The sequence below is a fragment of the Fulvivirga sp. AWR4_260 genome (assembly GCF_056158185.1).
Map to the genome: position 1 here is coordinate 3,344,945 of NZ_JBSWSU010000015.1, position 57,671 is coordinate 3,402,615.

44 protein-coding genes (2 of these 44 running past the window's edge) are annotated in these 57,671 nt (G+C 37.0%); 23 read left to right on the plus strand and 21 right to left on the minus strand.

What is annotated here, in order from left to right; all coding sequences use genetic code 11:
• From cheB to ACXACQ_RS20425, 5 genes are all read right to left on the minus strand, one after another.
• Positions 1-941, minus strand: partial view of a chemotaxis-specific protein-glutamate methyltransferase CheB gene (cheB, locus tag ACXACQ_RS20405; RefSeq protein WP_474977844.1) — the 5' portion only. 106 nt of this gene lie to the left of the window's left edge; the window shows 941 of its 1,047 coding nt (coding positions 1-941); the start codon lies at positions 939-941; its stop codon lies beyond the left edge, outside the window.
• 4 nt (positions 942-945) lie between these two features.
• Entirely contained in the window at positions 946-1,302 is a 357-nt protein-coding gene (locus ACXACQ_RS20410) for a response regulator (RefSeq protein WP_474977845.1), read from the minus strand.
• Positions 1,303-1,335: 33 nt separating this feature from the next.
• Entirely contained in the window at positions 1,336-1,866 is a 531-nt protein-coding gene (locus ACXACQ_RS20415; protein ID WP_474977846.1) for a chemotaxis protein CheW, read from the minus strand.
• Positions 1,844-4,255 (minus strand): methyl-accepting chemotaxis protein, encoded by a 2,412-nt coding sequence (locus tag ACXACQ_RS20420; protein ID WP_474977847.1) that lies wholly within the window; start codon positions 4,253-4,255, stop codon positions 1,844-1,846. The genes ACXACQ_RS20415 and ACXACQ_RS20420 overlap by 23 nt, the downstream gene beginning before the upstream one ends.
• Before the next feature lie 666 nt (positions 4,256-4,921).
• Complete coding sequence (locus ACXACQ_RS20425) at positions 4,922-5,713, minus strand: J domain-containing protein (RefSeq protein ID WP_474977848.1); 792 nt, start codon at positions 5,711-5,713, stop codon at positions 4,922-4,924.
• 150 nt (positions 5,714-5,863) lie between these two features.
• Here ACXACQ_RS20425 and ACXACQ_RS20430 point away from each other — a divergent pair, with 150 nt between their 5' ends.
• The gene (locus tag ACXACQ_RS20430; RefSeq protein ID WP_474977849.1) at positions 5,864-6,907 is read left to right on the plus strand and encodes a carbohydrate-binding family 9-like protein; all 1,044 of its coding nucleotides are present in this window, start codon (positions 5,864-5,866) and stop codon (positions 6,905-6,907) included.
• Between the two features lie 62 nt (positions 6,908-6,969).
• A complete protein-coding gene (locus tag ACXACQ_RS20435) occupies positions 6,970-7,953 on the plus strand; it encodes an isoaspartyl peptidase/L-asparaginase family protein (protein WP_474977850.1) in 984 nt (327 codons plus the stop codon).
• A gap of 54 nt (positions 7,954-8,007) precedes the next feature.
• Here ACXACQ_RS20435 and ACXACQ_RS20440 read toward each other — a convergent pair whose 3' ends face one another.
• The 7 genes from ACXACQ_RS20440 to ACXACQ_RS20470 all read right to left on the minus strand — a co-directional run bounded on the left by ACXACQ_RS20440 (position 8,008) and on the right by ACXACQ_RS20470 (position 16,682).
• On the minus strand, positions 8,008-8,415 hold the full coding sequence (locus ACXACQ_RS20440; RefSeq protein ID WP_474977851.1) for a hypothetical protein: 408 nt from the start codon (positions 8,413-8,415) through the stop codon (positions 8,008-8,010).
• Between the two features lie 490 nt (positions 8,416-8,905).
• Positions 8,906-10,081, minus strand: coding sequence for a lactonase family protein (locus ACXACQ_RS20445; RefSeq protein ID WP_474977852.1), 1,176 nt, complete (start codon positions 10,079-10,081; stop codon positions 8,906-8,908).
• A 421-nt stretch (positions 10,082-10,502) separates the two neighbouring features.
• Positions 10,503-12,926 carry a TonB-dependent receptor gene (locus ACXACQ_RS20450; protein WP_474977853.1) on the minus strand — a complete coding sequence of 808 codons (2,424 nt, stop codon included), beginning with the start codon at positions 12,924-12,926 and terminating at the stop codon, positions 10,503-10,505.
• A 142-nt stretch (positions 12,927-13,068) separates the two neighbouring features.
• Positions 13,069-14,328 (minus strand): sensor histidine kinase, encoded by a 1,260-nt coding sequence (locus tag ACXACQ_RS20455; RefSeq protein WP_474977854.1) that lies wholly within the window; start codon positions 14,326-14,328, stop codon positions 13,069-13,071.
• Complete coding sequence (locus tag ACXACQ_RS20460; protein WP_474977855.1) at positions 14,325-15,008, minus strand: response regulator transcription factor; 684 nt, start codon at positions 15,006-15,008, stop codon at positions 14,325-14,327. Before ACXACQ_RS20460 ends, ACXACQ_RS20455 begins: the two co-directional genes overlap by 4 nt.
• 71 nt (positions 15,009-15,079) lie before the next feature.
• Entirely contained in the window at positions 15,080-16,219 is a 1,140-nt protein-coding gene (locus tag ACXACQ_RS20465; RefSeq protein ID WP_474977856.1) for a T9SS type A sorting domain-containing protein, read from the minus strand.
• Between the two features lie 61 nt (positions 16,220-16,280).
• Complete coding sequence (locus tag ACXACQ_RS20470; RefSeq protein WP_474977857.1) at positions 16,281-16,682, minus strand: septal ring lytic transglycosylase RlpA family protein; 402 nt, start codon at positions 16,680-16,682, stop codon at positions 16,281-16,283.
• A gap of 581 nt (positions 16,683-17,263) precedes the next feature.
• Between ACXACQ_RS20470 and ACXACQ_RS20475 the strand changes: the two genes are divergently transcribed.
• The 5 genes from ACXACQ_RS20475 (at position 17,264) to ACXACQ_RS20495 (ending at position 26,805) form a co-directional block, all read left to right on the plus strand.
• Positions 17,264-20,245, plus strand: a complete 2,982-nt coding sequence (locus ACXACQ_RS20475) for a SusC/RagA family TonB-linked outer membrane protein (protein ID WP_474977858.1) — start codon at positions 17,264-17,266, stop codon at positions 20,243-20,245.
• A gap of 51 nt (positions 20,246-20,296) precedes the next feature.
• The gene (locus ACXACQ_RS20480) at positions 20,297-21,883 is read left to right on the plus strand and encodes a RagB/SusD family nutrient uptake outer membrane protein (RefSeq protein WP_474977859.1); all 1,587 of its coding nucleotides are present in this window, start codon (positions 20,297-20,299) and stop codon (positions 21,881-21,883) included.
• 34 nt (positions 21,884-21,917) lie between these two features.
• Complete coding sequence (locus ACXACQ_RS20485; RefSeq protein ID WP_474977860.1) at positions 21,918-22,988, plus strand: SusE domain-containing protein; 1,071 nt, start codon at positions 21,918-21,920, stop codon at positions 22,986-22,988.
• A gap of 10 nt (positions 22,989-22,998) precedes the next feature.
• Positions 22,999-24,192, plus strand: a complete 1,194-nt coding sequence (locus tag ACXACQ_RS20490) for a glycoside hydrolase family 53 protein (protein WP_474977861.1) — start codon at positions 22,999-23,001, stop codon at positions 24,190-24,192.
• Between the two features lie 84 nt (positions 24,193-24,276).
• Entirely contained in the window at positions 24,277-26,805 is a 2,529-nt protein-coding gene (locus ACXACQ_RS20495; protein ID WP_474977862.1) for a cellulase family glycosylhydrolase, read from the plus strand.
• 81 nt (positions 26,806-26,886) lie between these two features.
• Here the strand turns inward: ACXACQ_RS20495 and ACXACQ_RS20500 are convergent, their stop codons facing one another.
• The 4 genes from ACXACQ_RS20500 to ACXACQ_RS20515 form a co-directional block, all read right to left on the minus strand.
• Positions 26,887-27,765 (minus strand): sensor histidine kinase, encoded by an 879-nt coding sequence (locus tag ACXACQ_RS20500; protein ID WP_474977863.1) that lies wholly within the window; start codon positions 27,763-27,765, stop codon positions 26,887-26,889.
• Positions 27,766-27,898: 133 nt separating this feature from the next.
• Positions 27,899-29,551, minus strand: a complete 1,653-nt coding sequence (locus tag ACXACQ_RS20505) for a dipeptidyl-peptidase 3 family protein (protein WP_474977864.1) — start codon at positions 29,549-29,551, stop codon at positions 27,899-27,901.
• Positions 29,552-29,562: 11 nt separating this feature from the next.
• Positions 29,563-30,468, minus strand: coding sequence for a DUF4249 domain-containing protein (locus ACXACQ_RS20510; protein WP_474977865.1), 906 nt, complete (start codon positions 30,466-30,468; stop codon positions 29,563-29,565).
• 6 nt (positions 30,469-30,474) lie between these two features.
• Positions 30,475-32,856: a TonB-dependent receptor gene (locus ACXACQ_RS20515; protein WP_474977866.1), complete on the minus strand. Its 2,382-nt coding sequence runs from the start codon at positions 32,854-32,856 to the stop codon at positions 30,475-30,477.
• Between the two features lie 292 nt (positions 32,857-33,148).
• Here ACXACQ_RS20515 and ACXACQ_RS20520 point away from each other — a divergent pair, with 292 nt between their 5' ends.
• The 6 genes from ACXACQ_RS20520 to ACXACQ_RS20545 all read left to right on the plus strand — a co-directional run bounded on the left by ACXACQ_RS20520 (position 33,149) and on the right by ACXACQ_RS20545 (position 38,010).
• On the plus strand, positions 33,149-34,090 hold the full coding sequence (locus ACXACQ_RS20520) for a YheT family hydrolase (RefSeq protein WP_474977867.1): 942 nt from the start codon (positions 33,149-33,151) through the stop codon (positions 34,088-34,090).
• Between the two features lie 58 nt (positions 34,091-34,148).
• Positions 34,149-34,841 (plus strand): SOS response-associated peptidase, encoded by a 693-nt coding sequence (locus ACXACQ_RS20525; RefSeq protein ID WP_474977868.1) that lies wholly within the window; start codon positions 34,149-34,151, stop codon positions 34,839-34,841.
• Positions 34,842-34,871: 30 nt separating this feature from the next.
• The gene (locus tag ACXACQ_RS20530) at positions 34,872-36,101 is read left to right on the plus strand and encodes a tetratricopeptide repeat protein (protein ID WP_474977869.1); all 1,230 of its coding nucleotides are present in this window, start codon (positions 34,872-34,874) and stop codon (positions 36,099-36,101) included.
• A gap of 109 nt (positions 36,102-36,210) precedes the next feature.
• A complete protein-coding gene (locus ACXACQ_RS20535) occupies positions 36,211-37,209 on the plus strand; it encodes a beta-ketoacyl-ACP synthase III (RefSeq protein WP_474977870.1) in 999 nt (332 codons plus the stop codon).
• Positions 37,210-37,217: 8 nt separating this feature from the next.
• Positions 37,218-37,442, plus strand: coding sequence for a hypothetical protein (locus ACXACQ_RS20540; RefSeq protein ID WP_474977871.1), 225 nt, complete (start codon positions 37,218-37,220; stop codon positions 37,440-37,442).
• Between the two features lies 1 nt (position 37,443).
• On the plus strand, positions 37,444-38,010 hold the full coding sequence (locus ACXACQ_RS20545; RefSeq protein WP_474977872.1) for a hypothetical protein: 567 nt from the start codon (positions 37,444-37,446) through the stop codon (positions 38,008-38,010).
• Here ACXACQ_RS20545 and porU2 read toward each other — a convergent pair.
• Positions 37,999-43,008, minus strand: coding sequence for a putative type IX secretion system sortase PorU2 (gene porU2 / locus ACXACQ_RS20550; RefSeq protein WP_474977873.1), 5,010 nt, complete (start codon positions 43,006-43,008; stop codon positions 37,999-38,001). The two genes, ACXACQ_RS20545 and porU2, sit on opposite strands and share 12 nt — an antisense overlap.
• The gene (locus ACXACQ_RS20555) at positions 43,005-44,081 is read right to left on the minus strand and encodes a putative type IX sorting system protein PorV2 (protein WP_474977874.1); all 1,077 of its coding nucleotides are present in this window, start codon (positions 44,079-44,081) and stop codon (positions 43,005-43,007) included. The genes porU2 and ACXACQ_RS20555 overlap by 4 nt, the downstream gene beginning before the upstream one ends.
• Before the next feature lie 299 nt (positions 44,082-44,380).
• Between ACXACQ_RS20555 and ACXACQ_RS20560 the strand changes: the two genes are divergently transcribed.
• From ACXACQ_RS20560 to ACXACQ_RS20595, 8 genes are all read left to right on the plus strand, one after another.
• Complete coding sequence (locus ACXACQ_RS20560) at positions 44,381-44,716, plus strand: PadR family transcriptional regulator (protein ID WP_474977875.1); 336 nt, start codon at positions 44,381-44,383, stop codon at positions 44,714-44,716.
• Between the two features lie 25 nt (positions 44,717-44,741).
• Positions 44,742-46,502 (plus strand): PspC domain-containing protein, encoded by a 1,761-nt coding sequence (locus tag ACXACQ_RS20565; protein ID WP_474977876.1) that lies wholly within the window; start codon positions 44,742-44,744, stop codon positions 46,500-46,502.
• Positions 46,503-46,646: 144 nt separating this feature from the next.
• Entirely contained in the window at positions 46,647-48,023 is a 1,377-nt protein-coding gene (locus ACXACQ_RS20570) for a S41 family peptidase (protein WP_474977877.1), read from the plus strand.
• A gap of 133 nt (positions 48,024-48,156) precedes the next feature.
• Positions 48,157-49,059 (plus strand): DMT family transporter, encoded by a 903-nt coding sequence (locus ACXACQ_RS20575; protein WP_474977878.1) that lies wholly within the window; start codon positions 48,157-48,159, stop codon positions 49,057-49,059.
• Between the two features lie 63 nt (positions 49,060-49,122).
• Positions 49,123-49,692, plus strand: a complete 570-nt coding sequence (locus tag ACXACQ_RS20580) for an RNA polymerase sigma factor (RefSeq protein ID WP_474977879.1) — start codon at positions 49,123-49,125, stop codon at positions 49,690-49,692.
• A 2-nt stretch (positions 49,693-49,694) separates the two neighbouring features.
• Entirely contained in the window at positions 49,695-50,507 is an 813-nt protein-coding gene (locus ACXACQ_RS20585) for a hypothetical protein (protein ID WP_474977880.1), read from the plus strand.
• On the plus strand, positions 50,491-51,504 hold the full coding sequence (locus tag ACXACQ_RS20590; protein ID WP_474977881.1) for a porin family protein: 1,014 nt from the start codon (positions 50,491-50,493) through the stop codon (positions 51,502-51,504). The genes ACXACQ_RS20585 and ACXACQ_RS20590 overlap by 17 nt, the downstream gene beginning before the upstream one ends.
• A gap of 80 nt (positions 51,505-51,584) precedes the next feature.
• Positions 51,585-52,325, plus strand: coding sequence for a hypothetical protein (locus ACXACQ_RS20595; protein ID WP_474977882.1), 741 nt, complete (start codon positions 51,585-51,587; stop codon positions 52,323-52,325).
• 41 nt (positions 52,326-52,366) lie between these two features.
• On the opposite strand, the gene ACXACQ_RS20600 is transcribed toward ACXACQ_RS20595, so the two are convergent.
• Both ACXACQ_RS20600 and pyrR read right to left on the minus strand, forming a co-directional pair.
• Positions 52,367-53,293: an aspartate carbamoyltransferase catalytic subunit gene (locus ACXACQ_RS20600; RefSeq protein ID WP_474977883.1), complete on the minus strand. Its 927-nt coding sequence runs from the start codon at positions 53,291-53,293 to the stop codon at positions 52,367-52,369.
• 2 nt (positions 53,294-53,295) lie between these two features.
• Positions 53,296-53,838, minus strand: coding sequence for a bifunctional pyr operon transcriptional regulator/uracil phosphoribosyltransferase PyrR (gene pyrR / locus ACXACQ_RS20605; RefSeq protein WP_474977884.1), 543 nt, complete (start codon positions 53,836-53,838; stop codon positions 53,296-53,298).
• A gap of 172 nt (positions 53,839-54,010) precedes the next feature.
• On the opposite strand from pyrR, the gene ACXACQ_RS20610 reads away from it, so the two are divergent.
• Together ACXACQ_RS20610 and ACXACQ_RS20615 are read left to right on the plus strand one after the other, a co-directional pair.
• Positions 54,011-55,009 (plus strand): substrate-binding domain-containing protein, encoded by a 999-nt coding sequence (locus tag ACXACQ_RS20610; RefSeq protein WP_474977885.1) that lies wholly within the window; start codon positions 54,011-54,013, stop codon positions 55,007-55,009.
• A 165-nt stretch (positions 55,010-55,174) separates the two neighbouring features.
• Positions 55,175-56,725 (plus strand): family 43 glycosylhydrolase, encoded by a 1,551-nt coding sequence (locus tag ACXACQ_RS20615; RefSeq protein ID WP_474977886.1) that lies wholly within the window; start codon positions 55,175-55,177, stop codon positions 56,723-56,725.
• A 253-nt stretch (positions 56,726-56,978) separates the two neighbouring features.
• Here ACXACQ_RS20615 and ACXACQ_RS20620 read toward each other — a convergent pair whose 3' ends face one another.
• A protein-coding gene (locus ACXACQ_RS20620) for a hypothetical protein (protein ID WP_474977887.1) crosses the window boundary here: on the minus strand, positions 56,979-57,671 show its 3' portion. Its footprint extends 264 nt past the window's final position; 693 of the gene's 957 nt are visible here — the last part of the coding sequence; its start codon lies beyond the right edge, outside the window — the gene reads right to left on this strand; it ends in the stop codon at positions 56,979-56,981.

A 57,671-nucleotide genomic window follows, 5' to 3' on the forward strand; every position in this document is an offset into this window, starting at 1 on the left:
CCATAAACCACACAAGTGGCTTCACTCTGAGCCACTATTTTGGCTCCATACTTCTTCATTTCTACAAGACCTGCGGTACCATCCTTGCCCATACCGGTCATAATAATACCTAAAGCTCTTTCTCTATAAACCGTACCTATAGAATCGAATAAACAATCAATAGATGGATCATTAAATTCCTTAAATTCTTTAGCTGTTTGTCCAAATACTACAGCATTTCTGCCTAGATCCATTCTTACCTCAGTATTTCTATCTCCAGGACAAACGTATATTACTCCCGGCATAAGCGACTCTCCAGTTTCAGCCACTTGTACCCTCAATCCTGAGATATTATTTAACCTATCAGCAAAGGACTCAATAAACCTGGGCGGCATGTGCTGCGCAATAACTACGGGTACAGGGAAGCTTTCTGGTATTCCTTTCAAAAAGCATTCGATTGCGCTAGGTCCACCAGTAGAAGCTCCTACCACTATTACATCATAAGGTAGCCGATCTAAAAAAAGAATATTTGAAGGTTGCTGGCGGAGAGGCTTAGCATTACTTATGAGCGTATTAGTATTTACCTGAGTAGCGGTTTTCACTAAATTGATCAGAGGCTTATTAAACCCCAAACCTCTAGGGCTTCTTGGTTTATCAATAAATTCAAAAGCTCCGGACTCTAGTGCTTCAAATATTTGAGTGTTTTGTCTCTCAAGAGAACTTAGCACTATGATAGGCACAGGACATTGAGCCATAGCATGTTTTACGAGGAAAAGACCATCATAATCTGGCATTACCATGTCGGTAATTACCACATCAGGACGCAGTTCTTTTATCAGCCTTAGTCCGTCCGAGCCATTTTTTGCTGAGCCAACAACCTTGATGTTCCCGTCTGACCTAAGTACATCCGAAATCCTTATGCGCATCAACCCAGAATCATCTACTACAAGAGCTTTTATCATGAATTCAGGTTTTAGCGATAGCGGCCACTAATTGTTCACTGGTAAATGGCTTTACCAAATAATCAACTGCACCTAAAGAGATCCCTTCATTTACTACAGATTCTTGCCCTACAGCACTAATCATTATGACTTTAGAAGGAAGCCCCTCTTCTTTGTATACTTTTAAAATATCAGTGCCAATCATATCAGGCAGTATGTTATCGAGGGTAATAATATCTGGCATTAATTCAAAAGCCATATCTATAGCTTCTTCTCCATTAGCCGCCTGCCCAATTACGGTATATCCGTTCGCTTCCATGGCATCTTTTATGATCTTTCGCATATAAAGCGAATCATCAACGATCAGTACATTTTTAGACATGATTCCGTTAGTTAAGTAAATAATAAATCAATATCATGATACAATCTGTGAAACGGTATTAATGTCCGCCTCTCCCAACACTTTGAATGTATCAATTAGTATAATCAGCCTGTTATCTCTCTTTACTATACCTTTTATATAGTTCTGCTCCATAGCTGAATCGTGGATAACGTTTACTGATTCTTCAATATCAGTATCTAACACAGATAAGGTATTGGGTACTTCTTTCACCAACACGCCTATTTTATATTCATCACTTTCTATTACTAAAGTGAAATTTTTAGAACTTAAATCGATTGTGGGTTTTAAGCCAAACTTTTTCTCCAGATCTAGTACCGCAATGATATTTCCGCGTATGTTAGAAACGCCTTTAACATACTCTGGTGTTTGTGGCATTTTGGTGATATTAGGCGTTATTACTACCTCTTTTATCTGATCTATATTAATGGCATACTCTTCTTCTCCTTGTTTAAATACAATGAGTTGCATGGCCTCTCCCTTAACCTCTTCCTTTTCAGCCTCGCTTAATCCCGATCTTGTTTTATCGTCCTGTAATGTTTCCATAATTTTTCAGTTTGAATTTATTAACTCGTTGTTTAAGCTCAGTAGAGATTTGAGTAAGCTGGCTACTGGCCGCTGACACTTCTTCCATACCACTATTTAGAGAAGATGATGAGGTTGCAATTTCTTCTGTTCCTGCAGCCGTTTCTTCAGCCACCACCACAATTTGTTCTATATTCTTTACTACTATATCAATACTGTTTTTCTGGATACCACTTGCATCTTTTATTGATTTGCTCAGCTCCAATGTCTCGCTAGAAGATTCAGAAATCTCCTCAAAGATTTTCTCTGCTTCTTTAGTTGCTCCACTACCATCTTGCACACTTACTGTCATGGTGTCTATTGCCTTAGATGCGGATTGCGTATCTTTTTGAACATCGGCTATGATTTTTTCTATATCAATAGCTGATTTTCTCGAGCCTTCGGCAAGTTTTCTAATTTCCTCTGCTACTACAGCGAAGCCACGCCCAGCTTCACCAGCCCTAGCCGCTTCAATAGCTGCATTAAGCGCTAATAAATTGGTCTGAGCCGCGATATCCGTTATTACATTGAGTGTTCTGGCTATTTCTTCAGCTCTTTCGGTAAGCACCTTTATAGATTGAGAAGTTAAACTGGCAGATTCATTAATACCTGACATGTTAGAAACCAGATTTCTTATAATCTTAATTCCTTCATCACAGCTATTTACTCCCCTTTCTGCTGCTTTATATATGATATCAGATTTATCTTCCATGTCTGTAGCTGAGCTTAAAACTTGCTCTGCCATTTTTGAGGATTCATCTGTTTTCTGAGCCTGATCCTGTGCTCCTTTGGCCATTTGAGAAATAGCAGAAGCCATCTCTGCAGTATTATTTTTCATTCCATCAGTTCTCTGCTTCATGTTATCTGCTGAGCCAGCCACCTGTTTAGCACTGTCTTCTATGGTTCCTAGCAAACTGCCAAGATTTTCGATAGCCACGTTGAGGGCCTCACCCATTTCACGAACATACCCCTGAGCAGAACTTTTAAACTCTTGGGTAAGATCTCCTTGAGCCATATTTCCAATGATTTTACTTACCTCCATCACAGGAATTTTAACTTCAGAAATATCTGCCGCTATTTTAATTATTTTCACCACTAGCCCATCTTCGTCTTTTACCGGAGTATAAGCGGCCTGAAGCCATATTTCGCTACCATCTTTTGCTACTCGTTTATACTCCCCTCTTTGGACTTTACCATTGGCCAAATCTTTCCAGAAGCGAGCGTATTCTGCCGAGTTACCATATTCAGGTTCACAAAACATTCTATGATGCTGGCCTACTACTTCGTCTGCCTGACTATACCCCATAGTCCTCAATAGGTTTTTATTTGCATGGAGAATCTTACCAGTAACATCAAACTCTAACGAAGCCCACCCTGAGTCTACAGCCTCCTGCATATGCTCACCTTTCAACCTACCTGCTACCATGTCCGTAATGTTCGAAGCAATCTTAATTACCTTTACTATTTCGCCATTTACGTCTTCAACAGGTGTGTAAGAAGCATTTATATATATTTCATTTCCTTCAGCGGTTATCCTTTTAAATTCCCCTGTCTGAACCTTGCCATTAGCGAGGTCTCTCCAAAATCTTTTGTATTCTTGTGTAGCTATATATTCAGGATCACAAAACGTCTTATGATGCTGCCCTACTACATCCTTTAAAGAACTGTATTCAAATGCTTCAAGAAAATTAACATTAGCATTAATTACCGTACCATCAGGCTCAAATTCTATACATACCCAAGCAGTGTCTACTGATGATTTAAGCTGTTCCATTTCAACCTGCCTCCTTTGCATTTCTTCTTGGGTAGCAGCAAGTTCTTCCATATTCTGCCTAAGTTCCTCTTCCTGAGCCATAGATTCTTCAAGCTGTTCCTCCACCTGTGCTTCAAGTGCTTTTTTGGCCGAAATATCTTGTACGAATGAAGTGTATATCTTTTCCCCGTTGCTAATGCTCTCACTTAGTGTAAACCACACGTCAATTAGTGATCCATCTTTATGTGTTATTTTTGATTCTTGTGAAGATCCCACCAATTGATCTAAGTCTGTAGTAGTAGCTTCGGGCACTTCTTCACCCTCTTCATCACTGGCCAATTGATCTTCCTCTGCAGCTGGAGCCAATATACTGCTATCCGCCCCTATTATTTCATCTCTGGAATACCCCCATAACTCTTCAGCAGCTTTATTGAAATAAACAATTTTACTGTGCTCATCAGTCATAACGATGCTCAACACCGCACCTTCCATAACTTGTAAAACATCAACTTTTTCTAAACCCGTAGTACCTTCGGATTGCTTTGCAGATTTTGCTTCACCATTTTGAGTTGCTTCGGTGGTTACTTTTTCTTTCACCGTACTTTTTGAGACTGCCATAATATGTGTGTTAGTGTAGGATAGTTTTAATTAAATAATATTAAAAGCTGTGACTTTAAAGCAATTGTTATATTTGAGAACCAATCAAGATAAGTCAATAGCCTCTTATATAAATTACATTTATTTTCAACCTTACCAAAGGTATTTCCATTAAATTTGGTATTCAATCGGAAGTCTTTTGTATTTTACTAAGTAGTAATTACTCTTAAAATTCAGGGGTAGTACTGAAGGAGTAGTAAGGGATAACCCTTACTTTTAAAAGGGTATTTATGTATTTAAGGAATTATTTTTCTAAGGAAATTATCACGATATGCACATTAAGATGGCACTTATTCAACCTATAAAGGAATATTTTTAGTTCACATGGATTTGGGGCTCTCCTAATATGACAATATTCTGATTATTACTGACTCAAAATTTATAGTAGTTATAGGCCATGAAAAGTCGTACAGTAAAACCCTTAAAAGTTGAAGTTTGTATGAGTCACGAGCCACTAATAAGTAAAAAGTACTGTGTATTACATATTACTGAAAATCAAATCTGTATAATTTGAACCTTCATGTAAAGCAAGAAGATTTTGGCAACTCCAAAAGTTGGTTAAAAACCTTTTTTAACAAGCAGCCCCTCAGCGTTATAACATGATTTTGCTTATTATCAAACGATACTTTAGCCAGGCATTATAAGCATAAAATACTCGCAGCAGATAATAAAGAACATGAAGATACCCAACGTGAGCTTGGAATCAAGCGTACTTGTAGTAAAGGTATAAAGCAATAATACTATGAAAAATAATGGTATGGCAAATTGAAGAATGATGTAAACATTATCCATATTATGATAAAGTTTGTATTTGCCAAAGACATTTTCTACCATCAGCCCCATGGGCATTTCAAATAATTTAGTAAGCTGTATATCAATAAAACCGTCATTAGAAATGTATTGCTCTACTATTTCCTTCTCCACCTCAATAGTAAAGTTTTCAAAGTAAACCACATCAGCTTCATACTTACCTCCAATTATAGACTTATGAATTGTATAAACCTTTTCGTGGCTTATTTTCCTTGGCAAGAAATAATCGAATACCAGCAGAATATTAAAAACTAAGGCTATTACCATTCCATAATTGATTCCTTTCAGGAATTTAGCCATTAATGCCTGTTGCATTTTAGCCTCTTCTTTAGCCCTTTTTCTGGCTTTTTCTTGTGCCTGTCTTCTCCATTTCTCATACTCGGCTATTGTGGGATCATAATCATAAGACACATTTTCTAAGTGAGGCCTAGGGCCTACTTTACTTAAAAAATTATATGCCTCAGTTATTGCAATAAACTTTTCCTTAGCATCGGGACTGCTATTAATATCTGGGTGGTATATTTTGGATAACCTACGATATGCGAGTTTTACTTCCTTTTGGGTGGCCCCAGGTTTCAAACCTAAAATATCGAGATAATGGTTATTCATTTTAAAAAAATCTAAAAATTTAAATCAACTATTTCAAAAAAGTGACTTCAGAAATTACAGACAATTTTCGATTTACAATAAAAAAATTACCTGCTGAGACAATTAGATAAGGCTGAAGTCTTAAATTCATGCCTTGAAATCAACCGTTAGATGAAGCCTGTAATATTAACCCTCTATTTACTTATTGCTACCTGTTCTTTCGCATACAGTCAAAAAAAAGAACCTTTAACTCCTCCACTAACCTATACCGTACGCTTTACCGACAAGCCAATAAAAATAGACGGAAAAGAAGAAGCTCAATGGAAGAATGCCAATTGGACTTCAAAATTTATAGATATTGAAGGCGGCCACAATATGCCACTTTATAATACAAAGGTAAAAATGTTATGGGATAACCAATATTTTTATTTTTTCGCAGACCTTAAAGAGCCTAATTTATGGGCCACTATTACAAAGAGAGATAGCGTAATTTTCAGAAATAACGATTTTGAAATTTTCATAGACCCAGACGGATCTACGCAACATTACATGGAGTTTGAAATTAATGCTCTTAATACTGTTTGGGATTTACTGCTAACTAAGCCCTACAGAAATCATCCTTTTGTGATTGACAACTGGGATATTAAAGGCTTAAAGACAGCTGTAAAGCAGTATGGGACACTAAATAACCCAAATGACATTGACAAGGGATGGACTGTAGAAATAGCTATGCCTTGGAGTGCGCTAATGGAAGTAAGTCATGACCATACAATTCCTGAAGACAAATTTTGGAGATTAAATTTTAGTCGTGTTAATTGGAAGTTGGACACAGCTAATAACACCTATTACCGTAAGCGGTTTGAAAACGGCAGACTTCAACCTGAATATAACTGGGTATGGTCGCCTCAGGGAGCCATAGATATGCATATGCCTGAAAACTGGGGTTATGTGTACTTTACAAAAAGTAAAAACGACTTTTTTATTCTACCTGAAGATGAAGTTATAAAATGGTCATTATATAGAGTATACAAAACTATAAAACAGCCTGCCGATGAGGGTAAAATATTTATAATAAAGCCTTACCATATTTTAAATAAACGCATAAAGGTAAATTTTGAATATCATCAATCGGGCTGGAATATCTGGACTGTTAGCCCCTTCACTGAAAAGAAAATAATCATCACTCAATCTGGTGAATCGATGATAACCTTATAAACAAAACAACATTCTTAAAATAGAATGGCATACAACCATTTTCAATATAACCTGCATTAGCCATGATCAAAAGAAGAAAATTTTTACAAAAAACAGCCATAAGCACTGTGTCTCTCAGTCTGCTCAGCCAGATGAGTTCTACTGCAAATCCCTTAAAAACGGTTAAAGCAACTAAACCGGTGGTGATTTCAACATGGAATCATGGAATGCCGGCTAATAAAGCTGCTTGGCCCCTATTAAAAAAAGGTGATGACGCTTTAAACGCTGTAGAGGCTGGAGTAAGAATAGTAGAAGCAGACCCTAATGTGATGACAGTGGGCCTTGGAGGTTACCCTGACAGAGAAGGGGTAGTAACGCTTGATGCGTGTATCATGGATAAGTATAGTAACTGTGGCTCTGTAGCCTTTTTACAAAATATAAAGCACCCTATATCAGTGGCCAGAAAGGTGATGGAGAAAACACCTCATGTTATGTTGGTGGGAGAAGGTGCATTAGCTTTTGCTAAAGCCGAAGGGTTTCAAGAGGAGAACTTGCTCACTCCAGCATCAGAAAAGGCATACAAAAAATGGCTTGAAACTTCTAAATACGAGCCTATCATTAACATTGAAAACCATGATACGATCAGCATGCTTGCTCTTGATAAAAATGGAGACTTAGCTGGCGCCTGCACTACTAGTGGTGCAGCATGGAAAATGCATGGAAGAGTTGGTGATTCACCGATTATAGGAGCAGGCTTATTTTTGGATAATGAAGTAGGCGCGGCAGCTGCTACAGGCCTAGGAGAAGCTGTAATGAGAACAGCCGGCAGTGCTATGGTGGTAGAGCTGATGAGACAGGGTAAGTCACCAGAAGCTGCTTGTAAAGAAATAACGGAGCGTATTTATAAGCTATACCAAAAGCGTGAAGACCTAAAGAACCTTCAGGTAGGATTTATTGCCTTATCTAAAGCAGGCGAATATGGCGGCTATAGTCTAAAGGAAGGATTTAATTATGCGGTACATTCGGAACTCAAAGAAGAGTTAATAGATGCAAAATATTCAATGTAAAAAAATAGCTGAGCTTCACGGCTCAGCTATATATCTTTGGTTGTTTAAAAAACATTAATTGATACCTTTTAGCCACTCTTTTGCGTCAGTTTCACTTTTGAAATTTTCCGAAGTCCACTCCACCCCTTCTTCCTTTTCGGTATCTTTGTGAGCAGTTTTCATAGAAGCTCTGCCAAACACATCTTCTGGCACTACAAAGGCAACATGCGTAACCCCTATGCTTTTAACTGTTGGATGCCATACTTGATTTATGTACTCGGCAGCACCCTTAGCATAAACCTTAACCTTAGACAAATCAATTAGGCATTTTTTAATTTCATTAGTTCTAATGATCTTATATTCTTCTTCACACACAGTTTGTAATTCCTCAAAAGGAACAAAACCACTTAACACTGCATGTAATGATTTCAATTCACTGATATAAGATACAGTGCAATTGTCAGTAGTAAACTTTGTCAACATATTAATATAATTTGTTCTGAGAGCAAAAATGCAAACAATAGGCCAATAGCTGCTTGCATACTAAATCATGTAAGTCAACGTAAAAAAAACCATTTTTAGTATAACTAATTTTAATTCAAAGAAGAAAATTATTATTAATTGAATGAGTTGAATTATGTTAACAAAAGAAAGCATTCCCCATCTGGGAAATCAATTCTTAAATTGAAGGCACTGGAATAGAATTGTTTATAATAAACAAAAGGTTGGCAGAGCATACTCCACACAACCTTTTGTTTTGCCTTAATTAAATTTTAACTATCACCAAAATGTCATTTTACCTGGTAAATCTGAAACTCAGTGTAGTTATACCTTAATGACTATTGAGTGCTATAAAAGGTTGCATCAAAATTTAAATATTTTTTAGTTTATTTTAAATAGTAAAAAAGTCAACCTTTTTTATAGGACTCTAAACCTTCATTCACTCAAAAAAAAAGGCCTTACGGCCTTTTCTCTAATTCATAAACTTTAAGCATACCGGAGTAGGTATTTCACTTTCAACTCCTATGTCTATAAGTTCACCCGTATCTTGATTAATCTTAAAAGTAACTACGTTGCCAGTATTTTGATTGGCCACCAGCAAATACTTGCCAGCAGGGTCAATTACAAAATTTCGTGGTCCATCACCTTTGGTTGATTGATGTCCTATCAGTTTTAGTTTTCCAGAATCACCATCAATGGAAAACATGGCTATATCATTGAACTTGCCTCTATTAGAAGCATACAAGAATCTACCATTTGGGGTAATATGAATATCCGCAGAGCCTGCATCAGTAACAGTAGTATCCTCTACGGTAGAGATTGTTTGAAATTCATTAAGAACTCCCTGATCGACCAATTTAAAAGCTGTAACCGTACCGCTTAACTCATTAACAGAGTAAACCAACTCTTTTGAAGGATGAAAAACCAAATGTCTTGGCCCTGAACCTGGTTTAAGATGAGCATCATTCCCTGTAGCCTGCAGGCTATCAGAGCCCTCATCCAATATGTATTGTTTAATTTGATCAATACCCAAGTCTACAGCATATGCATATCCGTTTTTTGCAGACCAAATGCTGTGGGCATGGGGTGTCGTTTGTCTATCCGTTAATCCCTTACCCTCATGCTGAACAGCCATCTCATTTTTCAATGCTCCATTGTCTGCTATAGAAAATAAGGATACGTTGCCTCCTACATAATTAGCTACCAATACATATTTACCCGATGCATCTACGGTAACAAAACAGGGAGCACCTCCTAACGAAGGTTCTTTATTTATTTCTAATAAAGTACTATCAGTACTATTAAAAGCATAGGCATATACCATACCTCCATCTATAGAATCATTTTTCACTGTTTCACTTACAGCATAAATGTATTCACCATCTGGGTGAATAGTTAGGTATGATGGGTTTTTTATGCCATAGGTTGTATTCACGTAAGTTAATCTACCAGAAGAAGGATCAAACTTATATAAATATATGCCATCAGCCTTTCCATCTACATGAGATTCCTTTTCTGTATAAGTACCTATAAATACTAAATTGTTGATCTCTTTCTCTTCTCTGGTGGTGTCTTTGGTTTGTGCGTTTTTTCCCTTGCTTTCACTAGGCTTCTTACAGCTAAAAGCTATAGAAAAAATAGAAGCCATAATAACAAGTTTTGTTATTGAGGTTTTGAACATTGTAAGTATGGTAAGTTAGCTTGGTTAAATTATTCATTACAAATTAAGAAACATTATTGATTACAAGAATAAAAGCCTTAAGTGCAAATTGACTATATGTTTATTCTCGCAAATGTTTCAAGCTTATAAGCAAAAGTAATAATATCATAAGTTTTTATTATAAACTTATGATAATCATCTTATAAGTTTAGCCTTTTTCACCCCTTGGGTAAGTAGTCATCTTTTAAAATTACAGCGTGATAAGTTTTTAAACTAAGAAAAAGATTAATTTTCTTAGTTTAATATTATTTAAAATTAAAGATTCAGGGCAGCCAATTGTCATAGAATATTAAAACTCACATACATAGAAGACACAAAAAAAGGAGCACCTTTACAGCACTCCTTTATCTTAAAAATCTCCTTCACCTTCATGGCCATTATCTTTGTCTGGTTTTTTAAGCTGGTTTAGCCTATATGTAAAGGTGAGTAATATTTGCCTGCTCCTCCATTGAAATTCAGACTCCTCTACAAACGTATTTCCAAAAGTTTGCCCCCTGTATTTTCGGGTATTGAGTAAATCTCTCACATTGAGCGTAAGCGTGCCGTTATTATCAAGTATATCTTTGGTTAGCCCCATATCTATGGTATAGAATGATTTTCTCTTTCCTTGTGGGCTTTTTTGAGGGGCTCTATATCTACCACTTATTTGATAATCCAATACTTTGAATAAAGTCATTTTAGAAGTTACCCTGGTAGACATACTATAAGTATCACTAGATAAATCCTGATCTCCAAAACTTCCTTCTGTCATATTTCTATAGAAGTTAGCACTACCATTCAATTTCCACCAAGATCCTATTTCCTGCGATAGGGTAAATTCAAAACCATATGCGTTGGCATAACTAAGATTCTGAGGCACCATGTAGATTACCGTATCTCCATTAACAAAATCTTGGTACCTTACTCTGCCTATCACATCGGTAGAGTGGCGGTAATACACGCTTGAATAAAGTGAGCCCGCATCCCAGTTTTTCAGATACCCTAATTCGTAAGCATCGGTATATTCAGGGTCTAAATCTGGGTTACCACTTCTTATATTTCTAGGGTCTGTATAGCTGCTGAAGGGGTTTAAATTCCAAAACCCCGGCCTATCAAGACGCCTACTGTAACTTGCCTGCACTGAATTACTATTTGGCAACTCATAAGTAATATGAGCACTTGGAAAGAAACCTACATAATTTTTATCATTAACATCATTGGTAGTCACTAGCTCTGTAGTTATATCTGTCACCTCGGTTCTGAGCCCTAGCTGGTATGATAATGAAGATGCCTTATTTCCATAGATAGCATATGCTGCATAAATTTTCTCATCATAGACAAAATTATTGGTAAAACCAGGTAAGCTTTGAAACTCCCCTGTAGCATTTCTTTCCTCTACATCATAATTATTATCTATTTTCCTGATATTGGTACGTAAACCAGCCTCTAACTTGCTGTCTCTATTAAAAGGATGCACATAATCAGTTTGCACAAGCATATTTTTCTCCGTCTCTAAATTATAAGACCTCTGAAAAAGGTTAACCGCGAAGGGTTCTCCATTTTGAGGAGTAGCACCTTGCTTTTGCTGTGAGTCTTCTGTATCATCACTATCGCGATATTGAACATCAACCGTTAATTTCTGTCCCTCTTTTTCCCACAGGCGAGTATAATTTAAAGCATATTCATAGTTATGCTCTTTTTCATCTTCCTCATCTGTTCTTAGCGAATCGGCAACCAATTCATTGTATCTATTAAAGTTTTTGTACCTAAGGTCAGTATCATTATCTTCATCTGACACCCTATATAAGCCAGAGACAGTTAATGTATTGAAGTCATCCAAGTAAAAATCTGACCCCACTCTAAAGTTATTAGATAAGCTGGCTCTTTGTCTATCGTTATCTGTTCTTCTTCTGGTATTATAGCCGTCATTAAAAAATGTTTGATCCGCAAACCCTGACCCAGGGCTATCTCGATACTCAATACCATAATTGGCAAATAAATTCATCCATTTTTTACGGTAATTTAAGTTAAAAGAAAAACCATAGTTTGTAGGCTGCCCCACGTTAGCATTAAATGAACCATTAACTCCTTCGCTGCTTTCTTTTTTAAGAATGATATTAATGATACCTGCATTACCTTGAGCTTCGTATCTGGCTGATGGATTGGTCACCACTTCTATACGCTCTATCAAATTACCTGGCAGCTGCCTTAATGCGTCTGTACCACTAATCCCAACAAGTCCTGATGGCTTACCATTGATGAGTATACGCACATTTTCGCTCCCTCTCAGGCTTACATTACCATCTATATCTACACTTACGGAAGGTACATTGTCAAGAATATCAGAAGCATTGGCACCCCTATTACTTAAGTCCGCGCCTATATTGAAAACTTTTTTATCTAGCTCCATCACCATTTGGCTTTTTTCAGCCGTAACCACTACCTCTTTTAGCGTTTCAGTATCAGGACTTAACACAATATTGCCCATATTCCGAACTCCACTTGCTAATTCTATATTAAAAAACTTAGGACTGTAGGAGATAAACTCTACTTTGAGAATGTATTTACCTTTCTTTACTTTAATGTTAAAATTACCCTGCCCATCAGTAACTCCTCCGGTAACAAGCGCACTGTCTCCAGCAGCAAGAATACTAATAGATGCATATTCTAAAGGCCCTCCGGTTTCACTGTCGATAATATGCCCTTTTACACTTGTAGGCAGTTCCTCTGCATAGCTTTGGGTAGCTAAAGTAAAGATGCTTATTAGTAAAAAAAGGTAAAGTCTGATTCTCATACAATTATGGTTTTTGCCTATTTAATTATGACAAACCAAAGGTACACACAATGTTTGAGTTAAATTTGATTGAATTTTGAAGTAATTCTGAAGCTTTCAATTTAATTGATGAATGGCAATAAAGCCATGTATAAGGCTACAATTATTGTGAGAATTTCAAAGTAAATACATGTTCATTGCCGATCACCTCATATATAATATCATAATTAACAGCTTCGCATATTTTTTTAACTATTGCCAAGCCTAATCCTATGGAATCTTTACTTTGGTTAGACTTTTTAAACCTTTCAAACATAAGCATAGGGTCATAAACTGCTAACTCTCCAGTATTTTTAATCTGAAGATGGGTGCTCGTCAGTTTCACTGCTATAGTGCCCTTCTCATAATTATGCCTTATTGCGTTTTGCAATAAATTATTGATGAGTAGAGCAATTAAAGTATGATCTATATGAACTCTAACGCCTACAGCAATTTCTAAAGTAAGCTCAATGGACTTAAGCTCTATTAACTCTTTGAAGTCAAATAACATTTGACTTATTAGCTGAGAAAGGTCTATTTCTTCAATTTTTTCAAATTCCTTATTTTCTATTTTTGCTAGCAGAGAAAGAACTTTACTCAACTTAGAAAGCCTCTTCAGTGAATTTTGAGCTGAGTAAACCAACATCATTTGATCATCGGTTAAGTTATCTGACTCCAATAACAACTCTAGTTTGCCACCAGCAATAGTGAGTGGAGTCTGCATTTCATGAGACGCATTTTCGGTAAATTCCTTCAGGTTCTGATAATCTACAATCATCTTCTCAGTCATGGCAGCAATGAACCTGTTGAGATCATCAAATTCCTTTGTGCCGGACTTGTGGCGCAAAATGGGCTGCCCGTTTTTCAAACTAAAATTCTGAATATTACTCAGTGTATATTTAAAAGGTTTTAATAGGTATATAGAAGCAATAATACTTAGCACTACAACTACTGCCAGCAACAACAAATAAACCTTTATTAAAGACTCTCGCACTCCATCTGCTATATCGTCCTCCTCCACTATAAGATCGTAAATGGCAATTTTAAAATACCCGTCATCCACTTTTCTTACTACATCTAATTTTATGTGCGGTTCCATCCGCTGCAGCATAGAGTGCATCACTATAGTATCTGAAAACTGTATTTCAGTCTCTTCCGCATTAGCTCCCAATGGGATTATGGTTACTTTATCTTTCTGAAAAGAACAGTTAAGGTTTTTCCTATCAATAAAACTAAGCGCCCAGATTAACCTTTCTTTCAAGAATCTCTGTTGTTCAAGGTCTATTTCTCTTTTTATTACTTGATGCGTAATAATACCACCGGCCACAAATACCAACAATGAAATAATGAGGTATAGCAGAGTTATTTTAAAAAAAAGCTTCAACTAATTTTTGAATTAAATTTATAACCAGAACCATACATGGTTTGTATATAATCATTACCACCTGCTTGAGTTATCTTTTTCCTGAGGTTTTTAATATGTTGATACACAAAATCAAAAGAGTCCACTGCATCCATATAATCTCCCCATAAATGCTCAGCAATAGACTGCTTGGTAAGCACCCTATTTTTATTAGCCACCATATAAAGCAGCATTTCATATTCCTTTCGGGTCAGGTCAAGATATTGTTCCTCTACCCTTACCTCCATGGTATCGGTATTGATCTTAATTTCATTGAACTCAATAATGTATGACCCTGCCAAATTTCTTCTTCTATAAATGGCTTTGATTCGGGCATTAAGCTCTGACAGGTGAAATGGCTTTGGCAAGTAGTCATCAGCCCCCAAATCCAGCCCCTCCACTTTGTCATCTAAAGACCCCTTGGCGGATAAAATAAGTACTCCAATCTGCGTATTTTCCTGCTTGAGATAACGCAATATATCCAAACCATTACCATCAGGCAGCATTAAATCCAGCAAAACTACATCGTAACTAAAACCAGAAAGTTTGTCTAAGGCATTGGCATAAGAGGAAGCCCATTCGCAAATGCCTCCTTCTTTAGAAAGGTAAGTCAATATATTTTGCGCCAGTTCTTCCTGATCTTCCACTATCAACAATTTCATAACCTAAAATTATTAATTGTTTCTGAAGATAATTTGAAGTTGAGATATTAACTCACTTTTAAAGCTATATTTCATTCATAGCAAAGTATTCGTCCTTTCTGCACCACATTTTCACCTACATCAGTGATTCTATAAAAATAAGTACCTACAGCAAGCGCTGGTAACACCACATCTTCTGTTTTCATATTTAAAACATGTATCAGCTTACCTTGCATATTATATAAATGTACCTGAAATGGAGGCATTACGCCTTCATTTTCCAATGTTAAATTCCTGTTTCCATTAACAATAAGTAGATTGTACACCTCCGAAGGTGGCAGAAACTGATCTACTCCCGTCACTGTGTCATCATCCTCATCATCATTATTATTACCATTAAGTTCATGAGCCAGCAACCATTCATATAGATTAACGCCATTTGCTACTGCTAAGGTTGGGTTATAAGCTACCTGAGCCGTACTATCATGACTAATTGAATCTTCTGCGGGATATGTTATAAACTCTAAATCACCCAATGACTGAGCATTTTCGCTACAATTTTTAATATTATCAAATGAACTCAAGCCCGATTCATAGGTAACGGGGCTCTCATCTTCAACACTATGATAAGCCCTTAAATTAATACCTTCCTGCGCGATAATACACCCCTCTTCTTCATCCACTCCATTACCCGCTACTATGCTCACCGCTGCCAATTTATTTGGTTGATTATAGTTATTAGAGGCAAATTCATATGCACCAATACCCCCAAGACTATGCCCTGTGAGGTATATTCTATTGGTATCTATTCTATAATTATTTTCTCCATTTAAGATATAATCTATAAAAGTATGTACTGCCGAAGAGGTCCACTTATAAGCAAGTGACTTCAGTTGAGGTGAAACTACTATAAAGCAGAGCTCTTCACCATCCACGGTAAAGCACATATCTTCACTTTCATAATTTTCAATAAAACTAGGCGGCCCTAATAAAGCCACTTTATATAAATCACTATTATAGTCACCTTTTTGCCCCTGCCCATGCAGGGATATCAACAAAGGGTATTTTTTTTCGCCATTGCTATAGTCTGCCGGCAAAAACTCCAAATACCCTCTTATATCATCTTGGGTTAGTGTAATTATTTTTTGCCTTTTAATATCTGAATTAGATTTAGGCTGACTATACACAACTATGCAACAGCATATAAATATTATGGAGAGGAGTAATTTCATATGTAGTAATTAGAGGCATGTAACCATGCATGGTGATTATTAACAGCTGCTATTTCAAATATTATTTTTCTGATTCCACCGAATCTGCCACGGTATAACCCGGAGCGGGCTGCATCACTTTAAGGTGAATTTTGGTAGTACCATCTTCGACCATCTCTAACTGCTTAGCAGCAGCTCTTGATAAATCCAATATTCTTCCAGATGAATATGGCCCTCTATCATTAATTTCAACAGTAACCATTTTATCATTACTCATATTGGTTACTTCTATAATAGTGCCCAATGGTAAGTGATTATGTGCAGCAGTAAGCTTTGTTTTATCGTAGTGTCCACCATCGGCAGTAACATTACCATTAAGCGAATTGGCATAGTAGGAAGCTTCGCCAGTTTGCTCATAAGGCTGTGGAGCTTGCCCACATGATAATACTGAAATAGTAATTACAAAGAAGAAAAATAATTTCATAGCAGCTAAATTGATATAATAAGTTAACAGCTACCCGCTTACTTTGTTAACCAAAACCATATACAACACTAAAATGAATATTATTTAACCAAACATTACATTATCCTATAGAAGCAAATTATAGTTAAATAAAAAAACTGCTTATAAGCGAATTAAAACGAGATAAACTGAATCATAAAATTGGATTATAGCCACCAAAAGTGTATTTTTTACCTTTAAAAAGTTTAGATTTGAAATGAAAGTGATTCATTGTCATTGATTTATAGCTATATTAGGTCATTGAAAGCTTATTTTTAATTTATTGAAAATATACAGATTATAGCATATTAAATACGATTAATCATTATATCACTGTTAACCAATGAGATAAAGGCAAATGATTCAATATATTTTCATTTTCTCAGAAATCGATTTAATCACAATTAACAGAGATATAATACAACCAAATTGAATATTTTTTTTACCTTTTGATAATTGTAATTTTTTAAACTAAATAACTATTATGATCCGAGATGTGTAAAACTTTCACCTCATGAAAATCATTTATAATCCTAATTGAATAAATAATAATATACCTTAGAATGACAAATTACCGTATGATGAAAAAACGTCTTTCACATTCGTGTCTGATGTTTTCGAGTATTCTTTGTTTGCTACTACTCAGTATAAACGCAAATGCTCAAAATGAGACCCAAGCTATTACTGGAAAGGTAATAGATGAATTTAATGAACCCATGCCTGGAGTTAACATCTTAATTAAAGGCACGCAAAGGGGAACCGTTACTGACCTTGAAGGTAACTTTAGGGTTAGTGCTAACAGTAGCGATGTTCTGGTATTTTCTTTTATTGGATACCTACCAGAAGAAATCACTATTGGTAATCAAACTAATATCAGTCTTCAAATGAGTCCAGACATTACTTCCTTATCAGAGGTAGTAGTTATAGGTTACGGTACTCAGCAAAAAAGTGATGTAACAGGTTCAGTAGCCAGTATTTCAGAAAAAGACTTTAACCCTGGCCAGATGACCTCACCTGACCAACTTATTTCGGGTAAAGTTTCTGGTGTACAAATCACTTCTAATGGTGGAGCACCTGGGGCAGGAAGTACTATCAGAATTCGTGGAGGATCATCGCTTAACGCTAGTAATGATCCTCTGATTGTTATTGATGGAGTGCCATTAGATAACAACAGTGTAGCAGGAGCTTCTAACCCGCTTAGTTTCATCAACCCTAATGATATAGAATCTGTAAACGTATTGAAAGATGCATCAGCTACTGCCATTTACGGTTCAAGAGCATCAAATGGTGTATTAATCATTAACACTAAAAAAGGTAAAGCTGGGCAAGACCTTCATGTCAACTTTAGCTCGCTAACCTCTGTTTCTACTGTGCCTAAAACTGTAGAGGTATTATCTGCTGATGAGTTTAGAGACATAGTAGCAGAAAAGCAGCCTCAAAAGGTAGGCCTACTTGGTGACTATGACACTGACTGGCAAGACGAAATTTTTAAAGATGCCGTTAGCTCTGACAATAACTTGAGCGTTAGTGGTGCCTTTAAAGAGCTTCCTTACCGTGTATCTGTAGGGTACTTAAACCAAGATGGTGTGCTAAAAACTTCTAACCTAGAAAGAACTACTGCAGCCATAAGTCTTAACCCATCGCTGTTTAACGATGCATTAAAAATCAATCTTAATGTAAAAGGTATTTATTCTAAAAGTAGATTTGCCGATCAGGGAGCTATAAGCAGTGCTATAGCTTATGACCCTACTCAGCCTGTTTACACTGATAACGAATATGGAGGTTTCACTCAATGGACTGCTTCTGGTAAGCCATTAACACAAACTACATATAACCCTGTTAGTATTTTATCGCAAAACCATAACATTGGTAAGGCTAAAAGAAGCATCGGTAATATTCAGTTTGATTATGCATTACCATTTATCGATGGGTTAAAAGCAAACCTTAACTTAGGTTATGACATCTCTACCAGTGATGGAAGCAATGATATACCTGCCGAAGCTGCTTTTGTTTATAACCAAGGCGGTAGTTATACACAGTACGGACAAGATAAATCAAATCTACTTGCAGATTTTTACTTGAACTATAAAAAAGAGTTAACTGCTATTAATAGTAATATTGATTTCACTTTAGGTTATTCTTATCAAGATTTCACAATCGATAACTACACTTACCCAGAACTTAATGCTGAAGGCGATACAGTATCTACGGCTGCTATTCCGGTAAACCCTAAATACAGATTAAAGTCTTATTTTGGCCGATTGAACTATGGGTTAAAAGACAAATATTTATTGACTGCAACTCTTAGAGCTGATGGTTCTTCTCGTTTTAGCGAAGACAACAGATGGGGATTATTCCCTTCAGTAGCGTTAGCTTGGAAAATGAAAAGTGAGCAATTTCTTGAAAACAGTAATTTAATTTCTGAATTGAAATTAAGAATTGGTTATGGTATAACAGGTCAGCAAGATTTCGGAGACTACTTCCCTTACCTACCTCGCTACACTTATAGTAACCAAAGTGCTCAGTACCAATTTGGAAATCAGTTTTTCCAAACATTACGTCCAGAGCCTTATGACACTAACATAAAATGGGAAGAGACTACTACCTACAATGCGGGTATTGATTATGGTTTCTGGAATGACAAACTATATGGTACATTAGATGTGTACTATAAAAAAACAGATGACCTTTTGGCCATTGTTTCAGTACCTGCCGGTACTAACCTTACCAATAAATTATTTACTAACGTAGGAAGCATTGAAAATAAAGGGATTGAATTAGGCCTTAATTACAATGCCATCACTACTGATAAATTTGATTGGGATTTAGGTATCAACGCCACGTACAACACTACTAAAATCACCAACCTTAGCAAAACTAGCAATGATGATTCAGAAGGACTTCCTGTAGGAGGTATCGGTGGTGGTACAGGTAACACCATTCAAATACACACTGTTGATAATCAGCCTTTTGCTTTTTATGTATATCAGCAAGTATATGACGAGAATGGTAAGCCCATTGAAAATGTTTATGTAGACAGAAACAATGACAACCAAATTAACGACCAGGACAAATACAGGTATAAATCACCTGCTCCTAAGTTCTATTTTGGTTTCAACAGTACAGTATCATACGACAAATGGTCTCTTAGCTTCTTATTAAGCGGAAGCCTTGGTAACTACGTATATAACAATGTTAACTCTGGAAATGCTGTTTATAGCAACTTGGGTTATGATAACTATGTAACCAACCTTACCAGAGACATCTACAACACAAACTTTGAAGGCACTGACAATAACGCAAGGTTCTTCTCTGATTACTATGTAGAAAATGCATCTTTCTTACGCATGCAGAACTTAAGCCTTACTTACGATTTTGGTAGAGTGATAGAAGATAAAGTAGGCCTAAGACTAACCGCTAATGCTCAGAATTTATTCCTGATTACTAAATATAGTGGCTTAGACCCTGAAATTTCAGGAGGTATTGATAACAACATTTACCCAAGACCAAGAATATACTCTTTAGGCGTAAATGTTAGCTTCTAATGATTTGATTTTGAAGGATAACTCCTGATTACTCAAACTAAATTTAAAATAATGAATAAATTATCTATACATAAAATATTATTAGGCCTGCTCACATTACTCATTGTTTCGTGTGGAGACTTAGACCTGAAGCCTGACAACCAAATTACTTCAGATGTAGTTTATGATGACTTCAACAACTACAAACTTGTATTGGCCAAACTTTACGGTGGTTACGCCCTAAGTGGACAGCAAGGTGGTGGTGGTGATGGTGATATTGTAGACCTTGATGAAGGTTTCTCTAATTACCTCAGACTTTATTATAACCTACAAGAATTAACTACTGATGAAGCGGTTATCGGCTGGACTGATGGCTCATTAGTTGATTTAGTAGAGCTAGAATGGACCTCTAGCAATGAATTCATAAGCGCCATGTACAGCCGTATATACTTTCAGGTAGCTGTAGCTAATGAGTTTATTAACGAAATGGCGGATAGCAAGCTAGATGCCCGGGGTCTTACGGATGCACAAAAAGCTGAGGCGAGAACATTTAGAACTGAAGCAAGGTTTATCAGAGCTCTAAGCTACTGGCATGCCATCGACATGTTTGGTAATGTTGCCTTTGTAACAGAAGAAGATAGAGTAGGTGACTTTTACCCTGAGCAAATCAGTAGAAAAGACTTATTTTCTTATATTGAATCTGAACTTAAAGATATTGAGTCTGATTTAGTAGATGCTCGTCAAAACGAATACGGTAGAGCTGATAAAGCTGCTGCATGGACTTTGTTAACAAAGCTATATCTCAATGCAGAAGTATACACCGGTGAGGCTAAATACACAGAAGCTATCACCTATGCGAAAAAAGTTATAGATGCAGGTTATCAGTTAGAACCGAAATTTCAAAACCTATTTCTTGCAGACAATGATAAGGCTGACGAAATCATATTCTCTATCAACTTTGATGGTTTCCGCACGCAATCTTATGGAGGTATGACATACCTTATTTTAGGTTCTATTGGCGGCAGCATGGACAGAGACGAATTTGGTGTATCTGATGGTTGGAGTGGAATGAGAACTACAGAAAACATTGTAAACTTATTTTCTGACATTACTGGAGAGACTGACTCAAGAGCTATGTTCCACACCGATGGACAGACCCTTGAAATCAACAACCTTACTGTTTTTGGAGAAGGATATCCTGTTACTAAATTCAAAAATGTTACTTCAGATGGACAACCTGGCTCTAATAAAGCCAACAGTTTCCCTGACACAGACTTCCCTATGTTTAGATTAGCAGATGTATACCTTATGTATGCAGAAGCGGTACTTAGAGGAGGCACCGGAGGTGACGCTGCAACAGCACTAGGTTACATCAATGCGCTAAGAGAAAGAGCGTATGGTGATGATTCAGGAAACATTTCTGCATCAGACCTAACACTAGATTTCATACTTGACGAAAGAGCTAGAGAATTGTGCTATGAGATGCACCGTAGAACAGACTTGATCAGATTCAAAAAATTCTCATCAGGTAATTATGCATGGCCGTTTAAAGGCGGAACAGCACAAGGAAGAAGTGTAGCATCATTCTATGACTTATTCCCTATTCCATCAGCTGCCTTATTGGCAAACCCTAATATGAAACCAAATGATGGTTATTAATTAATGGGTTTTTCAACATTAAAATTAGATTACAATGAAAATTAAGTATTTATATATCATTGCCTTTTTCATCACTGTTATCACTGCATGTGAAAAAGATGAAGATCAGGCTGTTGCTTCAACATCAAGTATTCCTACTTTTAGTGCTACAGCAACCGACTTTATTTTACTCGAAGATGAAGCAGAAAATGAAGCTGTAACATTCAGCTATTCCTCTGCCGAATTTGGTTTTTCTTCAGCTAAAAGCTACGAAATACAATTCAGTGACACTACTATTTTTGATGATGCAAGAAAAGTGACAGTAGACACTTCAATGCAAAAATCTTTTACAGTAGCGGAGCTCAACAGCATTTGTACTCAACTAGGCCTTGAAGCCGAAAAGGCTAGCGATGTTTATGCTCGCATACGTGTGTTCGCTTCTAATGACTTAGAAGTGTTTTCTGAAGCTATAAAATTACAAGTTACCCCATATCTATCATCTACTGAATCTTTATATGCTGACTTATATATGGTAGGTCCTGCATCTGAAGCTGAGTGGGATGAAAGTACGGCTACTCCTATGTTCAGAGAACTGCAGAATAGCTTTGTTTATACTTTCACGGGTAATTTCAACGCTGGTGAATTAAAGCTATTAGGCAACCAAGGTGCGTGGCAGCCTCAATGGGGCTCAGCTGGAGAAAACCAATTAGCTATTCAAGAAACGGGAAATGATGATCAAGTAGCGGGAATTACAATGTCTGCAGGTTATTACTCTTTAACGGTTAACATTCAAAATATGAGCTATAGCATTACTGAATTTGATGAGTCAGAGGCTACTGATTATTCTGAATTTGGAATTTCAGGAGACTTTAACGCTTGGAATGCTATTGAACCTATGAGCAACACCGAGCTTAACCCTCACGTATGGTCGTTAACAACGGAGTTCACTGAGTTTACTAAAATCAAGTTTAGACCTGATGGTGAATGGTGGGGAACCACTGCTGCTGACAAGACAGCACTATACGCCAATTCTAGCTCATCAGGTGCTGACATAGAAGTAGAAGCAGGCAAGTACCTTATCAGGTTCAACGACCTATCTAAGAAGTTTATATTTTTAAAATTATAATAGCGGAGGTATGAATAAAAAGATAAACAGGTATTATATAGGCATCACTTTCATTTTAAGTATGTGCCTATTCATGGGTTGTGACGATGACTTATCTCCATCTCAAAAAGAACGAACTGCGCTAAATGACTTTTATTTTGGAGCAGACCTTTCGTATACTAATCAAATATTAGATCATAATGGTGTTTTTAAAGACAATGGAGCGGCAGCATCACCATACAAAATATTTGCAGACCATGGGGCCAATGTAATTAGACTAAGGCTTTTTCATTCTCCTGAATGGACTAAAACAGTATACAGCCCTGCAGGAGAGCAAATGTACAATGACATAAAAGATGTAGCGAAATCTATAGAGTTAGCTCATAGCAATAATATGCAAGTGCTTTTAGACTTTCATTATTCTGACACCTGGGCTGATCCCGATAGTCAGGATGTGCCAGAAGCATGGAAAAGCATCTCTAGCATAGATGTATTATCAGACTCTGTATATCAATATACTTTCAACACCATTACTTACTTAAAAAATAAAGGTCTTACTCCTGAATTTGTGCAGGTAGGTAATGAAATAAACTGTGGAATGTTATATGGTAATGACGAGAATGAAAACTTTCCTACTGCGAGCAGCTGTGATAATGAGTGGAGTAATTTAGGCAAAGTCCTTAATGCTGCAATAGAAGCTGTAAAAGCTGCTGATGAAGTAGCCACACCTAAAATTGCATTGCATGTGGCTGACCCTGCTGACATGATCGCTTTTACAGGAGATATAATCAATAGAGCCAAAGTAAGTGATTTTGACATCATTGGATTTTCTTATTATCCACTATGGCATACAACTATTGCCCCTGATGATTTAAGCACTACAATTGCTGAAGCAAAAAGTAGATTTGGTAGAGATTTAATAATGGTAGAAACGGGCTATCCATGGACTGACCAATGGGATGACGACTACGCCAACCAGCTAGGAGAAGATCCTTTAGAGGGGTATCCATTTACTGAAGAAGGTCAATATAACCTACTGGTAAAACTTACCCAAGAAGTTAAAGATGGTGGCGGTGCAGGCATCATTTACTGGGAACCCGATTGGATAACGTCTGATATGAAAGATCTTTGGGGAACAGGGTCTGCATGGGAAAATGCTACATTTTTTGATTTTGACGGAAATACCATAAAAGGAATTTCCTTTATGGAAGCATCGTACAAATAGTTTCATTTACAATGAATAATAACAGCCTTTCGACCTTTCTTTAAGTGGTTGAAAGGCTGTTTTTTTATATACAAAATACACTTTATGAAAATACGCTTACCTATAAAACTCATAATCGCATTGTTGTGTATTGTATGTGGCTCAGCTCACATTAAAGCACAAAACAACAACCCTGTCTACATTGATAAAGAAGGGATAATGCGGTGGTCTCACAACAATTCCGAAGCACTATTTTTTGGTGTTAACTATACTACTCCATTTGCCTACGGATTTAGAGCCAACCAAAAATTAAAAGTTGATGCAAAAACCGCCATAGACAAAGATGTAGAGCATATGGCCAGAATGGGCATCAATGCTTTCAGAGTACATGTTTGGGACACAGAGATTTCTGATTCTCTGGGTAACCTAAAAGTGAATGAGCACTTAGACTTATACGATTATCTATTGGCCAAGCTCAAAAAACATCACATCAAAGTAGTGGTAACACCTATAGCTTTTTGGGGAAATGGCTATCCGGAAAAAGATGAACATACAGGTTCTTTTTCTGACATATATGGCAAAACCAAGGCATTAATTACTCCAAAGGCCATTTCTGCTCAGGAGAATTATTTAAAGCAGTTTTTCAATCATGTCAATAGTTACACCGGCACCACATACCAAGACGACAATAACATAATAGCTGCTGAAGTTAACAATGAGCCCAAGCACTCTGGAGCCGGAACAAAAACCACAGCGTACATTAACTCCATGTATGATGCTATTAAGAGCACTGGCTGGAGTAAGCCTATTTTTTATAACATCAGTGAATCCTTCAGCTATGCAGAAGCCATTACCAATTCTAAAGCCGATGGATATAGTTTTCAGTGGTATCCTGTTGGGCTAGTGGCAAACCACACTCAAAAAGGCAATTTTTTGCCCAATGTAAGCCAGTACTTAATTCCTTTTGATACTTTGCCGCGTTTTCAAAAAAAACCGCTTATTGTTTACGAATTTGATGCAGGAGACATTGATGGATCATACATGTATCCACAAATGGCCCGAAGCTTCAGACAAGCTGGTTTCCAATGGGCTACACAATTTGCATACGATCCTTTTTCTACAGCATACGCCAATACGGAGTATCAAACACACTACCTCAACCTTATATACACGCCACATAAAGCTATAAGTCTAATGGTAGCTAATCAGGTATTCAGAAAATCTAAAATGCCATTAAATGATAAGGATATCACATTCAACAGCGATTATGCTCACAATGTAAGCGAATACCATAATGATACCTTATTTTACTACTCTAACCATTGCAAAACCCCTATTTCTACTACCAATAAGCTAAAGCATATAGCTGGGGTAGGTAATTCGTCAGTAATACAATATAGTGGCACTGGAAGTTATTTTTTAGATAAGATTAACAAAACACAGTGGAGACTGGAGGTAATGCCTGATGCCATAAGGGTAAAAGATCCTTTTGAAACAACATCACTATCCAAAACTGTTACTACCATTAGCTACAGAGATAATGACATTTCAATCTCTTTGCCTGATTTTAAAAGTGAGTACTACGTTTTTAACTTGAGTACCAAGCAAAGCCAACAAGTTAGTGATACATGGAAAGTGGCTCCTGGAGCGTATATCATAAGCAAGAAAAAGATTAATCCAGACAAAATCCCTAACACTTTTGGTGCAAACCAGCTGGCCACGAATGATTATAACATGGCTCAAGAAAAGCAAAATGATTTACATGTTTATCATTCAAGCCCTGAAGCGACTACTATTACCAACCCTTTATCTATTGAAGCTACCATCACTGGTTTAGCTGATGGTGATAAAGCCGAGTTAATTATAGAGACGCTTTCTGGCCAATATGAAACAGTTACTATGGAGGAATATGCGCCTTACCATTTTAAGGCTGAGTTATCTCAATTAATAACAGAACCTGCTATTGTTAAATATAGAATTGTCATCAATAAACCAGGAGGTACTTACACTTTCCCTGGGCAAATTAAAGGCAACCCTTGGGCATGGGACTTTTACAATAAGCAATACTGGGTGTTAAAAGTATTGCCTAATAAAGCTCCTCTTCACTTATTCTCTCCTGCCTCGGAGGCCAACAAGCTAAATATATACCCCAATTTATGGAAGCCTGAGGACAAGAAGGTTTTACCGGTTTCAGACTTAGAAAGCCAATTGATATTAACTGATAATTCAGCTTCGCACCCTATAATTGCTTGCGAATTGTATATTGGAGATAAAATAGAGCAAAATAAATTAACTATTTCAGATACTGATAAAATTAGCTTTAGTGCAAAAACGTGTGAAAGCTGCTCTATAAAAGTTATTCTTATTGACAAAAACGGTAATGGCTATTCCCATGAAGCATTAACTGATAATGGCACAAGCTTTAATTTAACCATCTCAGATTTCAAACCTGATCAGCATGTGTTATTACCAAGACCTTACCCTTCTTTTCAGGCATTATGGTACCAAAACCAGGCACCAAGCCATAAATTGAAAGTTCAAGAGATAGATAAAATTCAGGTAATAGCCGAAAGCAAAAACGGTAAGTGTTATTTGATTTTGAATGATATGTATTTAAAAAATAAAAGCCTTTAGGTTGAAGGCTTTTATTTTTTTCAAGTTCGGTAACTCGAAAGAGAGAGTTTACTATATTAATTTATAAACTGTAAAGTTCATTTATATTTGGGAAGGAAGGTCTAACATAAACTTAGTGCCTTCCCCTTCCTTACTTGTTACTTGTATAGTTCCATGCAACTTTTCTACTGCTTTCTTAACTATAAATAAGCCAAGACCATTACTATTCTTGTGCTGGTCAGATTTAAAGTGAGCATCAAAAATATAAGGAAGCCTTTTTCTTGATATTCCTATTCCATTATCTCTAAATTCTATCTGAATGCCTTCTTCGGTTTCAGTAACAATAACGTTAACACTGCATTGTTCCTTATCCGGACACTGATATTTAATTGCATTTTCGAAAAGATTTTGAAGAATAGATTCTACTACTGCTCTAGATGCATAGAACGGATTCTCTACATCAACTGTTACATTAAACTCCACATTATCAAATCCTTCTGCCAAAGAAAATGAATCTTGAATTTCAGCAATCATAGATTCAAAGTCAATTTCCTCTGCTTTGTTAAGAATATTTCCATTCTCATACATATTCAATGTGTTGGTAATTTTACTCTCCAGTTTATCAACACACTGAGTAATCATAGATAAATACTCCTTAACTTCTTCATTAGTTATATTACTATTAGCCAGCTGCACTATTCCTTTCAGTGAATTCACTGGGCTTTTTAAATCATGTACCAATTGGTTAAGTTCAAGGTCCTCTTGTTCTGCCTGCTGAATGTTATTAGTATCAAATAAATAGTTTGACCTTTTTCTTTTTTTCGCTGCCTCTCCTACCCTGCTAACATCAAACGATGCTGGTGTAGAAAAATTTAATACGGCACTATTCACATATGGCATAATTTCCTGAGTTTTGGTCTTCTCCCTCTTCTTATGCTTATAACATGCCAAAAGCAAAAAGCGCAATTTCAAACGATACATACTCGATTCGTGAAATTATAGTAGTGGAAATGATACCACACTTTGCCTACTTGTAGACACCACACCCCAAAAAAAAAGCTGCTTCCCGATCTTGCTAAATCGAAAAACAGCCTTAAAATGCTTTTATTAACTATTACAGTCCCAGCACGTCTACTCCTTGCTCAAATACAATATCAACCGGTATTTTCTCTTCGGTCAACCTATTTAGGTCATTTTGAAGTTCTTCGCTTATAATTGCCTTTTCTTCTACTAAATTACCTACACCTGCATAGTCTCCATCTCCTTGAAGCATTAATATTTTTTCTGATAACGCATTCATAGCTGCCTGCATTTTATCATAGTTTACCTTGTAAGTTCCAGTGGCTTCATCTCTTGTAAAAGCGCCCTGTTCTTTAAAGAAATTGAACCTAATCATATTGGCCTTACCATGAGCACTGGCAGCACCAAACCTTACCGACCTAAATATGCTAGCCATAAAAGTAGTATAGTAATCTACCAATTCACCTTTTATTTCACCTGACTCATGGAGTTTGGTAATCATGTAAAGGCCTAGAATATCCGCCTTGCCCTCTTCTAATGCTGAAGCATTTTCTTTTAACGCTTCTCTCACCGACCCTTTACCATTAATAGTATTTTTAATACCCAAACCATGTGCTACTTCATGAAACATAGTGTTAGTAAAAAAAGCATTAAATGAAATATGCTCTCTTTGACTCTCATCTATCAAAACACTTGCTATTGGCACCAATATCTTATCGAATTTAGCCTGCATAGCATTTTTAAGCTGAGATCTTCTTGTTCCCTTCTTAAGCTGCACTTCTTCATCATTAGGCAAGTTGACTGCTATAGTTTTACTTCCTGCATTGCAGTCGCCTGCATAATAAACCACATCGTAAGCAGCTAGTTGAGAGTCTGTACCCGGTGTTTCTGCTTTGTACTGATCTGCTACTGGCAACCCTTTCTGCAACTCAGGCAAAAGTGCGGCATACTTAGCCAACCTCTCGCTCCACTCCATATCCTTTACCAAAACGTATGCTTCATGCGAAGTCCTGATTCCATAAAGCTGATCCTCATAATTCTCTATCGGACCTGCGATGATATCAAGCTGATTAGTCTTCATATCCATCCATGCAATATCACTATCATAATAAGCGTCAGTAAGAAAAGCTTCGGCTCTTAGTTGCAAATAATGCTTCAATTCGGCATTATCAGCATACGCTGCGGCTTGTTTTAATAGGTCTGCTGCTTTCTCTAACTTTTCTTTAAACATGGTATGGTAAGGCACTGCTGTTAGCTCACCCTTCTCACCTCTTCTTATAAAAGTATAAGCTGAGTTTTTACCCTCTAGCTCCACCTCATCAAACTCTTGCTTGGTCATATCTACTGGATAAAAGTTAGCGCCTGCTGGCTTCTCTCCTACACCATCGATAAATGGTGCATTTCCATCTAACCGATCCCAAGGACCATAATTTATCTTTGCATATTGTACCGCATCGCTATCCTTTAGCACTTGCAGTAATGAGTCTTTTTTGCCATATGCTTCGTACCAGAACAATTCATCCATAATTTCTCCTACTTGGATAAACAGAGGAATCATCTTTTTCTGGTTATCGGACAACTTAGATACATCTGTGGTTAATTTCACTGAAGTGTAACCACTTACCAATTCAGCATATTTACTTGAATCTGCATCCATCAATACTTCATGATCTTTTTGCTCTTCCTTTTTGGCAGTACAGCTACTTAGCAAGGCAATAGCCAATGCTGTGCTTAATATTTTGTGCATGATAATTTATTTTATTCCAATCTTCGACCTTTCGAAGAAACTGCTGCAACATTAAAAAATCCCACTGCCTTTTGCGAAGTTTCTGGTGTTAAGTTCACAATGTTAGTAGGCACATTTTCTAATGGCTCTGCAAATATTTCACTAAAGCCACCATCTTTATCTATTTGCACCTGCATTTCTTCTAAAAATCGATATGCATCATTAGAAATAGAGTGTATTTCTACATACAGAGAATCGCCAGACACATAGGGCACGTATTCATCCTCATCTTCATTAAGCGGAGTCACTGCACTTTGTATGGGCTGTATAAATACCAAACCGTCTAGCTCACCAGTGCTACCAAAACCAGCATCATATGCATAATTTAAATCTCCGGGTCTGTTTAAATACTTTCCATTTTTGTAGGCTTTTATCCAATAAGAATCACCTACACCTTCATAATCTTTGGCCACAAATTCGCCATAATAGCCCTCAGGTTGAAAAGCATTTCTCTCTTCATAAAAAGTATAGGTGATAGAATCAATAGGTGGCACTCTGTTCATCCTTGAATATGACTCATACTCATCACCATCAATATTGATATAAAGCTTATATGTATGGTTCATTTCTAATTTCATAGATGAATTACTAGGATCCCAAGTATATTTCCCGTCCACTTCCAGGTCTTCAGTAAACTCAAAAATTTCACCTGAAACAGAGTCTTGCAAATAAACTTCTGCCGAAGATACCCCCTCAGGTATTTCTGCTTCAAAATATGGCTGCGATTGGGTAAGTGTTATTACCTGTGGTTGTAAAAGGTTATTAACCCAGGCATCTACCACCAATACAGGCGGAGCATCATTTAAATTTAAAGAAACTTCATCCTCACATGAAAAAAACATGCAAGCCACAGCTAATGTATATATTATCTTTTTCATTGATGATCAGAATTTAAAGTTGTAAGAAATAGCAGGTATTGGGGCGCCAACTATAGAAAATCTATAAGCCATAGTGTTAATAGGGTCCGCAGGCATAGTATAGCCATCTTGCTGAGCAAAATAAATAGAGAACGGGTTTCTTCTACCATAAACGTTATATAAAGAAATAACCAGCTCATCAGTATTTCTCCTTGGCTTACCGTTTCTCTCCCTTTTCATTTGTATTGTCATAGAGAGATCAAGCCTATGTGTGGCAGGCACTCGAAGGCCGTTTCTAGAATCATAATAATCATAAGGTATAACAAACCCCTGCTGGGTAATTCTAGAAGTAGGTGCTGAAAATGGCGTACCCGTAATATATGTGAAATTAGCAGAGGCTGATACTCTTTTACTAACTTCATAACTTCCGAAAAGCTTTAGGTTATGGGTTTGATCATACCTGGTTGGGTACCAATCTCCCTTATTAATGCCGTCAACCTTAAGCTCTGTTTTCCCTACTGTATAACTCACCCATCCTGTAAATTGCCCTGCCTTTTTCTTAAGGTTAAACTCTACACCATAGGCTCTTCCTATACCCGCTACCACATCGCCTTCTAATAGTTCATTAATAAATAAATCTGCTCCTTTTACATACTCCACCTGATTGTCGTTATCGCGGTAGTAGCCTTCCATTGAAAATTCAATATTATTAGAGTTTCCAAAATTTCGGAAATACCCCAATGCATACTGAGTTCCTAACTGAGGCTTAATATTATTGGTACTAGGCGACCATAAGTCAATAGGAGTTGATGCTGCCGTGTTCGAAATAAGGTGTATATACTGGGCAGTTCTGGTATAACTGGCCTTAACAGATGATTTACCTATCTGATATTTGATAGAAGCACGTGGCTCCCAGTTGTAATAATCTTGAATCAACTCCCCCTTATCTGCCGATGTTTCGCCTACAAGCTCTTTTCTCTCACCAGGCTCTGTAGGAACAAAATCATACACTTGTCCTGGTCCAAAATATTGAAATCCAGAAAAACGAAGCCCATACTTCAATGTCAATTTATTATTGACTTTCTGGGTGTTATCAACATAAACAGCACTTTCTAAAGAGTACTTATTATCTAAACTTATATCTGTGGGCACCCCATCTGAAACACCTAAAGCTTCTGCTGGTTTAAAGTTATAGTAAGTAGATTCACCTCCTATTACCAGCTCATTATCCTTATTTAAGAAATAATTAAAATAAGGTTTAAAAGTATAGGTAAGAATTCTTGAGTTCCAATCAAATTTATCTCTATCATCGTCTCCAAAAGAGAAACCATAATCATAAGTACTTACAAAGAAAGAGAAGTTGGAAAATAAGCGTTCGTTAAAAAGGTGGTTCCACCTTAAAGTACCAGTAATACTTCCCCAGTCAAAGCCTTGGTCTTCATCAAATTTAAACACATCACGACCAAAGTACCCTGATAAGAAAAACTTGTTTTTATCGTCTAAGTTATAATTAAGCTTGGTGGTTAAATCATAAAAATAAAGCGTAGCATCTCCGGTGAAAGGCTTAGCCAACACATCAACATAAGAGCGCCTACCCGCTACTAAAAATGAGGCTTTGTCTTTCTTTATAGGTCCCTGTACAGAAAGCCTGCTAAATACAGTACCTATACCACCGGCCACTTCCATCTCTTTGCTATTGCCTTCTTTCATTCTCACATCTAAAATAGACGCCAAACGACCTCCATAGTTGGCAGGAATTGCCCCTTTTATTAGCTTCACATCCTTCACTGCATCTGGGTTAAACACTGAGAAAAACCCAAATAAGTGTGATGAATTGTAAACAGGAGCATCATCTAATAAAACTAAGTTTTGCCCTACAGATCCACCTCTTACGTTAAACCCTGACGATCCTTCACCTACAGAGCTCACTCCAGGCAGCATTTGAATACTTCTCAATACATCTGTCTCGCCCATAAAAGCAGGGATTTTCTGAATGGTTTTGATATCAATCTTTTCAGTACTCATCTCTACACTTGAAACGTTAGCATCATCTGCCTCTCCCGTAATCACCACCTCTTGAAGCGCGGTGGTCTGTCCACTAAGTTCTAAGTCTTTTCTAACATTACCTTTAGTAAGATCTATCTCTTCTTTAATAACGTCATAGCCTACATAGCTATATACCAAAGTATATTTACCGGCAGGCAAAGTAAGAGAATAGAAACCATACACATTGGTAGCACTACCTGACTGAGTCTCCTCTACGTAAATAGTAGCACCAATCAATGCTTCGCCATTATCAATGTCTTTTACATAGCCACTTATGGTATACTTCTGCTGCGCCATGGTAAGCGTAGTCAAAAGACTACAGAAGCATATGAGGCTAAAGATCAACAAGTTTTTGCTGGTCATGAGTCAATAATTAAGTTATAGTATAAGTTTGGTTATTGTTTTAAAGATAAAAGTGTACTGAATGCTCACTTTGCCTCAAAATAAAGGCGTCTGTTTACAAACTGAAAGTAATTCATGTTTAGTGGTAAATGTGATTGCCGAACTCATTTCTAGCCGTTTAATATGTACTACAAATCTAAGAGAAGTTACCTCTACCACGGCCCACTGAATTTATTGACGAATAACGGATATTTTTATTTTAATAATCAAAGAATAAAATTAATTCTTCTTTATTTTACCCAAATCTTAAGCTATGAACTATCAACCCCCAAAGTTTTATTTCTCTTCGCACCTTGAAACCATTTTACCCGCTATTTTAAGGCAGGTAAATGATGTTAATTATAAAAGAGAGCGAATTAACACTCCTGACAATGATTTTCTAGATCTAGATTGGCTACAAAAGGGTAATGATAAATTAGTTATAATTTCACACGGCCTAGAAGGAAGTTCTACTCGACCTTATATCAAGGGTATGGCTCGTGCTTTTGATCAAGAGGGCTTTGATGTATTGGCTTGGAATTTTCGGGGCTGTAGCAGCGAAATCAACCACCAACTTAGGTTTTATCACAGCGGAGCCACCGATGATCTCGATTTTATCGTAAGTCATGCTATAGAAAAAGGCTACAAAGACATTACGCTTATTGGTTTTAGTCTTGGAGGCAACCTCACATTAAAATACCTAGGAGAAAAATCAAACGAAATATCGCCATACATTACTAAAGGCATAGCATTTTCGGTACCACTAGACCTTGCTTCTAGCTGCAGTAAAATAAGCGAAAACTCAAATAAAATATATGCCGTTCGTTTTTTACGCAACCTTAAAACGAAAATAAGATTAAAAGCGGCTGCTATGCCGGGTAAGCTCTCTATCGAAGATCTTGACAAAATTAAAACCTTGCAAGAGTTTGATGAACGCTACACCGCCCCGCTGCATGGGTTTAAAAATGCTACTCATTACTATAATAGTTGTAGCTCTATTAATTTCTTAGCAGATATAAAAGTACCCACCTTAATAGTTAATGCTAAAAATGACCCCTTCTTATCAGAAGAGTGCTACCCAATTACGGAATTAGACAATCATCCTTATATCATTTTTGAGACCCCTGAAAAAGGTGGGCACGTAGGCTTCACCGAATTTAACAAAGAGAAACGGTTTTGGTCCGAAAAAAGAGCGCTATCATTTGTTAACCCATGATGTAGAATATTACCAAAATATGAGGCTAGCTCCTTTTTTTTGTTAAATTAGCAATATCATGGGAGACAGATACACCATAACCGCTACACCCGACCAACTAAAAGATAGGTTCAATGTAGAAATTCCTGAGGCTTATACGCCTCGTTATAATGCGGCTCCATCACAGATACTCCCTATTATTATTCAAAATAGTAAAGGGGTTTCTTTCTTTTACTGGGGGCAAATGCCTGAATGGGCTAAAAACAAAACTATAAGCAATAAACTAATATTTGCCGAACAGGAAACCCTAACCCGTAAAGCATTATCTAAACAAGCTTTAATGACGCGCAGGTGCATTATTCCTGCCGATGGATACTATGACTGGAAACAAGTAAGTAAAAAAGGTAAAATCCCATACCGATTTGTTTTCAATGAAAAGCTCGTTTCTTTTGCCGGCATTTGGGAAGAGTTTGAGAATGAAAAAGGTGAACCTGTGCATACCTTTAAAATAATTACCACCTCAGCCAATAGCACTGTACAATCTGTGAACGATAGAATGCCCGTCATTTTGGATGAAGAAAAGGAAAGCATTTGGCTTAAAGACACCTCTTCTGAAGAGGAGTTGATGGAACTTTTAAATGTATATCCATCAGAAAAAATGGGAAGTTATACCGTTTCTCCCAAAATCACCGATCCTCATGTAGATGATGAATCATTAATAGAACCCATGGCTCCTGCCGATCAGTTCGGCAACTATTCTTTATTTGACTAATTCTGGTTTTACCTAGCTAATAACGTACTAATGACTTTCAGTAAGTTTTGTATCTATATTTGTTTTGCTGCTTTATTTAATACTCTCTCGTATTCTCAAATCAATGCCCAAGACAAAAATGACCTTTTAAATACCGCTTACAAAACACTCTCTAAAGGAGATACATCATTGGCCATACTCCAGTTGAGGTTTACCTTAACAGAATACCCTCAAAGTTATATGGCTGCGGGTTATCTGTCAGAAATAGCTTATGAACAACACCAATTTACCCAAGCAATTGCTTACTGCAATGTGGCGCTAGATATTATAGACAACAAAATTGAAGCAATCCAACAAGACTCAATAAAAGAGATGAGCCTACAGATAGCTTCTCCAGCAGATCAATTGCCTGTATATAGAATAGCAAAAAGTAATATGCACCATTTAAAAGGTAAAATAAGGCTGGAACAACAGAACAGAGGTGAGGCTATTAGTGAATTTAAGAAATCGCTTGAGGTATCTACCTCTGCAACAGTACTTACAAGCTTGGCTTTAGTGTATTTAGAAATTGGATATAGCTATGACGCCATTAAACTATTGCACCAAGCTACTGAGTTCACGCCTGATGACGATAACTTATACCTGAACTTGGGCAACGTATTTAACAAGCTAGATAGAGCCGATAGCGCGCTTTATTATTACAACAAAGCCACTACGGTAAACCCGAATTCAAAATGGCCTTATTTATATGCAGGAATTATTAATACAAGACAAAAGGCGTACGATAGTGCATTAACAGACTACAACCATTTTATATCTTTAGACAGTAGCAATGCGGAAGTTTATTTTCGAAGGGCTGTTTTATTTAGCGAGCAGCGTCATTGGGAATCTGCTATTAAAGATTGGGATAAAGTCACTCAACTGACCCCAAAAAGTGCCGATGCTTGGAGAAATAAAGGTTTAAGCTACTTTCAGCAAGGAAATTACGAAGCGGCTATAAATTGCTTCGATAAAGCCATTGAATTTGGTAGAGAACAGGCCTATACCTACATTAATAGAGGCTACAGCTATTATTTACTCAACAAGCCCGAAAAAGCACTGGAAGACATTAACCAAGGCCTAAAAGACTTGCCTCGCTACGAGTTAGGCTTTTACTTCAGGGCTCTAACTCATCTGCAATTAAAAAACAAGCAACAGGCCTGCGAAGATGCCAATTTGGCCATTTCTCTAGGAATGAAAAAAGAAGAAATGGATAAGCGTTTGCTCAAAAAGTGCTTTTGATCTATCAACTCATTAAATAATTACAAAACATTCAATTTCAGGCGTTTGTTAAACCTAACAAACATTAGTTAATTTTAGCTATATTTGCTCATTTAAATATAAAATGACCATGAAGTACTCAAAAATCAAGGGTTTAGGGCACTATGTACCAGAACGAGTTGTGACAAATGATGAGCTATCTCAGATAATGGACACCAACAACGAATGGATAGTGGAAAGAACTGGTATTAATGAAAGGCGTTTTATTAATCCAGAAAAAGATACTGTAGCAAATATGGCTGCAAAGGCAGCACATATGGCCTTGGATAGAGCTAATCTGAAGACAGAAGACATCGACTTTATAGTATTTGCTACCATCACCCCAGACTATTTCTTCCCAGGCTCTGGAGTACTACTACAAAGAGAATTAGGCCTAGAGTCTATTCCTGCTCTTGATATAAGAAATGCATGTTCAGGTTTTATATATGCACTTTCTACAGCTGATCAATTTATAAAAACAGGCATGTATAAAACTGTGCTCGTAGTAGGTGCAGAAATACAGTCTACGGCTCTTGATTTAACTACAAGGGGAAGAGGAACAGCCGTAATATTTGGAGATGGCGCTGGCGCGGCTATACTTCAGACCTCTGATGAGCAAGGCATTTTATCTACTCACCTACACTCAGATGGTAGATATGCCGAAGAGCTGTACATAAAAGACCCAGGAAGCAGCAGATCTAACGAAGAAAGGCAACCAGACCAAATACTTGATACCACCACTTTTAAGGTGCATATGAATGGAAATATGGTATTTAAACATGCCGTGGTAAAATTTCAGGAGGTAATCATGGAAGCGCTCAACGCTAATGACATGAAAAAAGAGGATATAGATTTACTTATACCTCACCAAGCAAATCTGCGCATAAGCAACTATATACAGGAAACACTTGGATTAGCAGACGAAAAAGTGTATAATAACATTATGAGGTATGGAAATACTACTGCAGCATCCATTCCTATAGCACTAAGCGAAGCTTGGGCTGAAGGAAAAGTAAAAGAAGGAGACGTAATATGCATGGCTGCCTTTGGTAGTGGTTTTACTTGGGCCTCAGCATTAATCAAATGGTAAAATAATTTATGAAAACAACATTATATAATCCCAGTCAATTAGAAGTTGAATTTGCACAAGCTATAGAGCATGCAAAGGAAAAAATCCAGAAGAATTTACCCGGCAATGAAATCATAAAAATTGAGAATTTCATGCAAGAAGAAAATCCGTTGGTTAAATTTCACTTATTAGATAATGACGGAGATCCACATGAAATTGTGCTCAAAGTAATTCAAACCCCAGACAAGTTTTAATTTGTTTTCAGAAAAAGAACTTCAATACCTTTCAGATTCTGACTTTCTATTAACCAAAAGAGCTATTACTGATAAAATCATAACGCTCTATTCAGATCTGGAAGGTATTTTAAAAGAAGAAACAAAGCATTCGAACCTTACCTTCCCCCCTCACTGCCACACAAATGCAGGACGCATTAGTAAAGGTGATAACTTTTTAGGACTCCCCTACACTGTTTTGGATTACCCAAGACTGTTTACCAAAACTTCAATATTTGCCTACAGAACCATATTCTGGTGGGGAAACTTCTTTAGCAATACATTGCACGTAGAGGGTGATGCCATTGCTTATTTGCCTAAACACGTTATTGAACAACACAAATACCCGCTTTACCTACAAACTGAAGGAGACAGCTGGGACCATAGCCTTAGAAATGCACAGCAAGTACCCACCATAAACATGAGCAGCTTGCTCAGCACCAAGCCCACAATGGTGAAAATTTCTCAGTCAATACCGCTCTCTCAAATTACAGAGGTAAAGACCGCATCAGTAGAATTTTACAAACATCTACTGAATTTACCTAAGTAAATAAAGCTTCCCATATCCATTTTTAAATGCTTTATCAGCAGAGGTATCTCTGTGGTCTATTGACTCACCATTTTGCCTTATAAACACTTTATACAAATAGACTCCATTAGCCAACTGGTCTCCGTATTCATCTCTTCCGTCCCAGGCATAATCTGATATGTTATTACCAATCCGCAGCATCCCCAATTCATCTTGCGTTATTTCTCTTACCACCTTACCTGATACAGTCATAATCTGAATCTTAACCTGATCAGGAATAACACTGCCAGTCAAAGTGTAAACAAACCTAGTACTGCTACTAAAGGGGTTGGGGTATGGGTAGAAATTAGTGATAGTGGATTCATTAATCACTTCAAAATTAATCTGATAAGGTTCTGCACCACTATCATTACCACTAGCATCCTTAGCATCTATACGTAAGGTATAAATACCATCAGTCAGCTGCTCTGGTCTAAATTCTATTTTAAAATCATTTTTTTCATCTGCCGGATACCATTTGACCTTATCCGAAGAAAAAGAAACTCGCTCAAAAATACATTCTTCACATGGCCTTTTTAGAAACACATTAAAATCAGCTGTATCTTTCTTAAACACAAACTTATTCTCGTCTTTCAGCACTATTGATATCAGTGGATTAGGAGACACAATATCTCCATCAATAATATACCTTCCATCAAAAGCAACATCAATTAAAGGGTTAATTTTATCGTCTTCGATAAGCAGGTATTTAGATTTATCAAATACATTATTATCATAATACTGCTCCACCACCTCTCGAGGATTCACAAATAGATTGAAATCATTGTCTCCTGCTTTACCCAATGTATTAATGGCCAAATCAAACTTTGTAGTATCTCCAGGCACAGGGCTTAATATTTTAACTCTGTCAACAAATGAGGTACGGTTATCTTGATTGAACAGGGTATACTGCACATTGATAGAGTCAGGAAAAGCATAGGTACTTATATTTTTAAAACCATAGGCTCCCTCAAAAACATCCCCTTCAGCCTTCTCCACTTGTGTAGGCATATCTTCAGGTAATAGCAATATTCCTTCTGGCACTCCACTATAAAGCACCTGCCATTTTACAAGCTGCGCTGAAGTTAAATTATCTTCATCTGCTGACCTAAACACCAACTTCAGCTGAGGATATTGTTGGGCATCTATATCTGTTAAATCTTCAACTCCCACGACCACATTAGTCTTCAACATCTGCTCTTGCCCATCAAGGGTAAGCCCAACTACATCCACCGTTACCACGTCTGTCTGTGGTAGTTCCGACACTTGAATAGATGTAATTAACGACACCCAATCCGAGGCAGGCCCTACAATAGTTGAAGTCATGCTTCCTGTAGAATACACACCAGTAACCGCATCTAACAAGTTAATTTGCTGTTCATTAGCCGGTGTCAACGATGTTCGCACAGTTTTAGCTGTGCCCGGTGTTCCTCCCTTCCGACCTAAGAGAATAAATGGTTCGCCATTTTGAAGCGTGGCCAGGTCTGTAGCAGAAGCTCCCAACTCCTCCATTTTGCTTCTAACATTAGCCGACCAGTCTCCTAGCCTAGGGTTGCCAATGGAAAACATTACTACAGAGTCTCCTTCATTAATACTATTTATATATTGAACTAAATCATTAGCTCCCGATTCTAATTCAGAAAAAGCAAAGTTATTTATTACTTGTGGTTGCCGGCCGCAGCCTCTGGCTGCTATCCCCAAATAAGGAACTGTAGAATTTTTATCAAATGCGATCAGAGCCACGGTATTATTTCTACAGTTATACCCATTATTGATAATAAATTCGGTATCATTTAACTTTACAGAAATATCAGAATTATTAGTACCACTGGCTGATCCATAAGTAGTAATATTAAGATTTAATTGATTTTGCTCAAACCGGATTCTCTTCGCCTCCTCATCTAGTTCCAACCCTGTAAGTTGATTATTTGTAAGCTGCTCTATTCTACTTTGTGACCAACCTGTAGGCCCGTTTTTAATATAAATAAAGCTGCTGACCACCCACTCATCACTTTCACCCTCTTTAGGATTGGCAAATTTAGACCTCCAAAAATATACTGTGCTGTCATTAGCAGAGACATCAGCAAGCAGCTCTGTTTTCCAACTGGCTAAAAGCCTGGCATTAATAGTAGTTTGCTTCCTAAAAGCACTATTAAATTCATTCGTAGTATCTATTTCAATAATAAAATCTCTATTATCAGATTGTAAATCGCTGGCCTGCACTAACAATTCCACAGGCTGCGTATTAACTATTGAATAATTTACAGGAAACAAGTTTTGAGTACCAAAAAGGGGAATAAATATGCTAAACGATGCTGAGTTATTAGTTTCGTCAAGTTCTGAAATCTCAGAAAAATAATCAATATCCACCATAAATTGGTTGTTACCAAATACATTATCTAGCCTATTATCAATTGTAAAATGGAGGGTATCTTGGTAGAGTACACTTTTAAAAGTAGAGTCATAAGTAAGTGTAGTGTTATCTGTTAATATGCGAGTCACATGCACCGTTAGCGAGTCAGGTGTAGTTTTACCAAAATTTCTAACTATGATATTCATATCCAGTGAGTCTGATTGGGCAGATACCGGATCATCGTTGAATGACTCTACATAAATATTATTATTATTAATTTCAAAGTCAGGAAATTGAGCTCCAAACAAAGCATGAGCAGGATCTCCTACTAATATCATCTGCTGCACTTGAGTTACATTGGCCGGAGTAGCCGCTGCAGTAGACATATACCTTCTGCCCAATTCCTTTTTGATATCTCCAATAGGCTTTTTAATAAAAACCGAATCGCCATAACCAATTTCATAAAACAAATCTGAGTATCGCTTTATCCTATCAGTAAAACCATATGAGCTATGTGCTATAAAGCCTATCGCACCTTTATCAGCAGCCAAAATCCAATCTTCTCCAAAAAGAATATTAGCATTAAAAAACTGCCCTACATTACACCCATTTATTAAAAAGGTAGGGTACTTACCTGGATTATTATACCCCAACACAGGATCACTAACATAACCAATATCAATATCAATGATAGAAGGAGCTGAATGACCATAAAAAGTGACCATATTCAATCCTTTATTCACTTCATCAGCCACATTGATCAACTCCACCGTGCTGCTTGTCTCCTTACTTATAGTGGCCACCTTACCTCCTAAGAAGTTATTAGTAGCTACTGCAGCAAACTCATCTACATAACTTTTAAAAAGGCTCAGCTCATAGGCCCTTATACCACCACTAAGGTGCAATAAGTTTTTTCTCCACAGCGCATTAAATGGCTGAGCTTCCATTTCTTTCACCTTATTAAAATAATTGGCTACTTGCTGACTATTAACAGCCGGTAGCCTACCCGTAGAAACCGCCTCTTCTACTCCTGCTCCTGCAAGGCCTGCTGTAAATAGAATATCAGAAGCTGGATTACCGGCTGTAGGCACCAAATCTCGTATCTGATAGGTGACTCCATATTTTGTTACGGAGAAATAACCCGCTGTATTCCTATAAAAGTTAACATCAGGATCCAATCCTTTACCTATAATAAATAAGTATTCAGGATCACCATTATTAACCATGTAGCGCATAAAGTTGTAAACAGCCAGCGGAGAAGTTTCTCCATAACTGTACTGATTGTACAACGTTTGCATATTTACCACCAAGGTATCATAATTACCGCCAATAGATGAAGCCCTGTAGGCAGCATAGGCTGCTACGGGATCAGCATAAGCCCCTCCTGACTTTCTTAAAAACTTATTGGTTATAATAATATAGTTTTTACCTGCTGCATTGATGTTTCTAATTGGCGCTTTAGTAATTTCCGGAGTGATGTATTGAGCCGCTCCTCTTAACCACAAACTGCGCGCTGTAGCTGTATTATTAACTACCGCACCAATTTTACCGGTCAAGTTCCTGTGGCCTACAATCACGATATTATCAGAGTCAGTAATATCATACAAAGTAGGTGAAGTGGGCACATTAGTTATTTCTATATAAGACTTGTTATTACTGGATGTATTAAGTTGAAATAGCTTCGACTGACCTTGTGCATTAAAAGACTGAGGGTAAATTAAACGCACATAAGACGTACTAATTCTATCATTACCCCCATTAACTCCAAGGTCACTGACCCTAACCGTTAAGGTTCCAGAAGAAATGTCAGACCAATTAATAGAAGAAGTAAACTTATAGGCGTTATACTCATCAAAATTAACTGTACCTAACGAACGCAGTGCGCCTGCATTTCCTCCCACCAATATCTCTACAGCATGACTAACATCATCTCTCCCTACCAACAAAACCTCCAAGGTCGGAGTGGCACCTGAAGTGACCTGATTACTGATTCCTGTAAGAGAGTAGTCAATAGTTTGCCCCTCTTGTATTAGCTGACCTGTCCAACCTTCACCATAGTCAAAATAGCTATATTTAGTTACATCAGAGGCATTATAACTTAGCCCTGGTGAGTACTGATCAGTATTAATTTTTATAACAGCATTATTATGAGCAGCCTCAGTTGGCAGCGTAAGGTTATTTTCAAAGAAATTGACCATTCTCTTACCATTAGTCCCTAAAGCGCTATAGGTTAAAAAGTAAGCTGTGGTGTCAGTATAAATATTATAATAATTATGAGGTTGAGCTTCTTCGGGTTGATACAGCAACTTATCTAACGTACCATCATTTTTTTGTCCATAAAACTCTATGTAATCCGTAGCGTCAAAAGATGCATCGCCCTGCCCCTCCACATAAATGGCCTGCTCTACTCCTCTATGAAAAATTTTTATTTTTCTAGGGTCTAATGTAGCAATAGAGATGCCGGCACCTGCCAAATCAGCCCTTGTTAGCCTATAAATGCCATCCTTAGCTACAGGTATTCTATAATAGCGGTTATTGTAATCTATCCACTCATCGCCATAATCCTGTGCATTTACCCCTTGACAGATAACAAATAGTATTAAAACGTATAGTAGCTTTTTCATCATTTCTTATCTAGCCCCGCCTTTAGTGAAAAAACATTTGAATAAAGAGATTCTGACTGATCTCCTATATCCGTAAGTGCATAATCAATGGTAATAGATTTGATTTTCACCCCCATTCCAAAATTAGTTTGATAAGATTTTGAAGTGCTACCGTCAAAATCTTTAATATCTTGCACATTACCCAGTCCCCCTCTTAAGAACACCATCTGCTTGTAGTCCAATTCAAGCCCAAATGCAGGCTCTATAGATGCAAAATTTGATTTTATTACTGTATTACGTTTTCCATCAAACGTAGAAATCAAATCTATACTGGCAAGCACCCCAAAATGCTCTTTTACAGGAAAATAGCGTCCAACACCCAAAATAGCCTTGGGTAGTGTTATTTCCACTGAATTTTCAGGAATAATATTACCAGTTTGCGTATACACATCTACTATTAGTTCAGTATTATGACTCCAAGCATTAAAAGTACCTGTAATGTCCCTTAACATTAAACCAAACTTCCACCCCTTGAATTCCATTTTAGCCCCTGCATCTAGCCCAAAACCCCAAGCAGTGGCAAAATCTCCGGCTATCCGGTGTATCACCTTAAAATTAGCTCCCGTTTGCAGTCCATTAAGTACCGGAATCTTTCTAGCATAAGAGAAAAGAAAAGCATAATCAGCCGCAGAAAAAAAACGGATATTATCATAGTTGATAGCCCCATTGGCATCATATAAGTACCGTGTATCCGGTATATCATCAATAGCAAAGCGAATAATTGAAATCCCTAAATGAGATAGCGAATCGATAGGGGTTGCGAAAGCCGCATAATCATACTTAGCAATACCCGCAAAGTATTCTGCATGCATTAAAGAAAATTCATACTGATTTTTAATATCAAGAAGACCAGCAGGATTCCAATATCCTGAGGTAACATCATTAACTACTGACACCTGACTATTGGACATAGCCAGACCGCGAGCTCCTACTCCTATAGACAAAAATTCATTACTATACTTAGGAGCACTTTGCGAAAAGCCATTATAAACAAACCCCCAAATACATACCCATAAAAAAAATATCTTCTTAGTCATTAGCCTAAATCGATCAAAGGTATTTTCCAAATTACAATAGGATACCACTACACTCTCTGCTACAACACTCTATCCCCTATTTTAAAATTTAACTTACATTAAAAATTGCAGTAAATAAACTTATTAGGCCAAATATTTCACTTTGAATCTATTCTTCGAAAATAATTACATACAGTACCTTGCATTACAAAGTACCATGTAGTATAATTGCATTGTCAAAAACTCAAATAAAGGTGAGTAACTCCATTGCACATTAATGGAGTTACTCTATTTTGTGATTATATTTATTTATTGGTGCTATGAAGTTAGAAAACACTCAAGTGCAGATGAGAAAAGGCATCCTTGAATATTGTATATTAAATATTATTGCCAGAGGAGAGGTATATGCATCTGACATGTTAGAAGAACTGACCTCCGCAAAAATAATGGTAGTAGAAGGAACACTATACCCATTATTGACCCGCCTGCGAAAGGCAGACCTAGTGGAATATAAATGGATAGAGTCCCTATCCGGACCACCAAGGAAATATTATACAATAACAGAAGAAGGTCGTAGCTTTTTAAAAAGCTTAGATGAAACCTGGCAAAGCCTGGTAGAGTCTACCAATCTCATAAAATCTAAAAACAACAATTAATAATTGGCTTAATTAAGGTATTGCTATGAACAAAAATATTACTATCAATATTGGAGGAATCATATTCCACATTGAAGAAGTAGCTTTTGAACAGTTGAGAAAATATATGGAAGATATCTCCAATTACTTTTCTCAATATGATGGAAGCGAAGAAATCATCGCTGATATTGAGAGCAGAATAGCAGAAATATTTTCTTCTAAAGTAAGTGAATCCAAACAAGTATTAATACAAGAAGATGTTGATTTCTTAATTAACACCATGGGTAAGGTAGAAGACTTTCAGGCTATGGAAGACGATACAGACCCTAATTACAACAGAAAAAAGCAGTACAAAAACACCCACACCACCGGAGAATCTTCTAAACTTTATAGAGACGAAAAACGAAAAATTGTAGGCGGTGTTTGTGCGGGACTTGGTTATTATTTTAACATTGATGCCACCTTTGCTAGGTTGCTTTTTGTAACACTTACACTAGCCACAGTAGGTATTGGCCTGCTTGCCTATGCCTTAATGTGGGCATTTATCCCCGGCACTTATCTAATACCTGAAAACAATCACATAAAAAAGGTATTTAGAGATCCGGAAGATAAAATTGCAGGCGGTGTTTCATCAGGAATTGCCAAATACCTAGGCATAGAACCTGTAATCATCAGAATTGCTTTCGTAGTAATATCAGTAGCATATTTAGTAGGAGCCTTCATTTACCTCATTTTATGGGCCATTTTACCTGAAGCAAAAAGCATCACAGATAAAGTTCAAATGGAAGGCAACCCTGTTACCTTGGACAACATCAAGTCTAGTTTAAAAAAAAAATCTAAACTAACAGAAGAGCAAAAAAGCACTCTCTCCAGAATATTATTATACCCCTTCAAGCTACTAGGCTTAATTATTAAATCATTTGCAGATATATTAAAGCCGTTAATAATTTTCTTTATTGACTGCAGTAGAATAATTAGTGGGTTTATAATGATGATAATTGGTGCTATTTTCCTGCTCAGCATAATTGTAATCATTGGCATGACATGGCAAATGCTAGAATTTAATACCGTATGGCTTCCATTTCTAAATATTCCACATTATGAGCTAGGCTACCCCGCACAGCAAATTTTCAACAGCATTCCAGAATTTACACTCATTTGCGTAGGCTTACTTTTTATAATTCCGCTCGTATTCTTAATAATGCTTGGCGCTTCGGCAGTTGCTAAAAGAATTATTTTCAGCACATCTACCGGCTGGACATTGTTTACCGTATTTATGGTAAGCGCTTTAATTCTGTCATTTAACCTGCCTGCTATAGCTTGGGAGTTTAAAGAGGCCAATATCAGAAAAAGCGCCATCAACTACACTTTCAAGACAAACTACCCCCTACTGAAACTCAACTTTGTAGAACCAAGACTTTACCACAATACCACTTTAAGCCTAAATGGCTACAATGGCAAAAGTTTCAAGTTACAACAAACATTGAAAGCAAGAGGACACGACAGAAAAAGTGCATTAAGAAATATTGATGATGTTTCTTACCATACAGACCACAATGACAGTTCGCTAATATTCGATAGCAATCTTATTTACAAACCAGAAAGCACTTTTCACAAACAAAGGATTGACCTAAAACTGAATATCCCTCGTAATCAACCCTTCCGAATCCACCATAGCTTATTTCAAATACTTGAATATCCTATTAATGAAATATATCCTGAGTCAACATGGATCTTTAACAGTAATGACGAATTGGAATGCCTTACCTGCCCTGATGACTTAGAGGAAGACGATATAGAGGAGTAAAATAAAATTTCAGATAAAAGCACAGTAACAAAATCATATATCGGAAATATCATTTCTGCATTTAAAATAGTAAATTACAGTGGTTTTTTGAGTTAACTAACCACATAGAAAGCAATTTCAACAAGACATTACTATTTAAACTATATGAATTTAAAATTTGGCAAATTTATTTTAACAGCAACTTTAGCCATCTTCCTTATTGTATCATGCTCAAAAGATGATGATGGAGGAAATAGCCAATACAAAGAAGTAAACAATTGGATATACTCTGTACTGGACTTTGCATACCTATGGACAGACCAGCTTCCTGACGCTTCTGCAGTTAATGAGAACTTACCCCCACTTGAATATTTTGAAGAATTGAGATATTCAGGCGATCGTTTTTCTGTGCTGTATGAAGATTACCAAGAACTAGTTAATAGCTTAAACGGAGTTTCTACCGAACCCGGCTTCGAATACTTATTAGCACGATCAGGCGATAATGGTGTAGTCATGATGATTCTATACACCAAGCCCGAATCACCTGCAGACGATGCCGGTCTAATGCGCGGAGATATTATAACCGCAATTAATGACACTCAAATGAATTTAGACAACTACCAAGCTGTCATCTCAAGCCTAGGGTCTAACCACTCATTATCATACTCAAGATACAATAGCACCACCGATAAATATAAGGCTCAAGCTGCGGTAGAAATCCAACCTGTTCAGTATGCTGAGAACCCCAACTATCTTGATACAGTGTACACCATCAACAACAGAAAAATTGGCTACTATGTATACAACTTCTTTTCACCAGGAAGCGACTCTACATATGACACAGAAATGACATCCATTATTTCTAAATTCAAAACAGAAAACATCCAAGATTTAGTGCTTGACCTGCGCTATAATAGTGGAGGATCTGTTAACTCAGCCACCAACCTGGGCAGCCTTATCGGCACTAATGTCAGCAATGACAAAATATTTTACAGCGATAGGTACAACAACACTTTACAGCAGAATTTTGCAAGTGAATATGGCTCAAACTTCTTCGATCACACCTTCATAGCCACAAACACCAACATAGGCAGCCAGCTAAACAGCAACCTGTACGTGTTAGTTGGTAGCCGCACAGCCTCAGCCAGCGAACTCATTATCAATGGCCTAGACCCATATATGAATGTTACTATTATAGGAGAAACTACTGTAGGAAAAAACGTAGCCTCATCACTATTTGAAGATGAAGAAAGCGGCTACGGTATGCTTCCTATTATTGCAGAAATTAGAAATAGCAAAGGTTTCTCTGACTATGCCAATGGTTTCACTCCCGCAGGAGATAACTTCATCGAAGAATTTGATGACATACTCCTACCACTAGGCGACACCAACGAGGTATTATTAGCCAGAGCACTAGATTTAATCAACGGCACTAATACCAATGGAAGATCCTCAAGCAGAGTAAGCACACATCAGCTAGAGCCCATATACAGTTCTATTGATAAAAAAGCTCGTAGCAATAGAATGATCATAACTCATTAAAAAAACAAAAGGCTGGTAATGATCCAGCCTTTTGTTTTTTATAACCGCACAGCTTATAATTTATCTAATTCATAAAAAAACATGAGAATATAATCATTAAACCATATATCATTGTGGCTCCACCTATACTCCAATGAATAAAAAAACTAACAGCCTTGTATATCTTCTAATATTAGCCTCACTCTGGGGCCCCTCCTTCCTATTTATCAAAATAGCAGTCCATGACATGGACCCGATACACTTAGCCATGTTCAGAGTTTTAATTGCGGCCATAGCCATCAATATTATACTCAAAATATCGGGCAAACCTTTTACACGAAATTTTACATTTTGGAAACACGTAACCATCTGCGGCTTCTTTTCCATGGCCTTCCCTTTTATGCTCATCTCTTGGGGTGAAAAATACATTGACTCAGCATTAGCCTCCATCTTAAATGGCCTCACACCACTTTTCACTTTGGTACTCGCCAATTTTTTAATAGCGGATGATAAGATGACAAGAAATAAATTTATAGGCACCATCCTTGGGTTTGGAGGACTCATCATACTCATCTCCCCACATTTTAATGGTGCCATGGAAGCCTCCACATTAGGTGTAATAGCCGTAATAACTGCAGCAGCCAGCTATGGCATAGGCATGGTATACGCAAGAATGCACCTAAAGAATATCCCTCCCCTGCATGCACCAGCAGCCCAGCTACTAACAGCCTCATTCTATATGATACCAATAGGCTTAATTTGGGGCGGCATACCCAACTTCAATACCATTTCATTTAATGCTATGGGAAGCGTAGTAATATTAGCACTTTTCGGCACCGCTTTAGCATATGTATTTTATTTTAAAATAATAGAAACAGCAAGTGCATCTTACCTTAGCTATGTCACCTATTTAATACCTATTTATGGCATTATTTTAGGAATAACATTCTTAAATGAAAGTATTGCCTCTGAAACAATTATAGGCGCAGTCGTAATCTTAACAGGCCTTATGATAGCCAATAAGTCTATAAAAATACCCACCTTTAAAAAAAGGTGACATTTTTATGACACCCCATGCAACTATTGGTTTCATAGCTGCATCTTCTGATTGAGAACGAATATGAAACTAAAGTTTTACGATAATACTGACAATACACTCATCAAGAAGTGTCGTAAGCAAAATAGCCGAGCGCAAAAGGAAGTATATGAAAGATATGCGTCTAAAATGCTGTCTATCTGCAAACGGTACATCTATTCTGCTGATCAGGCAGAAGATGTTATGATCAGTGCATTTGTAAAAGTATTCAGTAAAATTGATCAGTTTAAAGAAGAGGGAAGTTTTGAAGGGTGGATCAGGCGAATAGTAGTAAATGAAGCACTCACTTATTTAAGAGCTAACAAACAATTGTGGTTAGAGGTTGATATTGATGAAGTACACCACCATGATCATACTCATAGCAATGAACAACACCTAGAAGCCGATGACTTGATGAACATAATACAGCAGCTCCCAGTAGGCTACAGAACAGTTTTCAATATGTATGCCATTGAGGGGTATTCGCATAAAGAAATAGCTGACTCATTAGGAATAAGCGAAAGCACCTCTAAATCTCAACTGAGCAGAGCAAGGGCTTTACTACAAAAGCAACTACTCTCTCAAGAAAAAAGTATTTACGAAAACATTAAATAACTATGAAAAAGCATCCGATTGACGAGTTATTTAAAAATAAATTGACTGACAGCACCAGTCAACCTTCTAATGACTCATGGAGTAAAATTGAAACCGCTTTAAACGAAAAAAGTAAGCCAGCTTATTTTTCTATCTATAAAATAGCTGCAGCGCTTTTGCTACTTTTTTCTGTAGCATCAGTAATTATATACTACAGTGGTCCTGAAGACAAAAACAATCATGTAGCCCTGCTAGACACGCTCTCATCTCATGACAATGACAACAAAAAACCTTCTACAAGCACACTGCCTAACGAAGTAACTACAGAACAAAAAAGTATTAAAGAAGAAATTACTCAAGAGCAAACGGTCACCCAAGCCAATGAAGGAGCTGCATCCCAACCTAAAAAAAACATTGACACAGAAAAGAAAAAGGAAAAACAACACACTCAACCAGCAGTAACAAAACAAATACATGCCATTGCAGAGACCAAAAGTGTTGACAAATCAAAAAGCACTCAACTTGAGGAAAAAGAAAAATTAACAAACGATGCAACCACTAAAGACAATATTGCATCTAATAACCAAATAAAGGAAAGCAACGGCACCACCCTAACCTTTAATATAGAAGACTTTGCCTCTGACAAAAAGCAAGTAGCTAGCAATGAAACTTCATCTAAAACAGCAAATGAGCAAGAAAGTAGCAATTCAACCCTTAAAAAGGTAGTGAAGTTTGCCAAAGAGATGAAAGAAAGCGAAGGGCCACTAGCAGAGATCCGAAAGGCAAAAAATGACTTGTTTGCACTAAACAATAAGAAAAATGAAAACTCAAAATAAATATATATCAGTTTTAGGATTAGTGTTCTTGTGCCTGCTCATGAGTCATGCACACGCACAGGAAACTAGCCCCACTGATTCGGTAATTATTAACGTAGGTAAAAGCAAAATTATATTCTTAATTAAAAACCAAGAAGACTTGGAAACCATAAAGAAATATGATTTAAATGCCATACTTCAAAAATTGAGCTTAAAACTAGAGGCTGATTCAAGCTTAGTTAAAACATCAAACACAGAACAAGCAGTATCTGACACTACTATAGTAGTAGCTACCAGCAAAGACACAGCCCATAAAACCGATACCACATCCATGTCTGCAGAGATTAAAATCTCTCACGAAAAAAAGGAAAAGAAACATCAATTTAACTTAGACTTAGGCATGAATAATTGGCTGGGAGATAATGGCTTCCCTGATGGTAGCGGTGAGCCTTATGGCGTAAGACCTTTCGGCTCATGGTATATTGCTATTGCTTCTATTAACCGCACCCAAATAAAAGGCCCTCTGTATCTTGAGTGGGGACCAAACATAAGCTGGTATAACTTTAAATTTCAAGACGATAATACCAGAATAATCAACAACGACAATACCACTATTTTTGAAGAAGACACACAGTATCCAGATGCTGATTTCATAAAAAGTAAACTAACGGTGGTTTACTTAAATTTCTCAGCTATACCTATTATATATTTCAATAAGGACGATGGCAAAAAGAAATCCTTCCTTGGCATTAACAACAACACCAAGAGCTTTAGAATAGGGCTAGGGCCATACGCAGGCTACAGGCTCGACAGCTACAGCAAAATAGTGTTTAGAGATGAAGGAAGAGAGAAAAAAAGAAACCACGATAACTTCCATCTCAACAACTTCAGGTACGGAGTTCGCCTGCAAGTAGGCTACAAAGGCACCGACTTATTCTTTAACTACGACCTTAACCCTACTTTTAATGATGGCAGAGGCCCTAACCTTAATACTTTCAGCTTCGGCATAATCATATAAATAAAATACAACTCAAAATAAATTTCAATCACTTTTAACAGTGATACAGGAAAACTATGTCTCATCTAAAATGAAAAACAATGAAAAAGCTAATTATCACTCTTGCATTTCTATCAGCTGCTAATATCATTTTCGCACAAGAAAATAGTGACGATGATGCTAAAAAAGATAAAAAGATCAAAACGCATCATCATTTTAACATTGATCTTGGAATGAATAATTATTTAGAAAACGGCTCATCTCCCAGCTCAGACAATGAATTATATACAGTAAAGCCATGGGGCAGCTGGTATATTGCATTAAAATCAATACACAACACTGAGGTAGCAGGCAAACTGCATTTATTATGGGGAGCAGATGTAAGCTGGTATAATTTCAAGTTTGAAAATGCCGACACGAGACTAACTGAAGGAGACAATGGAGTCATTTTCACAGAAGCTTCTGACATGAATAGTTCAAAAAGTAAGCTTACAGCCGCTTACGTAAATGCAAGCCTAGTACCTATGATGCAGTTTGGGAAAAAAGATGACAGCAACGATTCACATTGGTCCGTTTGCAATCCCGAGCAAGGGTTTAGAATAGGAGCTGGAATGTATGCAGGATATAGAATAGATAGCTACACTAAAACAGTAGCCAGTAATAGAGATGATGAAAAAATGAGAGATCATGAAGGTTATTACCTCAATGATTTCAGGTATGGAGTAAGATTTCAATTTGGATACAAAAACGTTGACTTCTTCGCCAACTATGACCTAAATAACTTATTCGCCACTAATAAAGGCCCTGAATTAAATGCTTTTAGTTTCGGTGTCGTTCTCTAATTTCCGAAACTCCAGTCACTCAGCAATGAGTGGCTGGTTATTTACCCATTTACCCCTGCTAGTAAATAAAGCACGGCCATTCTTACCGCCACACCATTTTCTACCTGGTCGAGTATAATAGCATGCTCAGAATCCGCCACATCACTAGTTAACTCCACGCCTCTATTGATCGGCCCAGGGTGCATAATAGTAATTTCCTTATCCAGCTTATCCAGCATTCTTTTATTTACACCATAGTATAAAGAATACTCCCTTAAAGATGGGAAATATTTAATTTGCTGTCTTTCCAATTGTATTCGCAATACGTTAGCCACATCACACCAATTGAGTGCCTTCATCACATCCAATTCTACCTTCACCCCTAGCGAAGCAATATGCTTAGGCAGAAGTGTATTAGGCCCACAAACCATCACCTCTGCCCCCATTTTCTTTAGTGCAAAAATATTTGAAATAGCTACGCGAGAATGAAGTATATCACCTATAATAGCCACTTTAACTCCCTGAAGCGTACCAAATTTTTCGTATATAGAAAATGAATCTAAAAGCGCTTGAGTAGGATGCTCATGCGTACCATCACCAGCATTTACAATATTAGCATCTATGTGCTTGGCTAAAAAATGAGGAGCTCCCGGACTGCTATGGCGCATCACCACCATATCCACTTTCATAGCCAATATATTATTTACTGTATCCAACAGTGTTTCACCTTTTTTCACCGAACTAGTAGACGATGAAAAGTTCACCACATCAGCAGAAAGGCGCTTTTCAGCCAACTCAAACGAAAGTCGTGTTCTGGTTGAATTTTCAAAAAATACGTTGGCAATGGTAATGTCTCGTAGAGACGGAACCTTTTTTATAGGGCGGTTAATTACTTCCTTAAAGGATTTTGCTGTTTCAAAAATAAGTTCAATGTCTTCTGTAGTAATGTTTTTTATGCCAAGAAGGTGTTTTTGACTTAATTGTGACATTGTTATTTTTCTTCCTTATTAATTAACCAGATTTTATTATGCTTACCGCCTTCAAGCTCTACCAACACGCGCTGGTAATCCAAAGTATTTACATTCTTACCAATATAATCTGGCTCAATAGGTAAATCTCTGGTATGCTTTCTATTCACCAATACTAATAACTCTACTTTCTTAGGTCTTCCAAAAGCTATCATAGCATCTAAAGCAGCTCTTACTGACCTACCGGTATACAGCACATCGTCAATAAGTACAACATTTTTATTTTCTATGATAAATGGCACCTTAGTAGCGTTGGCCTTCACCGGAGTTTCTCTCCTTCTGAAGTCATCTCTAAAGAAAGTAGTATCAAGATATCCCATATCTATTTTAACACCTAGGTCATTTTCTAACTTTTGATGAATCATATCAGCAAAGTGGATCCCTCTGGGTTGCATTCCTAAAATGGCAGTTTCCGCAAAATTTCCATGATTTTCAATAAGTTGCTGGCAAAGCCTATCGACTGTGATATTAAGTAGGTGGGTATCGAGTATGAGTTTTCTTTGCATAGCTTAAAGTTGTGCAAATATAGACAAAAGTTTATATGATCTTAAAACTCCTGTTAGATAAAATATTTTTAGATTGTTATGATAAATATTGCCTTTTCCCTGCCCCAACACCTTCATTAATTGCACTTTATTTAGTATTTTAAATAAACGCTCAATATTAAAATATCTCTTCATGAAACATTTTTACATAAAAATCTGCACTATGGCGCTAGCCTTGATGAGCTGCACCATAAGCCAGGCACAAACTATAGGCATATTAATGGACAGCTATGTGGTAGACCGGTGGTACCTAGACCAGCAACTGCTAGAGAAAAAAATTAAAGAACTAGGAGGTGAAAGCATCACAAAAGTACCTTTCGGAGACCCTCAGGAGCAAATCAGGCTAGGTAAAGAACTGATAGATCAAAAAGTAGATGCTTTGATTGTAGTACCTTCAGATGCTAAACAAGCTGCCGCTATTGTTGAATATGCGAAAAAATTTAACATTCCTGTTTTATCCTATGACAGAATGATCCTCAGCAAGGACGTAAGCTTTTATGTATCTTATGACAATATTATGGTAGGTAAACTACAAGCTGAGTATTCGTTAAAACAACAACCCAAAGGCAATTATTTATTAATTAACGGCCCTGAATATGACAACAACGCCAAGCTCTTCAGAAAAGGACAAATGGAAGTACTAAAACCGCATATCTATGCGGGAGATATTCAGGTAATAGGTGATGTTATATTGGAACATTGGAGTGAGTTAGAATCATTAATGAAAACCGATGAATTACTGACAAGTATTAGCGTAAAGCCAGATGTAATTATAGCTGCCAATGATGCATTAGCAAGAGGAGCTCTAAATGCATTGCCTCTCGACCTAGTAAAAGACATTACACTGTGCGGCCAAGATGCAGAAATTGATGCCATAAAATATATCATTAAAGGACAGCAGGACATGACCATTTACAAACCCATAGAAAAACTAGCCCACACTGCTGCAGAAGTAGCTATTACTCTAGCTAAAAATGAAAAAGTCAAAAACTATTCTTCTTTTACTACTGATGATTTTACCGTAGACGCCATTTTATTAGAACCTATAGTGGTAGACAAGACTAATTATAAAACCACTGTAATTAAAGATGGCCATATTTCAATGTCTGAATTAGTAGACACTAAAAGATAATTTTTTTTGCGCCCCTCAAAAACGGGGCGCCATCATCTGCTACTCTATTATTCCTACCACCACTCCTACCTAAAAGCTTCCACTTATTCATATCATAAAACTAAATCGATTTAAACAACTAATTAAGCTTATTATTCATATATTAACAGTTTACAAAAAACGCTCATGAAACTTAAAATAAGCTTATATTTCATTGGTCTATTATTGACCATTACACAGTGTAGCACTCCTACTCAGCAGCACCAGCAGGTGATCCATCAGAAACAGGTGATACCCGGAGAGCTTCCAGACCCTTCAATTATAGAAGTAAATGGTATTTATTACGCCACAGGCTCATCTAACGACTGGGGACCGATCTATCCTATATATCAATCCAATGATTTAGAACATTGGACCTTCGTCAACCACATATTTTCCACACCTCCAAGCTGGACCATTAACAGCTATTGGGCACCGGAGCTGTATTATGAAAATGGCACATTCTTTTGCTATTACACCGCCAGAAGAACAGATGGCACCTCTTGTATAGGAGTAGCCTCAACGGCAGATATTAGTAATGGTTTTGAAGATCATGGGGTTATAATAGAATGGGGAAATGAAGCCATTGATGCTTTCGTTTACAAGGAAAATGACACAAAATACATCACTTGGAAAGCTTACGGCCTCAATAAAGGCAAACCTATTCAAATACTGGGAGCTCCATTATCAGCAAATGGCCTTAGTTTAAATGGAGAAGCTTTTGAGGTGATAACTGCAGATAATAATTTATGGGAGCGCGGAGGAACAGAAGGACAATGCATTATAAAAAATGGTGAATACCTTTACCTTATTTACTCTGGTAATGCCTGCTGTGGACAATCCTGCGACTATCAAGTGGGCGTTGCAAGAGCTAAAACCATGATGGGGCCTTGGCAAAAGTTTGACAAAAACCCTATACTAAAAAGCAACCAAGCATGGAAATGCCCAGGACACGGCACCGCCATACAAACCAAAAACAACTGGTACTATCTTTATCATGCCTACCCACAACAAGGCTTCCCATTTTTAGGAAGAACAGTATTATTAAGTCAACTTTTGTGGGACACAGAAAGTGAGTGGCCATATTTCAGCACGGACAGTATCAAAGACCCTAATGCTCTACCAGCTTCTAATTTCAAGGACGACTTTCAAGAGAAACAACTGAATTATCAATGGCAACGAAATATGGATGTACACGCAAAAAAAGCCTACCTACAAAATGGAAAGCTACATTTATCAGCTGATAGCACTAATAGCCATTTTGGCTTTATAGGCGTAAGTCCAGAAAAAGCAAACTTTACTATTACCACAAAAATTTCAGACCTTCAGCCTGTCTTAAAAGGTTTATCAATATACTCAACACCAAAAAGAAGCATAGGAATAGGCGTTAAAAATGATTCTATCATGCTCTGGTCTATGGATGAAGATCAGCTATATAAACTTAATACGCTATACACCAACACTAGTAAAACCATTACTTTAAAAGCTGAAGTTAAAAATGGGCATCAAGCCAAATTCTATTTCAAAACTAATGAGAAGGACTGGCAACAGATCAAAGACAGCGTTAATGAAAAAGAAGAAGTCATTGGCAATCAGCTAGCTTGGTGGTCATGGGGAATAAGAGCTGGACTGTTTGTAGAAGCGCAAAAGAGCTCTGAAAACGAGGCCACTTTTGACAATTTCGAAATTAAATATTAAGCACTAAAGTTCACATCATGCAAGGGGGCACAATTAAACCCTTGCATGATTCACTTACCTAGCACATCCTAATTAGTCTAAAGCTTCAACTTTTGTGAATGCTACATCATAGCTGTAAATAAATTCGAAATAAGGACTGTAGGATAATACAGCTTCTTCTTTATCGAACCATTTAATGTATTTTAACAAAAAAAGAGAAGGAAATCACATTCCCTTCTCTTTTGACTTTATAATTTATCTCTATAGATAAAACTTATTGCTCTAGCTTATCTAACCGATCAGACAATTCTTCATTTTGTTTTTTCAATTCAAGAATATATAATGTTAATTCTTCCACCTTTTGTAATAAAGTAGTATTTAACTGCCCTACTGACATACCGTTTTCTTGCATATCTTCAGCCGAAGGAACTTCAGGTAAATGATGATGTTCTATAATGTATTTTTCTACATAGTCCAATGATGGTAGATTATAACTCTCTTCGAAAACAAAATCTGCACCAGTAGTATTTACAACTATTTCATTAGCCCTCATAGGTCCATAAACCTCAAGCTTATAGTTGCTATTAGTTTGAGAGCTTTTGCCTATTACTAAGTTCGCTCCTGCTAATGAAAGTAGATCATCACTTTGTAGAACAAAACGAGCATCAAAATCATCTTCACTACTATTAGAAAAATCTATGTAAGGTGTTCCATTTCCTTTTAATTCTATAGCAGCCCCGGCATCATTTGTCAACTTTGATCCACTTGAACCCCATGCAATCATACCTTGTACATCAAGAGTAGCTTGTGGGCTTTCAGTATTAATACCTACCCATCCATTTTCATCATTGATGTACATTCTTGTTTTCCCAGAGGTACCATAAGCTGCACCGTCCTTTGCGGTCTGCAAATATATGCCCCCCATACCTGTTACAAATAACTTCCCATTTCCTTCTAATCCATTCTC

Excerpts from the sequence above, each read along its gene's own strand:
- ACXACQ_RS20475 (WP_474977858.1), top strand. The coding sequence starts at position 17,264 with ATGACAAATTACCGTATGATGAAAAAACGTCTTTCACATTCGTGTCTG.
- ACXACQ_RS20420 (WP_474977847.1), bottom strand. The coding sequence starts at position 4,255 with ATGGCAGTCTCAAAAAGTACGGTGAAAGAAAAAGTAACCACCGAAGCA.
- ACXACQ_RS20615 (WP_474977886.1), top strand. The coding sequence starts at position 55,175 with ATGAAACTTAAAATAAGCTTATATTTCATTGGTCTATTATTGACCATT.
- ACXACQ_RS20500 (WP_474977863.1), bottom strand. The coding sequence starts at position 27,765 with ATGTATCGTTTGAAATTGCGCTTTTTGCTTTTGGCATGTTATAAGCAT.
- ACXACQ_RS20460 (WP_474977855.1), bottom strand. The coding sequence starts at position 15,008 with ATGAAATTGTTGATAGTGGAAGATCAGGAAGAACTGGCGCAAAATATA.
- ACXACQ_RS20450 (WP_474977853.1), bottom strand. The coding sequence starts at position 12,926 with ATGAGAATCAGACTTTACCTTTTTTTACTAATAAGCATCTTTACTTTA.
- ACXACQ_RS20505 (WP_474977864.1), bottom strand. The coding sequence starts at position 29,551 with ATGCACAAAATATTAAGCACAGCATTGGCTATTGCCTTGCTAAGTAGC.
- ACXACQ_RS20575 (WP_474977878.1), top strand. The coding sequence starts at position 48,157 with ATGAATAAAAAAACTAACAGCCTTGTATATCTTCTAATATTAGCCTCA.
- ACXACQ_RS20580 (WP_474977879.1), top strand. The coding sequence starts at position 49,123 with ATGAAACTAAAGTTTTACGATAATACTGACAATACACTCATCAAGAAG.
- ACXACQ_RS20540 (WP_474977871.1), top strand. The coding sequence starts at position 37,218 with ATGAAAACAACATTATATAATCCCAGTCAATTAGAAGTTGAATTTGCA.
- ACXACQ_RS20535 (WP_474977870.1), top strand. The coding sequence starts at position 36,211 with ATGAAGTACTCAAAAATCAAGGGTTTAGGGCACTATGTACCAGAACGA.
- ACXACQ_RS20425 (WP_474977848.1), bottom strand. The coding sequence starts at position 5,713 with ATGAATAACCATTATCTCGATATTTTAGGTTTGAAACCTGGGGCCACC.
- ACXACQ_RS20555 (WP_474977874.1), bottom strand. The coding sequence starts at position 44,081 with ATGACTAAGAAGATATTTTTTTTATGGGTATGTATTTGGGGGTTTGTT.
- ACXACQ_RS20465 (WP_474977856.1), bottom strand. The coding sequence starts at position 16,219 with ATGAAATTACTCCTCTCCATAATATTTATATGCTGTTGCATAGTTGTG.
- ACXACQ_RS20595 (WP_474977882.1), top strand. The coding sequence starts at position 51,585 with ATGAAAAAGCTAATTATCACTCTTGCATTTCTATCAGCTGCTAATATC.
- ACXACQ_RS20590 (WP_474977881.1), top strand. The coding sequence starts at position 50,491 with ATGAAAACTCAAAATAAATATATATCAGTTTTAGGATTAGTGTTCTTG.
- ACXACQ_RS20410 (WP_474977845.1), bottom strand. The coding sequence starts at position 1,302 with ATGTCTAAAAATGTACTGATCGTTGATGATTCGCTTTATATGCGAAAG.
- ACXACQ_RS20515 (WP_474977866.1), bottom strand. The coding sequence starts at position 32,856 with ATGACCAGCAAAAACTTGTTGATCTTTAGCCTCATATGCTTCTGTAGT.
- ACXACQ_RS20610 (WP_474977885.1), top strand. The coding sequence starts at position 54,011 with ATGAAACATTTTTACATAAAAATCTGCACTATGGCGCTAGCCTTGATG.
- ACXACQ_RS20570 (WP_474977877.1), top strand. The coding sequence starts at position 46,647 with ATGAATTTAAAATTTGGCAAATTTATTTTAACAGCAACTTTAGCCATC.
- ACXACQ_RS20440 (WP_474977851.1), bottom strand. The coding sequence starts at position 8,415 with ATGTTGACAAAGTTTACTACTGACAATTGCACTGTATCTTATATCAGT.
- ACXACQ_RS20600 (WP_474977883.1), bottom strand. The coding sequence starts at position 53,293 with ATGTCACAATTAAGTCAAAAACACCTTCTTGGCATAAAAAACATTACT.
- ACXACQ_RS20585 (WP_474977880.1), top strand. The coding sequence starts at position 49,695 with ATGAAAAAGCATCCGATTGACGAGTTATTTAAAAATAAATTGACTGAC.
- ACXACQ_RS20415 (WP_474977846.1), bottom strand. The coding sequence starts at position 1,866 with ATGGAAACATTACAGGACGATAAAACAAGATCGGGATTAAGCGAGGCT.
- ACXACQ_RS20510 (WP_474977865.1), bottom strand. The coding sequence starts at position 30,468 with ATGAAAAAGATAATATATACATTAGCTGTGGCTTGCATGTTTTTTTCA.
- ACXACQ_RS20435 (WP_474977850.1), top strand. The coding sequence starts at position 6,970 with ATGATCAAAAGAAGAAAATTTTTACAAAAAACAGCCATAAGCACTGTG.
- ACXACQ_RS20490 (WP_474977861.1), top strand. The coding sequence starts at position 22,999 with ATGAATAAAAAGATAAACAGGTATTATATAGGCATCACTTTCATTTTA.
- ACXACQ_RS20560 (WP_474977875.1), top strand. The coding sequence starts at position 44,381 with ATGAAGTTAGAAAACACTCAAGTGCAGATGAGAAAAGGCATCCTTGAA.
- ACXACQ_RS20530 (WP_474977869.1), top strand. The coding sequence starts at position 34,872 with ATGACTTTCAGTAAGTTTTGTATCTATATTTGTTTTGCTGCTTTATTT.
- ACXACQ_RS20470 (WP_474977857.1), bottom strand. The coding sequence starts at position 16,682 with ATGAAATTATTTTTCTTCTTTGTAATTACTATTTCAGTATTATCATGT.
- ACXACQ_RS20445 (WP_474977852.1), bottom strand. The coding sequence starts at position 10,081 with ATGGCTTCTATTTTTTCTATAGCTTTTAGCTGTAAGAAGCCTAGTGAA.
- ACXACQ_RS20495 (WP_474977862.1), top strand. The coding sequence starts at position 24,277 with ATGAAAATACGCTTACCTATAAAACTCATAATCGCATTGTTGTGTATT.
- pyrR (WP_474977884.1), bottom strand. The coding sequence starts at position 53,838 with ATGCAAAGAAAACTCATACTCGATACCCACCTACTTAATATCACAGTC.
- ACXACQ_RS20520 (WP_474977867.1), top strand. The coding sequence starts at position 33,149 with ATGAACTATCAACCCCCAAAGTTTTATTTCTCTTCGCACCTTGAAACC.
- ACXACQ_RS20525 (WP_474977868.1), top strand. The coding sequence starts at position 34,149 with ATGGGAGACAGATACACCATAACCGCTACACCCGACCAACTAAAAGAT.
- ACXACQ_RS20485 (WP_474977860.1), top strand. The coding sequence starts at position 21,918 with ATGAAAATTAAGTATTTATATATCATTGCCTTTTTCATCACTGTTATC.
- ACXACQ_RS20430 (WP_474977849.1), top strand. The coding sequence starts at position 5,864 with ATGAAGCCTGTAATATTAACCCTCTATTTACTTATTGCTACCTGTTCT.
- ACXACQ_RS20480 (WP_474977859.1), top strand. The coding sequence starts at position 20,297 with ATGAATAAATTATCTATACATAAAATATTATTAGGCCTGCTCACATTA.
- ACXACQ_RS20565 (WP_474977876.1), top strand. The coding sequence starts at position 44,742 with ATGAACAAAAATATTACTATCAATATTGGAGGAATCATATTCCACATT.
- porU2 (WP_474977873.1), bottom strand. The coding sequence starts at position 43,008 with ATGATGAAAAAGCTACTATACGTTTTAATACTATTTGTTATCTGTCAA.